Here is a 57,671-nt window from a genome sequence, read left to right on the forward strand (position 1 = left end):
CAACCCCAACCTCAGGTTCAAGTTGAATTGGATGAACAAAGTGGACCTAGAAATTATCGCCAGTTTACGGATCAGCAAGGCCGTGTCATCATCATTTTTGAAGGAGAAAGAAAAGATGAAGGCCTATGGGAACTGGGAAGTTTAAGTTGGACTCGAGGAACGGGAAGGTTGATAAGTTCTCCTGTAAAAGCCCTAGAAGACCGGTGGGAGGATAAAAGAGAAATCGCCTTGGACTTTTCTGGGAATAACTTTTATGAAGAAGAAATTTTGGTGGATTTTCCCGGACTGATTAAGATCATCAATTTGGATGAAGTTATGCAAGAAGTCCAAGATACAGGCATGGATATTGCCTTCAAAATTTTGCCCGAAGACTTTACGCTACCTGAAGGAGTAGGGATAGAGCACATTACCATTCAAAACCAGGATTTACATGTTCTGAATAATTTGGAATTTTGGACAGGCTATACCTATAAATATAGCATAAGCAAAGACTTAGAGGATTCGGAAAGAGAGTATGAACTAGCCATACAAGAAGCCAGTGGGAATTGGAAACCTTGGGAAGGTGGATTTGAACAATACAGTTTTAAAGAAACTTTACAGGAGTTACAGTTAGTTATGATGTTAAAGGAAGAAACCGTTTCCTATAATCTAAAAGACCAGGTGATAGAGTTAATCCTTCCTTTTTCTTCTGAGTTAGGAAATATAGATCATTTAGGAGAAGCCTCCTTTCCTTTTGCATTTATGAGAGGGGAACAGAGCATCGACTTACCCGAGTATAAAAAGTATGAAAGTGTGGAAGCAATGAAGGAAGCTTGGACACCTCCTGAAGAAGATGACCCGATAGAATTTGACCCTGAACCAGGATATGTACTGGAAAAAGAAGAGAACCGATTGATATTAAGTATTCGAGATGATGAACTGCAAGATGAGTTGCAAGGGTTAGAAATGGGACCGACAGTGGATTTAGTTATTTTAGAAACAGAAAACATTAAAGATTCTTTAGCTGTTCCCTTAGCACCCTATAGCAACACAATAGAAGTTAAGCCGCAAAATCATACTAGCGAGTAGGTGAGATAGATGGAAGTGAAGGATTTCAAAAAAAATGAATACAGCCAAGGCTTTACCCTATTAGAAGTTATTATTGTGGTAGGCTTAATGCTTGTAGTAATAACCGCTTCCTATAATTTATTATTCCATGGAATTTTTGCGACACAATCAATACAGGAACAAGCCTTACTTTCTATGGAGGTGCAACCCTTTTACTATCAGCTGGAAAAGGAGATTAAACAGGCAAGAAAATCAGAAGAAAACCAACCGGTGGTAAGGGGAGAAAGCCCGGAAGGTGTAGGATATGCTACATTAATTTTCTATTCGGACATCACCGGGGATGGAAAACCGGAAAACATTAAATATGCACTGGAAAATAATAATTTAGTAAAATCTTATAGGGTTCGCAATAGCAAAGGTACGGAATTTGATGAGTACCCCTATGAATATTCCGGGAACTATGGGAATGAGCGTACAGTCCTTCGAAACATAACCAACGGTAGCATATTTAGAAATATTGAACGGGTGAATCAGGATCCAAACAATGATACGGATCACCGAAAATCCTTTGAAGTGCATATTGAAATTGAAGGAGTTCAAGACAAGAGTCAAAAAATGTATTTTGAAGGTTATTTAATGACACGGAGCAGAGTGGAAGCGGATTGAAGAAATGGGGTGTAACGATGAAAAAATATAATAACGATAGAGGTTTTACCCTAATTGTTGTATTGCTCGCTTTTTGTGTGATTATGGTTTTATTGCTGGGTCTGATCACTACGGTCTCCAGTCAACAAACAATTTCAAGTTTTACCGAGAAACAGGAAAAGAGCATTCAATATGCTGAGGCGGGATTTAACAAATACCTTTGGTACTTAAATGAGTACTCAGACTTTTATGAGATGGAAGAGGGTCAGGAGATGGTCGGTCAACCAATTGCCTATGACCACGGCTTTTATCAATTAGAGGTACTACCACCGGATGAGTTGGACCGATACGTAACGATCCGCTCAACAGGCTGGGTTGAAGGGGAAGAAACAAACAAAAGAACTATTGAAGTACAAGTGCAAAGAAAGCAGTTTGTCCATCATGTGTATGCCAGTGAAAGTGAAGGGAATAATATTTGGTGGACCGCTGGCGATGAAGTACATGGGCCCTATCATACAAACGGGCATTTAAGAATTCGAAATCCTGTTTTTTATGATACGGTAAGCTATTCAGGAAATTATATTCGAGGAAATCCATACAGCCCCACTTATCATAATATTCATGGGGGAGCAGAAAAATCAGAAACCATGGAAATTCCGGCTACAAATTCTTCTTTGGAACAATGGGCAGCGATGGATGGCTATGTATTTGAAGGTCGCACCGCCATACACTTAAAGGGTGATAAGATTAAAGTGAAATACATTGAAAATAATACAGTAATAGAAGAAGAACGGCCCCTACCGCCCAATGATATTATATACATTAAAGGAAACCAAAACAATAATAAATGGCACCCGGATACGGGAAACCTTTTTATTTCCGGAGAGCTGGAAGGCAGACTAACCATTGGGGCGGAAAATAATATTTATATCACGGCAACGGATCCGACGGAATGGTATGATGATCAGGAGTGGTATCCGGGAGGTCAATATAGAAATGATGAGAGTCAAGTTCCACCTACCCCCCTAGAGAATCCATCCCAAGGAGGAATCACTTATAAAAACACAACCTTTGGCGATCCCGACAATCCTTCCGTATGGGATTCAGAAAGAGAAATATGGATAAGGGAAGCGGAAGGGGAGGACATGCTGGGTCTTGTGGCTAACCACGATGTTTTAATTCTTCATCATGGTTGGCTAAGGGATGGAACCGATGGGAATGGCTGGAGTTGGGATTATGAATGGGAGAAACGATGGACAGGACCTTTTTGGAACCGACGATTTCGGAACTGGCAAAGAAGTTCAACAGACAGTAGAATGTACGACGTAGCCCCCAATGATATGCACATTCACGGTGCAGTTTTTGCAACCCAGGGCGGTTTTGGATTTGAAAATCATGATAGTGGTAGTCGAAAAGGGGATATTATCTTATGGGGAAATATTACACAAAAAGAGCGATTAGCCGTAGGGATCATTAACTCCACCGGCTATCTCAAAAAATATGCCCATGATCCAAGAATGTTCTACCGATATCCACCCAGGATTTTAGAACCGACAAACCTTGGCTGGGAAATAAGAGATTGGAAGGAAGTAACCGGAGAATGATGGAAGCACAAGGGACAGTTGAGAATAGTGACGAAGTATATTTTTATCTGAGAGAAAAATATCGAGGATTATAAGGTCTGATTGTAACACTAAGTTTTATCTGGATATATTGCTTAAATTTGGGTATTATGGACTATGTAGTAAGATAACAAATCCAATATGAATAAACAAGGAGTGATGACATCGTGTCAAGGATAAACTTAGAAAACTTTCGTGAAGATCTATTCAGTGGTAAGAAATTTCGCTTAGTAACTAGAAGTGATTTCGACGGGTTAGTTTGTGCTGTTTTGTTAAAAGAACTGAATATTTTAGGAGATATTAAATTTGTTCATCCTAAAGATGTTCAAGACGGCTTGGTGGAACTAAGCAAGCAAGACATTACAACCAACCTTCCTTATGCTGAAGGGGTGTTCCTCGCTTTTGACCATCATTTTAGCGAAACCCTTCGAATAACTAGTCAGCCGAACAATCATATTATTGATGCTGATGCTAAATCGGCTGCACGTGTGGTATACGACTTTTTTGGTGGCAAGGAAGCATATCCGCAGGTATCGGAAGAAATGATGATTGCTGTTGATAAAGCCGATGCAGCTTTATTTGATAAAGAAGAAGTTTTGAATCCTGAAGGATGGAATCTTATGAATTTTATCATGGATGCTCGTACCGGATTAGGTCGTTTTAGAAACTTTACTATTTCTAATTATGATCTTATGATGAAGCTGATTGATCATTGTCGTGAGTACAGTGTGGAAGAAATCCTTCAATTATCGGATGTTCAGGAGAGAGTGAAGCTTTATTTCGAACAACAGGATTTATTCAAAGAAATGATGAAACGATGCACTAAAATTGAGGACAATATTATCATTACTGATTTGAAGAAAGAAGAAACCATTTATGCCGGAAATCGATTCATTGTTTATGCAATGTACCCGGAATGTAATATTTCTATTCAAATCATGAAAGGCTTTCGGAATCAAAATACCGTTATGACAGTTGGAAAAAGTATTTTTAACCGAAGCAGTAAAATGAATATAGGCGAATTGTTGTTACGTTATGGTGGTGGAGGCCATGCAAATGCAGGAACTTGTCAAGTGGCCCATGAAGAAGCTGAGAAAGTCCTTCGTGAGATTATTGAAGAGATTCGTGAATAGTGCTGTAGGAATGAAAAAAGAAATGAGGAGGGTGTTTATGAAAGCATTATCTTTCATAGCGTTAACGGTTCTTTTGGTACTTGCGTCTTTTTTTCAGGTATACGCAGAAGCAGATACGGTTAAAATGGTTGTAGAAGGTGGAGAAGTAAAGGAGTTGCCCGTAGTATTTATTGATGGTGAAGCTCATTATTCTCTTGAAGCTTTAAGTCCTATACTAGGATGGAGTTTTGAAGAAAAAGATGGTGTTATTCATATTACATCACTTGATGCGACAGAGCCAATTTCTTTAGCCATTGAAAGTGGTAATCATAGCTTAAAAGCTTCGTCTCATATTGGTACCGTTGATCTCTCTTTTCCAAATGGAGCAACCTATAAAGGTGGTGTTCGAAACGGGAAATTTCATGGTAACGGTGAGTTGAAACTCCTTAGTGGTGCCATGTACAAGGGAGATTTTGTTGAGGGTGAATTGCATGGCTCCGGAACTTATACTGCTTCTAATGGAGATCGATTTAACGGCACTTTTCAGCATAATAAGATAGATGGGAACGGAACTTATACATATGCTAATGGTGATCGTGTAACGGGTAGATTCAGCGGCACTATGGCAATGGGAAGAGTTGATGTTCGTTATGGCAGTGGTGGTTCTGATGATAATATTTTATGGGGAAAACCTCTTCTTCCCTTAGAGGTAACTGCTTTTAATTTAGAAGTACTTAACGGTAATGGCAGTGTGAAATTATCTTATACCAATGGTGCTTCTTACGACGGTGAAGTAAAAGCTGGTACTTTTCATGGCAATGGAACATTAAAAGCACCCGATGGTGGCTCTTACAATGGTATTTGGATGCATGATAAAATGGAAGGAAAAGGTGTTATGAAGTTGGCCAATGGAGATGAGTATAATGGCTATTTTCAAAACAATAAATTTCATGGGGATGGAAGATACACCTTTGCTAATGGGGATATTTACAATGGAGATTTTGAAAATGGTCTAAAGCATGGGGAAGGGACCTATGATTATGTAAATAAAAATAAATTTGAAGGATATTGGGTCCAAGGACAGAAGCATACAGTGAACTTTCAAAGTGACCGGAGTAGTGTTCCGCGAGGATACGGTATATTAACCATTGATGGCTCAAGAACCGCTAGCGGTAACAATTTAAGGCAATATGTGATGTATCGAAATGGTGAAAGAGTAGGACGTATCCAACCATAATGATGATTTAGAGCCTTACAGAAATGCAAAATAGCACTCTGTAAGGCTTTTTTTATTTTTAAAGGATTGGCAGGCCTGGATATGAATGTTTTGATATGGATGTAACGCAGATGTAACACAGATGTCCGTCAGATGTAACGCTCATAGGATATAAAGATAGTACTAGATCTTTTGATAGCGGTGAGGGGGTTGAGCGATGAAAAAGGATTACAGCGAAGATATAGTTCCTTTTGGAAGAGGTATACGATTTTTAATTGATATCAGATTTCTTCAGCATAATAGCTGGCAAGGAAGCATCCAGAGAATGGATACCGGCGAAAAAGTTTTTTTTAGAAGTGAATTAGAATTATTAATGCTGATGGGATCGGCTACAGAGGAACTCAATTCTCGCGCTAACGAAGATCAATCACTTAGAAAATGGAAAGATAGTAAGGGGGTGGCGGAAATGTTAAATGTGGGTGAATAGCAGCCTGTTATTACAAAGAAAGCTATGGGTAACCACGTCCCATCCAGAAAAACGCGGCACTCCTGCAATAGTGGGTAACCACGTCCCGCTAAAAAAACGAGGCTGAAAAAAGAGTATCTGGCTCCAGAAAAACCAGAAAATCAAAAAAACCAGAGAAATTTTCAGGAAAAGGAGTGTGAAGCATGAGAACTCGTAAAAGAAGGTATAAGAATATGAGGATTAGCATAGCATTTTTACTGATATTATTGCTATCCTTCGGCAGTGTTTTACCAGTTACAGCGATAGGTGATTCGATAGAACCTTCCAAAACAGCCGAACCAGTAAAACCAGAACAAATAGAATTTCAGAGAGAAGTAGACTTATTACTAGAGAATAGACCGATAGGCTCTGTTGCTTTCGAGTTAAAGGGAAATGCATTTGAAGTAGAGGTTAACCTGTTTGATGAAGCTTCTTCTCAATGGATCGTTGATGATATCAGGTTAATAGGTCAGTTGGGTGGCAGAAAACTTTCAGATCTGAGAGAGACACCTAGAGGTTCAGGTATATTTTTAGTTGATCCATGGATATCCGAGACTGGTGTCGGATCACTTTCAATAGCCGCAGAAGTCAATCTAAAGTCCCTAGTAAACACTGAACAAATGCCTGCGGTAACATTTATGGAATCAAGTGAGAGTAGTACTGGTGATACCGGAGGAGATAACAGTGAAAATGGCAGTACTTCCGGCGAATCATCTGAATCAGATAGTAATCATAGTGATAACGGCAACGATAATAACGACAGCAATGGCGATGATAACGGAACATCTGATTCGACAGAAAATGATTCAAATAAATCTTCTGACCAGGATGGATCAGAAAATGAATCATCCGATACAAAATCATCTGAGCAGAAAAGTGATGAAAAAACCGATGATTCAATAAGCTCTGAAGACAATTCAGAACAGCAAGAGACTAAAAACGATGATAAAGAGGGAAACAACGAAGACGACACAGATGAAAATGAAAACGAAAATTCTTTAGAAAATGGAAACGACGAAGATGCGAAAGATAATGAAAAGTATCAGCGTGATGAAGACGATAATAAAGAGCCGGAGAAACAACAAGAAAAGAAAGAATTGGATCATGATGATAAAGCATTAAAAGAAAATGAAGACAAAGATCAAGAAGAAAGCTTGGATCAAGATAAGGAAAATACCGAAGAAAATGAAGAAAAACTGTTGGAAGAAAATGTTTTAGGACCAATAATTTTAGAAGAGCCGATGATCGATTTACAAGAAGCGACAGCTTATACAGACTTTATATCGCTTACTCCTGAAGAACCAGTGGCCATGAGACAAATGGGATTGATGAACAGTTCGACCCAATATGGTTATACTGGTGACGGTATTGATGGTGAAAGAATAAGCAGGATTTTTACCGTAAGAGAAGGAACGAGAGAAGAAGTATGGTCATGGTATTATTGGAACAATATTTGGCAGTGGACGTATACAGGTCCTATCTTCTATGTGTATTGCATTGATATTACGACTCCCCTAAGTACTGTAGAACCATATACCCGACCAACATTAGCAAGTTATAGTAAACTATCAGAAAATCAAAAGCGGCGTATTGTTAATATGATTAGTCATGGCTATCAGGTCTTTGGCGAAGGAAGTAATGACAACAATTTAGGAGATCTTAGAACTCGAACTGGTATTAATAATTTAACAGAACGACAAGCCATTGCTGGAACACAATATGCTATTTGGAGAGTTACTAATGGGACACAAGAAAATCGCTTAAGTCAAAATGCGCGAGATCTCAGGGATTATTTGCTAGGCTTAGATACTCCTAATGATATTTCACCACAATTCAATAGTGAACCATCTTATCGTGTTGATAATGGCAACCTTATCATTGAATTTGAATATGAAGGGAATGGTCACGACTACGATATTGGTGGAGGCACATTTGGATCCAACTTGCAAAGTCTTATGGGTACTGGTGTAATAGAAGAAATAGATGAAATTAATGACGCCTATCATGTTACTATTACTCAGGCTATAAGTAACCTGCCAGAAAACTTTAATGAATTAGCAGTTCGGGTCAAAGGTGTCCATTACACTAGTCAAGGATATGTTTTCGAACCTGTTAATACAGATTGGCAGGGAAATTATGAGACACAGCCTTTGATCGATATTAACATTGATCACCCTAATGTCGTAGAAAGTGTTTCTATTGGTAATTTAGAGTATCGCATTGAAGTAGAAAAACATTGGTCTACAGATGGAGAAAGTTATTCAACAGAAATTGAATCTTTTGATGGAAGAAGATTTACCTTTGGACTGTTCGATAACGAAGGAGAAAAAATCGATAAAGATGGATCTCATTGGACAATTACAGTAGGAGAAGAAGAAGGAGATTCTGGAAATCCCGCTGTATTTGAACCAGTACTCCCTGGTGATTATATAATAAAAGAGTGGATACCAGCAGGTGCCGATTATGATTTATATGATCCAATAGGTGCCGATAACCGGTGGATCGAAGTGGGATCCGTATTGTTTGACAACAGTGGTATAGCGGAAGTAGAAGCAAAAAATCATCAATTGTTTGCTAGTTTAATGGTAAGAAAAGACTTTGCTCCGCAATATGCTGATGGCTTTGGAAGTACCCTTGGAGATTTTCCTGAAATACGTAGTATGGATGTGATGGAAGTTGTTGAAGAAACGGAACCAGAAGGGTTCAGATTCCAACTGTTGGATGCGGAAGATAATTTTGTTATTGTAGAAGGCAAGGATACTTTCTTGTTGGGAGAACATAATGAACATCGCATGACATTCTATAACCTTCCACTTGGTGAGTACCGGGCTGTAGAAATTGATATGCCTGAGAATTATCGCTGGGTTAGCAATGGAGAAATAGAACTGACAAGAAGCCATGTGAACGCATCAAGTCCTCCAGAAGCTGTTATAACAAATCAAGAGCTATATGAAATTGAGATAGAAAAAGTTTGGGAAGGCACTTGGTTATCAATGGAAGCAGCAGGACCATTTCATTTTAAGATAGTACGACAGTCATCAAATAACGAAGAGTTATCATTCTCAAGGGAAAAGTTTCTAGATCCTAATGAAGAAGAATTTATTACCTTTAATGGATTGTATCCAGGAACCTATCATATCTACGAGGAAGTCCCCGTTGGTAAACCATACAGATTTAGTAATTCTCTTTGGGAGTCCTATGGTAGTATATCGGTCAATAATGAGGATGGTGATTGGATTCTAGTAGGAACAGTTACTTTGCACGATGGTCAAAATCCTATGAACCCAAGAGTTGCGGTAATGCCACCAGCGTTTACAACACCTAGACTTATTGTAACCAATGAGGAGCATCGAGAAATTTCTTTAGAAATCTTAAAAACAGTGACAGGCGAAGGAAAACCTGCTCAAGAAGAAATACCAGAAGTAGCTTTTATCGTTGAAGTAATGTCGGAGATGAATGGAGAGTCAGATCCTCCGGAAAATGGAGTTATAAATGGTCCAGTGGTATTTATGGCGCCTCCAACAGAGTCATTAGAAGGAAGCTATAGAGTAAGAGATGGAGAAACTGATAGCGCTAGTAAAACTATTATTGGCTCTATGGAATCACCGGAAGTTTATCAGTTACAAGAAATTATTCCAGAAGAGTTACAAGGTAATTATCGTTTAACAGGTTATCGCATCACCTATCATTTATTTAATTCAGAAACACCTGTTGAAATTGATTATCCAGTGGAGGGTGACGTTTTTGATCCAAATATGATCGTTGAGTTGTACATGGTAATGGATAATCAGCCCGTTGAAAAAATTGAAGTGGAAGTGTTCAATGAGTTTTTCAAGCCTACGTTAGAAGTAACAAAAGAATATACAGATGATAATGAAGAAGAGGTTGTTATTAACTTATATCGTGTGACGGAGTCAGAAGTACCTGAAGAAGTAGAAGAAGAGTTAATAGCAACTGAAACAACAGAAGGGTTAAGTGTAACCTTTGAAGTGGAATTAGGTGAAGTTTATCGTATTGAAGAGATAATACCTGGTGGATATACAGCAGCGTATCCAAATGGTGATACGGTTGAAGTTGGAGATATCGTAAGCATACTTTCTGTAGTGAATACTCCTGTTCCTGCCGGTGGCGGCGGTGGAGGTGGTGGAGGTGGTGGCGGAACCATTACACCTGAAATTATTGATACAGTAGAAATCGAGACGACTGATCCGACAGTGACAATCGATGAAGATCCTATTCCATTAGGAACTCCGGAAGAGGTTATTATTGATGAAGATCCTGTTCCGTTAGGAGTACCTGAAGAGCCAGAAGAAGTTATCATACTGGATGAGGAAATTCCTTTAGGTGTTCCTTTACTTCCTCAAACTGGGGAAAGCAACCCGTTGAAATTTTACATCTTAGGATTCTTGTTAATCGCTACAGGTTACGCTATGAAAAAAAGAGTAATATTCTAGTATTTTAGTTAAATCGTAGAACAAGTAGAAAACTCCGTATTACTTACGGAGTTTTCTACTATTCATCATACAAAGAGAGCTACTGGAACTTGCAGATTATTAAATCAAGAAAAGTGATGCACGCTGATTGTCCCATATGTTATAATAGGCGTATACTATTAATGGTACTCTTTTGATTCTATAATAATTATTTGAGGATATGATCTGCAGACAGAGATGGACGCCTTATGCTGCAGTAATCCAGTGGCGTAACCGGCGAAATTGCCGGTTTTTTTATTATCATTTGTTAGTAATTGAAAAAATTGGTTATCTAATTACTAAGGTTATCTATCAAATAACGGAGAGATCATGATGAACATTAATGAAATTCTTTTGCAGGCCGCTGAAAGGAAAGCATCAGATGTTCATATTGGTGTTGGACATGTTCCGATGATTCGTATCAATGGCGAGCTACAACCCCTAAATAATCGCAAAACATCGGCGCAAGATACTATTAGCTATGTTCAGATTTTATTAAGTGGGGTTCAATCAAAAATTTTGTCTGAAAAAGGGCAGGTGGATTTTGCTTATCAAACACCTAATGGATATGCTTATAGAATGAATGTGTTTCGTTATCGAGACTATTATGGATTCGCTTGTCGATTAGTCCATCATCAAATACCGACCATTGCTCAACTAGAACTTCCGGAACAAATTGAAAAAATAGCAAAAATGCAATCCGGACTTGTAATAGTAGCAGGACCAACAGGATGTGGCAAAACTACAACCATAGCATCAATTGTAGATGTGATTAATACCACTAGAAGACTTCATATTTTAACAATCGAAGACCCTATAGAATATATCTATCAGGATAAAATGAGCATGATTACTCAACGAGAAATTGGAAGAGATTGCAACAATTTTTATGAAGCTCTGCATGCAGGTTTGAGACAGGATCCTGATGTGATTGTAGTTGGTGAACTTAGGGATCTAGAGACCATGCAAACAGCTATTACAGCTGCTGAAACCGGTCATTTGGTTCTGGTAACGCTCCACACACGAAATGCACAGCAAACAATAGAAAGAATTATTGATGTATTTCCTTTTGGCCAGCAACAACAAATCAGATTTCAGATGGCTAGTTCCTTAAATGCGGTTATCTCTCAAAGGTTAATACCAAGAATGGATGAGGTTACGAGAATTCCAGCAGTAGAAATTTTATTCGTTACGCCAGCAATAAGAACGTTGATTAGAGAAGGAAAAGCACATCAAATAAACTCTTTCATCCAAACAGGAAGAAGAAATGGAATGCAAACAATCGATGATCACTTGAGTTATTTATTCAAAAAAGGCTCTATATCGTTAGAAACTTTAAAACAGTACACTACCGACGAAGATACGTGTTTTCGAAGTCTGGAATGATGAATATGGAATAAGTTTTCTTATAACAGATAGAATATACTTTAAGGGGGGATCGTCTTGAAAAAAAACAAACTCAAATTAATTGGAAAAGAAGTTATTGTTTTTGACTTTGGACATCATAGCATTAAAATTGTAGTAGGAAAACCATTAAAGGATAAAATTCTAATACAACAGTCTTTTACAGTTGAAACACCGGAAGGAAGTTTTAAGGATGGGAAGCTTATTGAACCGGACTTAATTCGTCACGTATTACAGCAATCTATTGATGAACATAAGATTAAAACAAGAAATGCGATTTGTACGATCGAAAGTAGCGAAATTATTACAAGAGAGTTGAATTTACCAAAAGTATCGGAAGAAAAAATGCAGCAAATGCTTGCCTACGAAGTGGAGCAAACACTTCCAATTCAAGTAAATGAATATATTATTCAATCAAAGTTCCTAAATGAAGTTATTGAAGAAGGGGTAGATAAGAACAAGGTGTTAGTTACAGCGGTGCCGAAAGAAATGTCGAGAGGTTATTTTGAATTATTAAGTAGTATTGGGCTAAGACCGTTGATAATGGATCTTCATTTTAATGAGATGGATAAGTTATTGGAATCAAAATATCATTTGAATAATTTGACCAACGTTGGAGATAAAACAATCGCATTGATTGATCTTGGTTACCAAGGGATTAATATTGTTATTGTTGAATCAGGAATTCATCAATTGAATCGATTAATTCATCACGGATCACATATGATTGATCAAAATATTGTTAACTTTATGGATGTTTCGCATGATGATGCTATTGAAATGAAGAAAAACATTTCATCTATCAACCAAGATCCTAGTTTAGTAGAGTCAGACGAAGAAAATAAAGAAATGCGGGTAATTAATATTGTACAAAATATTTTGGATGGATGGATGGCAGAAATAGAGCGTATCTTTAAATTTTACCTTAATCAAGACGCCAAACATATCATAGATAAGATTCTTTTATATGGCGGTACATCTCGTATGGTAGATGTTGACCGGTATTTTGAAGAATATTTTAATATCCCAACATCCGTAATAACGTCGTTAACAAACATAGAGATAGAGAATGCCAGCAAAGAAGTAACACTATATGTTAATGCGTTAGGTGCGATGATTCGCAAATAATATAAAAGGAGGTGTCTATATGAGAGATTATAATTTTTTTGAAAATTATACAATGGAGCCAGAAAAAAAACCTTTTAAGGGATTATGGGGAGTTGTTATCGTTGGCTCTTTATGCTTTCTATTAGTTGCATGGTCCGTTTATGGCTACATAGAAATTCAACGTTTAGAGAATGATATTGCCTTAGTCAAAGATGATATAAACCAGCTGTATGCTGAAAATGATTACGATGCAATAGAAATGCTTGAAAAGGATGTTGACTTATTGAAGAAAGAATTATATTCATTAGAAAAAATAAAAACGTCTTTGGAAAACAGAAAAGTTATCACCCCCTATTTAATAGATCTTATTTCTCGAAGCGTAACAGATGGGATTGCATTTGAGGCTTTACATATTGCTGAAAATCAAATTCAGATACAGGGGAACAGCACTCATCGTACATCTATTGCTCAGATGAAACACAATATTCGTAATTCTGGACATTTTAATGAAATTTTTGTTGCTCACATTACTGAAGCAGACACACTTTATAACTTTTCTATTTCATTTCAGCTAAAGGGAGGTATAGAAAATGAGATTGAACAATAGAGAAAAAATCCTTTTAGTCGTTTTGACGGTCGCTATTGCATTGTTAGGTTTTTTTCGCTTTGTGATGACTCCTATTAACGAAACGCTTGAAGAAATGACGATAACATTAGAAGAAGAGACCTTAGAGTATACACGCTTAAAAAATAGAGCTTTAGAAAAACCGGATCTGGAAGACAAAAAAAATGAAACAACTCATGAAATCATGGAAATTGCCAGTAATTTTTATGGAGTTTTAGAACAGGAAGATATAATCGTTATTTTAAATGATCTGTTGGTTCATAATGCTTTTGAAATAAATACAATGAATTTTTCCCAGCCCACTATAGAAGAATTTGGACATCATCGTGATGAAGAAAATGAGGATTCTGAAGAAACAACAGATTTAATAAAATTAAATCAGATGGTTGTTCAAACAAATTATACAGGTAACTACAATGGGATTATGGATCTTCTCAGTCTTTTAGAAGAATATGAAAACAAAGTGATGCTTAATAGTTTGTCTGTAACAGGCTCACCAGACGGATGGCTTACCGGTACCGCCACGTATCATTTTTACAATGTCCCGAGAGTAAAACGATATTATCCTTCAAGACCCCAAACGGTTACATATACACTTTTAGAAGATGCGCTGAAAGTTGAAAGAAAGAATCCTTTTGACACTTCTGGTATGCCTACCCCATCTACTAAAGATTCAGTAATAAATGATGGTGAAAAAACGGGCCTTGAAGGAGTTGGAGTAGATACAGGGAGTAGTGATCGTGAGCTTACTGATGAAGAACTTATCCAAATGATCGGAGGAGAAGAAAAATCAAGCTCTGATCACTTTAAGGATCAAAGTAAAATAAAAAATGAGTCATTATCATTTTATGACCACATTAAAAGGCGTGGAATAGAAAAAGAAAATGAATGGGTCTTAACGGTAGTGAAAGGAGATACCTTGTATCATATAGCAATGGCTTTTTATGGAAGTAAAGAAAAAATCGTTTACATTATTGAAGCTAATAATATTGAAGATCCGAGTCTTATTTTTATTGGTGATGTACTTCGTATTCCAAAGAGATAATTATAAAATCATTTTGGGAAACATTAAAAAACCCTCTGATGGCATCATCAAAGGGTTTTTTATAAATTATCATTACTATATAATTATTTACGCCTGACGAACACCTATGCCAATAAGATGTTTTCCAGCAATTCCTGGTTCTGTCATCTCTTTTGGTTGCATAATTTCATCAAGATCAGATTCGCTTAGAAGGCCTTTTTCTAAAGTGACTTCCCGTACGCTTCTTTTGCTTTTTAATACTTCTTTAGCTATGCCTGATGTTGCTTCATAACCAAGATGAGGATTTAACGCCGTTGCTAGCGCAACGCTATTTTCTACTTTTTCTTTACAAGCTTCTTTATTAGCTGTAATTCCTTCAATGCAACGAACAGCAAATACTTCAGCGCCATGTGTAATAATATCGATAGATTCAAATAAATTTTTGAACAGAACAGGCCCCATCACATTAAGTTCAAATTGACCTGCACCAGAAGCAAGAGATACAGTATGATCATTACCTTGCACTTGGAAACATATTTGATTCATCATTTCGGCCATAACAGGGTTAACTTTTCCTGGCATGATAGATGAACCTGGTTGTACTGGCGGAAGGTTTATTTCCATGAGTCCGCAGGACGGACCGGATGCTTTCATACGAAGGTCATTTGCCATTTTGGATAAACTAAGAGCACAGTTTTTCAAAGCACTGGATAAATGTATATAGCCATCTGTATTTTGTGTTCCGTCCACTAGGTGTTCGGCTACTTCTAAGTTTAAGCCTGTGATTGAACACAGTTCTTCGATAGCAGCTTGAATGTATACTGGGTCTGCATTCAAACCAGTGCCAACGGCCGTAGCACCTAAATTAACCGTAGAAAGTGACTTCATGGCAGATTTTATTCGATCAATATCTCGACGAAGGACACGACTATAAGCTCCAAACTCTTGTCCTAATCTAATAGGGAGTGCATCCTGCAAGTGAGTTCTTCCCATTACAAGCACATCATCAAGTTCCTGCTCTTTATCTTTTAACGCTAGAAAAAGTTTTTCTAAACTGTTAATTAAATTTTCTTCCATTGATAAAACGGATACTTTGAAAGCTGTTGGCACTACATCATTGGTAGATTGTGCCATATTCACATGCGTATTTGGTGATACAATGTCGTACCTTCCTTTATCAACACGTAATATTTCCAGAGCTCTATTTGCTAGCACCTCATTTACATTCATATTGATTGATGTTCCTGCTCCACCTTGAATGGATTCGACAATGATTTGTTCATCAAATTCACCATTGATTAATTCGATACAGGCTTTTTTTATGGCTGAACCAATTTGTTCAGGCATAGTGTTTGTTTGAAGATTTGCACAAACACATGCATATTTTACTTTGCCCATGCTACGAATTAGTTCTGGATGCACTTTCGCTACTGGTAACGGAAAGTTTTCTTGTGCTCGCTTTGCTTGAATGCCGTAATAAGCGTTAGATGGAATTTCCATGCTTCCCAGCGAGTCAGATTCTATTCGAACCTCTGGATTAATGTTTCTTTCTGATACATCTTGAAGTGTGTTAATTTTGTTTAACTTAGTTTCAATCATGTTATAACCTCCTCATTCTAATGTTGTTAATAAGTTGTAAATAAGCAAAGATTGGTGTGGAAATGAAAAAGGCTTTCGAGAAAAAAGATTGATAATTAATTAACTAAATTTAGCAAAAAAATATTGAAATTTATTTTGGGTTATTGTTCTAAGCCTATCTATAGTATAACATGATTACTGAAAAAACCAATACCTTTAGATGATTTCGAAATAAATTAATTATTCGCCATTTACTGAATACACAAAAAACCTAAACGAAACAAATTATAGAGTTAAATCATTAACAATTTAATCTATTGATAGATATATTGAGAAACTATTGATACCAATAGTTTCCGATCTAGTAAAAATAACTATTGTTATTTTTGCTAGAGAGTGTTCGAGCAAAAATATTACAATAGTGAAGGAAAGATTGCACATGAAAAATCTTCAAAGCTTTATGTTGCTACTTAGACAATCGAATCAACTAGAGTTTGCTCAAAAAATGTTTTTTCATAACAATCTTGTCATTTTACTGTTAGCTGCATTTCTTTTTTTTGAACAACTTGTTTATGGACTGGTAGTAGTAGGATTTGAATCAGTTATAGGGAAAATTCATTTACTGACAGCCGTAATTATGTTTTTTTATGCAATGATAGCTTTTGTTATTAAAAAGCTTAATCCTAATAATATAACAATGCTCCTAAGAGTCTATGCAATTAGTTTTGGGTTAGTAGGCTTTATCATTGCTATTTTGAGATCTTTAATAGAAGCCAGCTCTCTTTTTGTAATTCCAACTGTATATATAGCAGTGCTTTACGGGTTTGCTATGGCGTTTTACTTTAATCCTCTGACGATGCTACTTATATACTGTATGAGTAGTGGCATTCTTATCATTTTACTACCACTCTATCAGCCACATGTATCGGAGTTGAATTATATGCAAGATATTATTGCAAATAATATCATTGCCTGGATTATTTCTAGTGTTAACTATCAGAGATTTATAAAAGTATGTAGTAAAGAAGTCGCTCTAAGAGAAATGAATCACAGGTTGAAACACCTATCATCTACCGATGTACTGACAAAGATATATAATCGTCGGAAATTGGAAGAAATGATGATCGAATTTATCAGAGAAACAGAAGTAAGGGAATGTTTCTTTTCGGTTATTTTAGTAGATATCGATCACTTCAAGAGTATCAATGATTCCTATGGCCATGCACAAGGAGACGAAGTATTGCAAAAATTAGCGAGGTTAATACGCGAGAATCTTAGGAAAAATGATGTGATTGGTAGGTGGGGTGGTGAAGAGTTTTTGATTATTTGTCCTGAAACTTGTTTACAGGAAGCTTATCATGTTGCAGAAAAAATAAGAATTACTATCGAAAATCATTCTTTTATTCGGTCAAAAAAGATCACTGGAAGTTTTGGAGTAGCTTCTTACGAGTCAGGAGATAGTGTGCACAGTATTGTTAATAAAGCTGACCAGGCAATGTATTATGCGAAAGAGATGGGTAGAAATGTAGTCAAGCAGTCTATACGTTGATAATTAGATACTGAGTAGACTGCTATCAATGAGTGTTATATCAGAAGAAAACGGGTACACATTATAGGGATGACTCAGAAGTATTCATTAAAGACTTGAAAAAGCGGAGGTGCTATAGGATGAAAATACTTATTATCGAAGATTCTGCACTATATCGAAAAATTCATGCTAAACTTTTGAATAAGGTATTACCTGATGCAGAGTTAATTGCAGCAGGTGATGGATGGGAAGGGTATCAGTTATTTGAAAAGGAAGAACCGGATTATATTTTGTTGGATCTGCTAATGCCGGTAATGAGTGGTGTTGATTTTTTGAGGCTATTACGCGATAAGTATCCTGCGACTAAAAGCAAAGTCGTTGTTTTATCAGCTGATGTACAACGAGTGGTTAAAGAAGAAGTAATGGCACTTGGGGTCCTGGAGTTTATTCATAAACCCTTTACAGAAGATAAAGCTTTATACTTATCAGAAGTGATAAGGAGGAGTCGAGATGTTGAATGAGCTTCAAAAGGAAGCATTAAGAGAACATATGAATATATATGTCGGGCAGGCAGCAAGTCTTCTTTCGGACATGCTTCGAAAAAAAATCACACTTACAACACCAGAATTATTTATACTTTCAAAATCACAGAATGATCGTGCTATCTATGAAAAAATGAAACCCTCTTTTTTTAATAGTCATGTAGTAGTGTCTACGTTGAAATTCGGGTCTGTTTTTTCAGGAAATGCTCAGCTTATATTTCCAAGAGATAAGTCTCAATGGTTGGTAAAACTTGTTTTAGGCGAAATAGAAGATGCAGGAGATGTGTCTGAAGCTTTAGCACACGAAGAATTAACAGATACAGATTTTGATGCCATTAGAGAAATAGGTAATGTCATACTAAATTCAATCGTGGGTGCTCTAGGAAACTTACTAGAGGTAAAACTGGACTATTCACTTCCAGAAGTACAGACTTTTTTTTATCCGGAACAAGAAGGGGAACTGTTTGAAGGAAAAGATCCTCATGTACTTATTATTAACAATTCTTTTTCAATAGAAGAATTCGAAACCCAAGGTGCCATCCTAATTGTTTTAGGATTAGATTCTATAGTGGAATTAACGGCCAAAATCAACGAAATATTATTGGATTTGGAGGATATATAAGTGTTGCAAAAAATGCTAGATAAAGTGAATATTGGTATTATATTATTGGATGAGGAGCTTTCTATAAGGTTTTGGAACGGATGGTTAGAAGCATATAGCGGTATTCAAAAGGAATCTGTATTAGAAAAAAACATTATGACGGTTCTTCCTGTTCTTAAAAACACTTACTATCAATCTATGCTTAAAAACACCCTGACTAATCATCAAAATATGTTTTTTTCAGGCGCTTTTCATCCAGTGTTTATTGAACCTAGCCCTTCAAAAGGTATCGTTAAGCAAAACTTACAAATAGAACCGGTCGTCGAAAACAGTGATGTTTGGATTATGTTGCAAATTGAAGATATCACAAATCAATATCGTAGGGTCCAGACGTTAAATGAAAAAATAAAATTTATTAGAGAAACTCAGGAAGCATTAAAAATCAGTGAAGAAAAATCAAGAAAACATGCAAAAGAAGCTAAAAAAGCCAATGAAGCTAAAAGTCAGTTTCTGGCACATATGAGTCACGAGATAAGAACACCCTTAAATGGAGTTGTTGGATTTCTTGAACTGTTAAAATCTACGCCTTTAACGAATAAGCAAAATGAATACCTTGATAATGCTCAAATTTCCGCAATATCATTACTAACTATTGTTAATGATATATTGGACTTTTCAAAGATTGAAGCAAATAAAATGACCTTGGATTTAGTGCCTTCAAACTTAGCTGTTATTTGCAAAGAATCTATAGAGATGTTTAGATACCAAGCAAAAAAGAAAGGATTGCAATTAGCATTAGAGTTTGACCCTAATGCGGTTCGTAATGTTCTGGTTGACCCAGTACGACTCAAACAGATATTGATAAATTTGGTGGGAAATGCGGTAAAATTCACAACAGATGGATCTGTTATACTTAAAGTTAGCTATGCTTCGATAGAAAAAAGAAAAGGCTGCTATTTATTCGAAGTAATTGATACGGGAATTGGAATTTCTGAGAATCAATCACAGCGAATTTTTGATGTGTTTACTCAAGCGAACAATTCTACTACTCGTGAATATGGAGGCACAGGGCTTGGTCTTGTCATATCGAATCATTTAGCGCATTTGATGAGCAGTAAGATTAAGATGAATAGCAAACTAGGAGAGGGGTCGTGTTTCTATTTTGAATTAATCTTAAATGAATCTATCGAAGCGCAAATTGCTGATCAAAAAGTCAATAACCAGAAAACAAGTGAGAAAAGATCAGAAGAATCATTTACGGAGGAAATATCCATATTAATCGTTGATGATGTTTTAATGAACATTGAGCTGGTGACGGCAATGATTCAAAATATCGTTCCAAGTGCTTCTGTCACCTATGCAACAAATGGTAGACAAGCAATAAATTATTTGAAAAATAATCATTATGACTTAGCTCTGATGGATGTTCAAATGCCGTTGATGGATGGAATTGAAGTGACAAAAGAATACAAGCAATTTGAACGCGATGGTGGCAGTCATGTTCCCATTATTGCGCTAAGTGCCGGGGTAACAGAATCAGAAAAGAAAAGCTGCAAAGAGGCAGGAATGGATGATTTTCTTGAAAAACCTATAAATCAAAGCCAGTTAACAAAGGTGCTGAAAAAGCATATCGTTATTAACACAGCTCCTTTTTCTCAGGTGGAAAATCATAAAAAATTAGGTCATCATTTTAATATTGAGCGGTTACAGAACCAATTATCCTATAATCAAGAGTCGCTTCAGATAATAATCGATACAGCGCTTGCTCATTTTCCTGAAGCCATATATAATTTAAAAGAGGCAATAAAGAGAAAAGATCAAGAAAACATTCGGATTATAATTCATGCGTTGAAAGGAACGTCGATGAACCTTTCGATGGATCGAATGGTAAGTATGTTGTTAGAAATTGAGAACGTTTTAAGAAAAGAACCTGAACATTACTGGGATGATCTAAAGAAATGGATTTTCGAATTGGAAATTGAATGGAATATTGTAAGACAAATGATGGTGAACGATTAAGAACGTTGCCGAAAGGAGAACTGAATGTGTGGTTGTTGGTTTTTATTACTGGTCTTTTAATTGGGTCTTTTATAAATGTGTGTGTTCATAGATTACCTAAGGATGAATCTATTGTGTTTCCGTCATCGCGCTGTCCATCCTGCAAAATGAAATTACGTTCAATTGATTTAGTACCTGTTATTAGCTGGTTATTTTTGAAAGGAAAATGTCGTTTTTGTAATAAATCTATCTCTTCTCGATATCCATTAGTCGAGTTGTTAACGGGATTTTTAGTGACTCTCGTATATATGGAAACAGGGGTTAGCATGCATTTTATCTTTTACTCCATCATCACTTTTTTGCTGATTGTAATTGTTTTTATTGATCTGGATCATCAAATCATTCCTGATGGTGTTAATTTAATTATTGCACTGTTAGGAACGCTGTATTCGATATACATTTTTTATGAAACTAGGAGTCCGGTTTTATTAAACTCCCTAGGAGGAATACTCTTGGGAGGTGGATTCTTTTTGCTTATTGCTATTCTCTCGAAGGGTGGCATGGGTGGAGGTGATATAAAGCTAATGGCTGCTCTGGGGATATGGTTTGGATGGCAAGGAATTCTAATGGTAACTTTTTTATCTTTTCTAATTGGTGGAATCTATGCTATTGGGCTAATGCTTATCAGAAATAAAGGGCGTAAAGATATGGTTCCCTTCGGTCCATTTATTGCTTTGGCTGCGTTCCTGACATTCCTTTATGAACCATATTTATTGCTATGGTATTTAGATAGATTTATAAACATATAGGTGCTTAGATATATGGTTTAGCGAATCTGATCATTTGAAAACATCTTAAATGTGTGGTGGATTTGTTATGAAATTTCGGGCAAGAAGTAATAAGGACGGAGTTACATTGATAGAGCTCATAGTCGTTATTTTTATAATAGGCTTGCTTTTTTCAATAGCTCTACCTAATGCACAAGCAATCTATCAACGAACGATATTAAGAAATTCGGCTCATGAGCTGGAAAGTGCATTGCAAATGGCAAGACAGCTGAGTATGGATGAGTCTAAATCCTATGAAGTTTTCTTATCCAAAGATCGATTTAGTATTCGTGAATCAATAGCTTTTGGCCAGCGTATCCATATATGGGATTTGCCTCAGGGTGTAGAAAGAGCTGAAACATCAGATTTGCGAATTTCATTTAACCGAAGAGGTGTGACGAATTATGGTAAATTTACGTTAAGGAACAAGGACGACAGGATCGATATAGAAATACATATAGGTTCAGGTCGAATCGTTATCTCTGATGTTTATTAATAGGATGAATACGGAAAAGATTAATCTTTTTAAAGGGGTGTACTTTTGGAGAAGTTAGAAAAACTTAGAACAGAAATTGATAAACTAGATAAGGATATTGCGGTCCTTTTAGAAAAAAGATTTAAGGTTTCAATGCACATTATAAAGCAAAAAAAAGAAGAAAAATTGCCGCTTTTTCATCCAGAAAGAGAAAACGAAGTTATTAATAGAGTGTGTTCTTATGTATCTGACGAACGTTTTATTGAGGAAATAAAATGCATTCAAAATTTAATTATTCGAATGAGTCGCCAAGTGCAGTCTAAATATATGTTTCAAAAACATATATTTATTACTGGTTTTATGGGGAGTGGAAAAACGTCAATTGCTAAAAAAGTAGCGGACATGCTTGCGATGAATATTGTTGAGATGGACTCTGAGATAGAGCAAAGATGCAATCAGTCTATCAGCGATATTTTTCATATGAAAGGCGAAGGTTTTTTTAGAGAAATGGAGCATGCCCTGTTAAATGAAATTACTGAATCGGATGTGAAATCCGTCGTAAGCACTGGTGGAGGGATTGTTCTTAAAGAAAGCAATGTTCATTTATTGAAAAAGCATGGAATTGTTATATGGCTGAAAGCTACTCCAAAAGATATTTTTTCGAGATTATCCAATGACGCTCAAAGACCTTTATTGAAGGATAATATGTCTATTGAAAGGATTGAAAAGATGATGAATGAAAGAGACTCTGCTTACCGTCAAGTAGCTGATTTCTCAATTCAAACAAGCCATGAAAAAATCGATGATATTGCATTAGAAATTGTGAAGTTTTTAGGAAGTGTACAAGATGACAAGTAATCGAATTACCGGTAAAACAAAGCTAATAGCTCTACTGGGCAATCCGGTTTGTCAAAGCGTATCTCCTGAAATACATAATTTAGCATTTGAGTTTCATGGACTAAATTACACGTATATGGCTTTTCGAGTGGAAAAAGATCAATTAGAAAAAGCGGTTGAAGGCTTAAAATCTTTAGATGCTACGGGCTTCAATGTAACAATGCCTTACAAAGAACTCGTTCTTTCTTATTTAGACGAGATAACAGAAGAAGCCCGTTTATGCAATGCCGTAAACACTGTTTTTAATAAAAACGGAAAGCTGATTGGTCATAATACCGATGGGAAAGGATTTCTTTTATCTTTAGAAAAACAACATATAATAGCCGAAGGAAATAAGTTTGTTGTACTAGGTGCAGGGGGAGCTTCAAGAAGTATTGTGATGCAATTGGCGTTGGAAGGAGCTACCGAAATTGTGATTTTCAATCGCAGCAAACCCGCAGCATTAAATTTAATGCGTTGCGTTAAAGAAAACTTCCCAAAGTGTCATATCACATACTTTGAAATAGAGATGGATCTTATTAAGCTTCAATGTCAAGATGCTACCGCTTTAATAAATACAACGAGTATTGGGATGGGTGAATATATAGGGCAATCAATTATTACAGATATAGATGTATTTCATTCAGATTTAACCGTTGTCGATATTATTTATGCACCTGCTAAAACAAAACTCCTCCAATTAGCCGAAGCTTCAGGATGTAATATCTTGAATGGATTAGGAATGATTATAGGACAAGGTGCTTTAGCCTTTAAGATTTGGACTGGTCACGAAATGCCGATGCAACTTATTAATGATTATCTTGTCAAAAAAAGCAATTGACATTAGGGCTTCTTGAAGATAAATGAAATACTAAGAAAACACGAGTAAATGGAAGAAAATCTACGATGAAATAGGGAGGATCAAATGATTTGTTCGAATAATCGACAAGGATTTGCGTTTGTTGAAGTAATGATTTCATTGCTTATCATCTGCTTGCTTTTGATGGTATCGTTGGAGGTTTTCGGTCAAACGATGCTTATTAAGGAGAGGTCTTCCAGTTCTTATCGTTTAACGAATCAGGTCTACAGTCAAATGGAGCAGGTAATAGCTGGTGTTTCTTTTGATGGGATTGATCAAATGACATCGTTAGAAAATACCGAAACCTTTTTTACTACTTGTGTAACGGCTAAATGTAATGAAACAGACCTTGAATATAGGTTGATTGCGATTAGATATCATGCGGAGCAGCCTTGGAATGACAAGAGGTATTATTATGTTGTTGATGATAATGAGTAGAAGCAAGAGGTTAAACTCTAAGGGATTAACACTGATTGAGGTAATCCTTTCTTTTGCAATGATGACGTTGCTAGTTGCAACAATGGTTACAGGCAGTACTTTCATTACGAAACACAACAAGGCTCAAATGAGACAATTAAGATATGAACAAAATATCAGGTACGCAGTGATAGCGATTGACAAACGTTTTCAACAAAGCAATAGGCAGGAGTTATACTATCAGTCAGACCAGCAACTTTTTACTAGTAACGTCTATGATAATGTTAAGGATGAGTGGAGATTTGTATACTTTCAGTTTGACGGCGCTTTCACAGATAGAAAAAATACCTGGCTGTATTTTCACAAGGATTCAAATTCATTAAGAGTTAATCTCAATGGAGAACACAATGTCTTAGCATCAGGAATTGATCGAATTGAAATTGAAGAAATTGAAAATAACCGTTTGGTTTGTCTGAGGGTTTTTTGTTCTGCATCTGATTATAGTGCTTCTATAGATATAAGAATTAGTCCCCTATGGAGGAAATATGACAAAATATAATTCAAAAGGATATATCAGCATCATCTGCTTGTTAATAGGTTCTAGTGTGATCGCTTTATCCTTATCGATTATGTCATTACATATCAATGATTACTATTTACAACAGTCTTCGTTCCATAGGGTCAAGGCACAATATTTAGCTGAATCTGCATTTATTCTAACGATGCACCACTTGTTTCTATGGTCAGAAGATGCGATACACACATATATTGATATGGCTAACGATAAAAATAAGGCGGCACCATTATTAGAAGTGCATCTTGAAAAGCACTTTATTCCAAAACTTTCTTCTATGGAAAATGAAATTAGTAAACAAATGAAAGAGGCTTTTTCTGAATACGAGCATGAACACGGATTTGACGTTTCGATATCAGTTGCAACAGATAGAAAAACGCTTATGATAAATGTCCATGGGTATTATGAAAATGCAAGGGTTTTTCTGGAAGGAAGGGCAAAAATGCCGTTAATCGTAAATGAACATCATAAATCAGAAGAAGGCTGGGATTCAATAATCATACAAGCACTATATTTAGAATCACTTGTGCAAGGTTATCCCAAAATATAAAAATCAAGGGGGAAGAATGATGGAACTGAAAAATCACATGGAAATTGTTGTGGATCGTATGTTGAAAGTGTTTGTAGAGAAAGATCCTAATATTTGTACTTGTGAAAACTGTATTTTAGATGTTAAAGCTTATGCACTGAATCATCTACCGCCACAATATTTTGTAACTGAAAAAGGTGAAGTTTATACAAAAGCTAAAGATCTAACAATACAGTTTGAAACAGACGTAACCTCCGTGTTAGTTCAAGGGATTGAAAAAGTGAAAAAGCATCCACGACACTAGAAGAGATGACGACACAATAACCCTATTCTTTTTCTAATAAATGTGTTATACTCTAAGATGCTAAAAATGTTCAGACTACATAATTTGGAGGTTTTTATGGATAGGGCGGTTAATAAAATTCGAGAATGGATTGAAGAAAATAGAGCCGATGCTGTACTAATTACTAGTGAAGCAAATCGTTATTACCTTTCTGGGTTTACTGGTTCTACTGGAATGGTTTTAATAACAAAGAATTCACAGTTTGTTTTATCAGATTTTCGATACCGCCAACAAGTAAGGGAAGAATGTACAGACCTGACTTTTCTTATGACGGATAGTCAGCATTCAGTCTCTGATCACTTTAAAGATCTAGGTATTAGGATTGTTGGAATCGAAGAAAATAAAGTTTCTTATCGTCAAGCGGTTGAATTAATGAATCATCATGAAAAAATCAAATTAGTACCTTTAAAAAACTTGATCGAAAAACTACGTTCAATCAAGACAAAGGATGAAATTGAAAAAATAGAAAAAGCGGCTGCATTATCAGATGTAGGATGGGAATACATAAAACAACACCTTCATCCTGGTAAAAAAGAAAAAGATCTAGCATTGGATTTGGAAATTTTTTTGAGGCGTAACGGAGCTGAAAACATTAGTTTTCCTGTCATTCTAGCTTCTGGTCATCGAAGTGCGTTGCCTCATGGTGTAGCTTCTGATAAAATTATTGAAGACGGAGACTTGATAACCGTTGATTTCGGAAGCATTGTAAATCGCTACTGCTCAGATATGACTAGAACATTGGTTGCAGGACAAGCAAATGATAAACAGAAAGAAATTTACCATGTGGTTTTAGAAGCACAGACGAAAGCACTAGAAGCTGTAAAACCAGGAGTATCAGGCAAAGAGCTTGATGATATTGCGAGGAATATCATCACAAAAGCAGGATACGGAGAAGCTTTTGGCCATGGATTAGGGCATGGTGTTGGTCTTGAAGTTCATGAGTTGCCACAAGTAAGTCAAAAGGGAATTACACGACTTACGCCAGGAATGGTCATTACCATTGAGCCGGGAATTTACCTTCCGGGTGTTGGTGGGGTAAGAATCGAAGACTTAGTATTAGTAACTAATGAAGGGTATCAAGTTCTATCTCAATCTTGTAAGAAGTTGCAAGAAGTAGGATAAAACATTAAAATAATTGAATAAGGAGGAACTTTATGATACAGGCAGGAGATTTTCGTAAAGGTATTACGTTTCAAAAGAATGGAGAACCATGCGTTGTAATGGAATTTCAGCATGTTAAACCTGGAAAGGGTGCTGCTTTTGTAAGAACAAAATACAAAAACCTAATAACTGGCTCCATTCGAGAAGAAGCTTTTAATCCTAGTGATAAATTTGAAAAGGCACTAATTGAAACGAAAGAAATGCAATATCTTTACAATGATGGTGAATTCTACTATTTCATGGACAATGAAACCTTTGAGCAATTTCCATTAACAGAAGATATCGTATCAGGTGCTATTGAATTTCTGAAAGAAAATGATACAGCAACTGTCCGGTTTTATCAAGGGAAAGCATTTCAATTGGAAGCACCTAATTTTGTTGAGTTGAAAATCATCGAAACAGAACCGGGTGTTAAGGGAGATACGGCGTCTAATGTAACAAAGACTGCTAAGGTGGAGACCGGGGCTGTTATCCATGTACCTTTATTTATTAATGAGGGTGATAATGTGCGTGTAGATACAAGGTCTGGCGAATATATGTCCAGGGTATAAAAAAAAGGAGGAATAACATGAATCATTTATTTGAAAATGTAGCATACTTAAAAGGCTTAGCGGAAGGGTTAGAGGTTAAAGAATCCTCTAAGGAAGGAAAATTATTGCTAGGTATATTAGATGCGTTAGAAGAAATGGCAGAGGCAATCAACGAAATCCAGGAAGATCAAGAAGACTTGGAGGATTATGTAGAAGCACTAGATGATGACTTGGCTGAAATCGAGGAAGATTTAGACTTGGATGATGATTCTGAGTGTGATGATGATATTGACTTCATGGAAGTAGAATGTCCTAAATGTCAAGAAGTAATCTATTTGGATGAAGACATATTGTATGACGATGATGCTGAAGTTTTATGTCCAGAGTGTCATGAAATCATTGAATTTATGGAAGAGGATTTTTGCGGCGATGACTGTTGTTGTGGACACGACCACGAAGATAAAGAGTAGATAAAAAATGTAATGATTTTTCTAGAAAATCCTCTGAGTAATCATTGGATTTTCTTTTTCTCTTTTATTCTATAGGAGGAGTTATTATGAAGTCTGTAAACAAAGATTCGATAGGAGAAATTAATGTTGCTGAAGAAGTAATAGCTACAATATCAAGTATTAGCGCAACTTCTATTAAAGGTGTTGCGGGTATGAGTAGCGGGTTAACGAGCGGGTTTGCCGAAGCTTTGGGTAAAAAAAGTTTATCGAAAGGCGTTAAGGTAGATGTTAAAGATAAGTTAATCACACTTCATTTGAATGTCATTGTTGAGTATGGATTTAAGATCCCTGATATCTCTTGGGAAATACAGGATCGTGTAAAAGCAATGGTTGAAAATATGACAGCGATGAAAGTGAAGCAAGTAAATGTTCATGTTCAAGCCGTAAAATTTCCTGAAGAAACAAAGGGAGAAACGGTAGAAACTGGCAAATAGAACTGATAAGCTGGAGGAAACTTTATGAAACGAACGCAAGCTCGCGAGCTTTGTATACAATTAGCATATGAAATGATCATTAAAGATGAATATTCTTTGGATGGATTCGAAGTTTATCAAAATGAAAACTTCGATGATGATATAAGCCAACAAACCTATGTAATAGATGTATTAAACTTAGTTATTGAAAAAAGAGAAAGCATTGATAAGATCATACGTTCTTATTCTAAGGACTGGGATTTTGAACGCATTGCACGGGTAGATTTAGCTATACTCAGAGTGGGCCTTTCTGAGCTCTTATTTATGGAAAACATTCCTCATCATGTGACCATTAATGAAGCTGTTGAGTTGGCAAAAAAATTTGGAACAGAACAGTCACCTTCTTTTATTAATGGTATTTTAGGAAGATATCATCGAGAATATCAAGGGCAGGACGGATCTTTACTATGATCAAAAAAGAAATCGTCATGGGCTTTGATACTAGTAACTATACAACATCTGTCGCTTTGATGAACATGGATGGAACAAGCTTAGCTTCAAAGAGAGTACTTTTAAGTACACCTAAAGGTCAAAGAGGATTGCGACAATCAGATGCATTTTTTCAGCATGTAAACGTTTTGCCAGAGATTATGCAAGAATTGAAGCCATCCTTAAAAAACACTATCGTAAAGGCGATCGGGGCTAGTGTAGTGCCAAGGCCTGTAACTGGATCTTATATGCCGGTATTTTTGGCCGGAGAATCAATCGCCAGATCTATGTCTTCTCTCTTGGGAGTTCCTTTTTATTCTTTTAGTCACCAAGAAGGCCATATTGCTGCTGGCTTATGGTCTGCAAATCTTGACTATGCTGATTTTTTTTGTTCACTACATTTGTCTGGTGGGACGACTGAATTGCTGGAGGTAACGCCAGGTAGAAACGCTGGATACAACATCGATATCTTGGGTAATACTAATGATATTAGCGTTGGGCAGTTAATCGATCGAGTTGGTGTTAGTTTAAACTGTGACTTTCCATCGGGTCCGCAACTTGAAAAACTAGCACTGGAATGGACTGATAGCTTAATACCAATTCCAGGTGGAGTGAAGGGGTTAGAACTAAACTTATCCGGACCAGAAACTTTTTTGCATCGCATGGTAGATGAATCTGAGAACACGTCAAGATTAGCTCATTCTATGTTTGTGTTTTTAGGCGAAGCTATAGCACTATGGTTAAATAATCATCATGCATTAAAACCCATACCTATGTTGCTAATAGTTGGAGGTGTGGCGGCAAATTCAATTTTCAGAGAAACACTCACAAATAAAGTGAATCCTGAAATAAAGCTGATTTACGCTGATCCACAACATTGTAGCGACAATGCATTAGGAATATCGCATCTTGCGTTACGTCAATTTTTATACAATAAGGATGAATAATATGCGCATTAAAACACTTTCTGTCTCGGATGTTAATAAATATATTAAAAAGCTTTTCAACGCCGATCCAATTATGCATCGAGTTTCGGTTGTAGGAGAAGTAACAGGATTCAAAGCTCATAGCAGTGGACATTATTACTTTACGCTTAAAGACGAAACTTCTCGACTACGTTGTGTTATGTTTCAACAGAATACAAAGCACTTAACCATAAATATTAAAGAAGGCATGAAGTTAAAAGTAAATGGTGGTATTTCTGTATATGAAAGAGATGGACAATATCAATTATATGCAGAACACATAGAAGAAGCTGGAATAGGTGACTATTATCGTACTTTTCAACAATCCAAAGAACGACTTGAAAAACAAGGATTATTTAGAAAAGATCGTAAGAAAAAATTGCCACTGTTTCCTAAAAAAATAGGGGTGATAACTTCTCCATCAGGTGCTGCTTTGCAGGATATTTTAAAGGTGATAAAAAGACGATGGCCAGTGGCTAACATCTATTTATTTTCCACACAGGTGCAGGGTGAACTTGCTTCAAAATCTTTAGTACGCTCTGTAAAGCTAGCACAGAATTATGATCTTGATGTTGTTTTGTTGGGTCGTGGTGGTGGTGCCGTAGAAGAATTATGGGCTTTTAATGATGAAGAACTGGCTTATATCATTGCTGAATCAAAAATACCAGTGATAACAGGTATTGGACATGAAACGGACTCTACTATAGCAGACTTTGTGGCAGATTATCATGCCCATACACCAACAGCTGCAGCAGAAATAGCCGTTCCGGATATCACCGAAATCTGTAGCAAAATCGATCAACAAATAACTAGTGCAAGAAAAAACTGTGAAAGGTTATTACATAATCATAAGATTGAGTTAATGGCTATTCGCCAACGAATACCTTTTCGATTTCCTGAACGATTGATTGAATCTGATCAGAAAACATTAGAACATATAAGAAAAAGATTAATGCGAGCACCAATGGAAAAAATTAAGAGAGATTATTTGATACTTGATTCTATCGGTAATAAAATTGACCATTTAAGTCCGCTATCAGTAATGAAAAGAGGCTATGGAATTATACAGAAGCCGGACGGTAAGGTAGTTACCGATATCCACCAAATGAATATAAACGATACTTTTCACGTTAAGCTTAAAAATGGAGAGTTGATTGCAAATGTATTAAAAAAGAAAGAAGGTGAAATTGATTCATGAAAAAAAGTCACTATGAAAAGGATTTTCTGAAGCTTGAAGAAATAGTAAACAAGCTGGAAAGTCAGCAGCTAACATTGGAAGAATCATTGAATTTATTTCAACAAGGCGTTGAATTGTATAAAAAATGTTATGATCAATTAAGTAGTGCTGAAGATAAGTTGACAATTATTTTAGAAGAAAATGGTGTCGTTGTGGAAAAGGAGGAAAAGCTTAATGCAGTGGAAAAATAAAATGAATGAGTATATGCTTATGGTTAATGATGCCCTTGAAACATACATCGGTGAACACCAATCAGTTAATGAGGAAGTCTTCGAAGCGATGAAGTATAGCCTATTTGCTGGCGGGAAAAGGTTGCGACCTGTTTTTTCATTAGCTGTTTGTGAATTACTAGGTAAAGAACCTAAACAAGCTATTCCATATGCATGTGCATTAGAAATGATTCATACATATTCTCTTGTTCATGATGACTTACCTGCTATGGATAATGATGAAATGAGACGCGGGAAACCAACAAACCATATTATTTATGGTGAAGGAATAGCTATATTGGCTGGCGATGGCCTTTTGAATAAAGCATATGAAATAATGATTGATCATACCTTAAAGTTAGAAAATCCCAGCTTTGGGTTAAAGGCAATGAAATCCATAGCGGATGCATCTGGAACTAATGGTATGATAGGAGGGCAAACGGCGGATCTATTGAATGAAGGAAAGAAGGTTGACGAAAGAACACTGGCCTATATCCATCATAATAAAACAGGGGCTTTAATTGCAGCCGCATTAAAGGCGGGTTCTTACATGGCTGAAGTTGATGATGATGAAGCGGAAGGTTGGGAAAGAATTGGTTATGCTTTAGGATTAGCTTTTCAGATTCAAGACGATTTGCTAGATATTGAAGGAAATACTTCAGAAATGGGAAAACCAGCAGGAAGTGATGAACGTAATAAAAAAATGACCTATCCTGCTTTATATGGAATTGAAGCATCTCGCGAAAGAATGGATGAGCTAACTAAAGAAGTTCAGATGTTTCTTAAACCATATGGAGAGAAATCGAACTTTTTAGTTATGTTGACGAGTGCTTTGATGAATAGACGTTCATAAGCTGGGAGGTAAGGGATGAATTTTATTCAGAGTATTGGTGAAAATAGGCTTTTATGGGTGACATTAATTGCTTGGTTCATTGCACAAGGGCTAAAAGTACTTTTTACGCTTATTGTAGATAAGCGATTTAATGTACTGAGATTTGTTGGATCTGGTGGCATGCCAAGTTCTCATTCTTCATTTGTGATGAGTTTGGCAACTGGAACTGGCCGAATTCATGGGTGGGATTCTGCCATATTTACTATTTCATTAGTTTTTGCGTTTGTAGTGATGTATGATGCGGCTGGTGTTCGATACGCAGTAGGAAAACAAGCAATTATTCTTAATGAAATTATGAAAGATTACCAAAAAGATAAAAAAATGTCTGAAGAACAGTTAAAGGAACTGGTAGGGCACACACCAGTGGAAGTATTTGCTGGCGCTGTATTAGGCATACTAGTTGCCATTTGGATGCTATAGCTTATGATAAAGGGCTTCAATTGAGTTTTTTCAACAAATATGGTATAATTTCTTTACAGGATGCAGTGGTGCAGTATTCTAGTCGGATTTACCGATATCTGAAGGCGGGCCTAAAAATCCGTCGAAGGGCACATCGATGAAGTTTCTGGTTCCGGCTTGTGACGCCCAGTTGTGGGTCGGTTCTGGGAGTAAAGAAGATGGGGGCGATCCGCAATGGCATGCGGGCGTTGACCCTCGCTTCGTGGAGGCTTTTCCGATAAACGGATCGGAATGGTGAAACCTGTGCAGGCGTCCTTAATGAGGCAGCGTAGAGCACAGCGTAGCCTGCCTTGAGTGATGTGGGCAGATAAGTAGATCAGGTTTCAAAGGTCAGGGCCCGACCAAAGAGACTATTGCTGCTTGAAACCCATGTTGCAAAAGAGGCTAAGAATTGGTGGATCTGCTGAGGAAATCTCCTAGACTGTTCACAGTGACATGATGAGATGAATCAGGGATTACAGTGCGGACTAAGTGGCAATCCAGTTCTGCGTATGGCGACATAGCAGAGATTTTTTTAAAGGGAAACCGCTGTGATGGCGACACACAGTAAAAATCTGGGAAAACTTACTGGACCTAAGCCGTAAAATTTACCTGATTTGTTACCACTGCAACTTTAGCTGATAGCATTTTGCTATCAGCTTTTCTGGTTAGCATCCTATAGAATAAATAACTTTATGGAGGTATAACCGTTGACCAAATGGAAAAAAAAGATAAAGACTGCTAATCAACGTTCAGAACAAAATCATATAGAAGAGTTATTTAAGAAATATAATTTGAAATGGGTAGCCCTGGTTTCCTTCTGGACTTTTTTTCTTGCGGCTGGATTTCATTACCTTTCAGAGCAAATTCTTATTCAAGCTACTATTGTGCCCGCCTTTATTATCCTTATTTTAATTATATTTTTAGGTGTTTTTTTTGACATGATCGGTATCGCTGTTGCTGTTGCATCAGAAAAACCTTTTCATGCGATGGCTGCTGATAAAGTGCCATCAGCACGTAAGGCAATACAGTTGCTAAAAAACGCAGGCATGGTGTCCAATATATGTAACGATGTTGTTGGTGATATATGTGGAATTGTTAGCGGCGTCGCTTCAGCGACGATATTGTTAAAGATATCGCCAGAATTGTCGTCAACACAACAAATTTTTGTAACACTAATTCTAGGTGGTTTTGTAGCATCGCTCACTGTAGGTGGTAAAGCCATAGGTAAAAATATCGCTTTAGAAAATTCACATCAGTTAGTTCATGCTGTTTCTAAAGTAATGCATATACCGTGAAGGTGATGTAAATATTGATTAAAATGTAGCATATATGTAGCAATATTTTTATTAAAAACGTATAATGTTATAAAAGGTTAAACGATTTGAAGGAGGCTTAGATGGTATGGCTTCATATTTATACCAGATTCAATCCCCAACCGATTTGAAAAAGTTGAATATTAACGAAAAATATTTGTTAGCTGAGGAAATCCGAGAGTTTTTGCTAGAAAAAGTTTCAAAAACTGGAGGTCACTTAGCTTCTAATCTTGGCGTTGTCGAACTAACAGTTGCATTGCATAGTTCTTTCAATACTTTTCATGACAAAGTTGTTTGGGATGTTGGACATCAATGTTATGTCCATAAAATGCTTACTGGACGTAGAGATGATTTCGATTCATTAAGACAATATGGTGGGCTAAGTGGTTTTCCAAAATGTCATGAAAGTATTCATGATCATTTTAATACAGGACATAGTGCTACCTCACTGTCAGCAGCATTAGGTATGGCTACGGCCAGAGACTTAAAAAAAGACTGCTATCATGTTGCCGCTATCATCGGTGATGGTGCCCTTACTGGTGGAATGGCATTTGAAGCATTAAATCATGCAGGACAATCCGGCACTGATTTTACAGTTATACTTAATGATAATGAGATGTCAATTGCGGAGAATGTAGGTGGTTTGTCAAATTATTTGACAAGAATTCGCAGTTTTCCAGTATATTCACGTCTAAAAGAAGATTTGGAAAGTTTTATAGGAAATTTTCCTGTTCTTGGAAAATCTGTTTATCGCACAGCCGAAAAAGCTAAAGATTCGATCAAATATTTTTTTGTTCCCGGGGTTTTATTTGAAGAGCTCGGTTTTACTTATATAGGACCTATTGATGGGCATAGTATAGAGGATGTTACGGAGGCTCTTAATTTAGCAAAAAGAATTAAAGGGCCTAAAGTAGTCCATGTGTTAACCGTTAAAGGAAAAGGTTATCATATGGCCGAAAAATATCCGGCAAAATTCCATGGCATCGGTTCCTTTGATGTCATAACTGGTAAAAAACACAAACCTTCTGTGAGAGATTTTTCTTCTGTTGCAGGAAAGGCACTAGAAAAACTCGCCGAAAAAGATGAGAGAGTAATGGCTATTACAGCCGCTATGCCCGATGGAACAGGCTTAAATGATTTTAAAGATCGTTATCCTAACAGATTATTTGATGTGGGAATTGCAGAACAGCATGCTGTTACTTTTGCGGCAGGACAGGCAGCGGCAGGATTAAGACCATTTTTTGCTGTATATTCCTCATTTTTGCAACGAGCCTATGATCAGTTGATACATGATGTGGCTCTTCAAAATTTACCAGTAACTTTTTTAGTTGATAGAGCTGGACTTGTAGGAAATGATGGCGAAACTCATCATGGAGTGTTTGACATATCTTGCTTGTCGGCCGTGCCAGGACTTACCATAATGTCGCCTTCTGATGAAAATGAATTGACAGCGATGATTCAGCATACAATGACATTGGATGGTCCTTCTTTAATCAGATATCCGCGTGGAGAAGCATTTAAATTATCATCTGAATGTACTCCTATCAAAACCGGCAAAGGAATAGTTCTTGAAGAGTACGGATATGATTTTATAATAATTGCCTTAGGAAGTCTTAATCGTATAGGGTTAGAAATTCTTGAAGATGCTAAGGAATTAGGCATTTTAGGTACATTGATTGACCCTCGATTTGTTAAACCTTTGGATCAAGAATTGTTATTAGAATACGGAAAACTATCTGAAACGATTATTGTAATGGAAGAAAACCAAAAGATTGGTGGCCTGGGCTCACTTATTCAACATACCTTCAATGAACACGACCTAATGAAAAGAGTATCCATTTTTGCATTGCCTGATCGGTTCACGGAACAAGGTGACATGAAGTCACTTTATGAACAGGCTGGTTTATCTTCAAAAGAAATTATTCACTATATAAAACATACTTATCATAAAAAGTGCACAAAGATTGTATCTATTAAGCAAGATGAAAGGATAACACATGAAAAAAAAGCGTATTGACCTGCTACTAGTTGAGAAAAGCTTTTTTCCTAGCAGAGAAAAAGCTAAAAGTGCTCTTATGGCAGGGTTGGTTAAAGTTAATGGAGAATTAGTTGAAAAAGTAGGGACTCAGGTTGACGAGGAATCAGATATACTAGTAAAGGAAAGTAGCATGCCTTATGTTAGTCGTGGTGGATTAAAATTAGAAAAAGCGTTGGAGATTTTTTCTTTGAATTTAGAAAACAGAGTATGTCTGGATATTGGTGCATCAACAGGTGGATTTACTGATTGCATGTTACAAAATAAAGCGAGTAGTGTTATAGCTATTGACGTAGGATATGGTCAGTTAGATTGGAAATTACGTAATGATGATCGTGTAACTGTAATGGAAAGAACAAATATAAGATATGTTACACCCAAAGAACTTGACGAATTAGCTGATTTTGCCTCAATTGATGTTTCTTTTATATCTCTTAAGCTTGTTTTGCCAGCGGTGTTTGAATTGATAAAACCAGAATCCTATTTGGTTGCATTAGTAAAACCTCAGTTTGAAGCAGGAAGAGATATGGTAGGTAAAAATGGAGTGGTCAGAGATCCTTCTGTGCATAAGCAAGTGATCCACCGAGTGGTAAATGAATGTAACCATATTGACCTTAAAGTACTTGATTTATCTTTTTCCCCCATAAAAGGTCCTAAAGGAAACGTAGAGTTTTTATTATTGCTCCAAAAAAGCACATCGACAACGTCAAAAATAGATAAAGAAAAAATCGATTTAATCGTTGAACAAGCTCATAGTGATCTTCCGTAATTATCTGTTGACTTGAAAGGAGAGCATCATGAAGTATATACGACATGCAAAAATTTTAGAAATCATCGGACAACGTGATATTGAAACACAAGAAGAATTAACGCGAGCGCTTAAAGAAATTGGACTAAATGTAACCCAAGCTACGGTTTCCAGGGATATTAAGGAGTTGCATTTAATTAAACAAATGTCTCGATCTGGTAGATATAAATATGCAGCAATGGGAAGTCAGGAATCAATGTTAACAGAAAGGCTGGTACGACTATTCAAAGAATCTATTGTATCGATTGATCACGCAGGAAACATTATTGTTATTAAAACAATTGTTGCTGCTGGACAAGCAGCAGCATCAGCTATTGATGCTGCAAACTTTGAGGAAATAGTCGGAACAATAGCTGGTGATGATACCATTTTTGTTTTAATCAGAAAAGAAGAAGAAGTAGAAAATGTAAAGGCGCGTTTTCGTGAACTGACCGAATAATATTCTGATAAGTGATGGAGGTCATACGATGCTAATTGAATTAGATATTAAGGACTTTGCGCTTATTGATCACCTTACTCTTTCTTTTGATAAAGGATTTACCGTATTAACAGGAGAAACCGGTGCTGGGAAATCTATTATCATCGATGCTGTTGGTTTATGTCTTGGTGGACGTGGAGATAGAGGGTTAGTAAAATCCGGTTCTGATAAAGCTCGTATACAAGCGGTATATGACGTTGGTCATTGTCGTGATATTTTGACGATTACAGAAGAATATGGCATTGAATTTGACGAAGAAAAACAACTAATTGTTACCAGAGACTTATACGCTAATGGTAAAAGTATTTGTCGTATTAATGGACAAAACGTAACACAAGGCATATTAAAAAAAATCATGAGCCGATTAATCAATATTCATGGTCAACATGAACACCAGTCTTTACTGGATCAAAGCGTTCATTGTCAAATATTAGATGATTATGGTGGCGAAAAAATAAAATCTCTCATTAATGACTTTAAGAAGCATTTTAAACAAACTATTTTTCTGAAAAAAGAGTTGAATCGTTTAGGTATCAATGACCAGGAAAGAGCCAGACAATTAGATTTTTTACGTACTCAAATTAAAGAAATTGATGAAGCGAACTTATTTGAAGGTGAAGAAGAAAACTTAAAAGAGCAGAACGAACTTCTAAGAAACGCTCAACAGATATTTAAGGCGCTAGGATTATTTTACGATGGAGTATACGAAGGAGGAGAATATCCTTCATCCCTAGATCTTTTGAGTAGTAATATAAAAGAACTAGCTCACATATCGCCGTTTAGTGAATCCCTAGAGGAATTTTCTAACCGAGCAGAAGACATACGAATTAATTTAGAAGAACTATGTAGAGATATCAGAGCATATCACGATCAGATAGAGTTTAGTCCAGACGAGCTTGAAAGGATTCAACAACGATTAGAAACCATTAATCATATGAAACGAAAATATGGACAATCCATAGAAGAGATATTAACCTATCAAGATTCTTTAATCAATGAATTGGATGAATTAATCAATAGTGCTGAGCGATATAGTAAGTTAACTAAAGAGTTGAAGCGAGAAGAAGAAATTGCTTTATCAATAGCTGAAAAATTATCAAAACAGAGAAGTAAAACAGCTAAAATTCTTGAAAACGATATGATTTCTATTTTAGAAACATTAAATATGGGAAAAGTATCTTTTTCAGTTAGCCGAAAAAAAACAGAAATGAGCGGGAATGGAATAGATGAAATAACTTTCTTAATAGCAACAAATCCTGGTGAACCCTTAAAAGAGCTAATGAAAATTGCTTCAGGTGGAGAAATGTCTCGGATCATGTTAGCCTTTAAAACATTGTTTGCAAAAATTGATGATATACCCACCTTGATTTTTGATGAAATTGATGCAGGCATTAGTGGACGCACAGCACAGGTAGTTGGTGAAAAGATGGCTTATGTAGCTAAAACTCATCAAGTCATTTGTATCACACATCTGCCACAGATTGCTGCACTAGCAAAAAACCACTATATGATTGAAAAGCAACTATCTAAAAACAAAACAAAAGTTTGTGTTAATTTACTTCTGGGCACTGAGCGTTTGTATGAGGTGGGAAGGTTATTGAATGGATCAGTAACGGAGATTACATTAGAGCATGCTAGAGAAATGCTCGAAAATAAAGGAGGCTAGCTGTCATCTTCCATAACGATATTAGTAGTTTGGTGAATAATATCTGTTGAATACCCCTTTTGGTACAATGATCGCTGTATCTTAGACCGCAAAACATGTCGGTCTTTTTCTTTTTTACGCCATTGATCATATATTTTTTTAGCATATAGAAAAGCATATTCTTCATGAATATCTTGTCTTGCCTCATATAGCTGAGCAATTAATGGATCATGCTCTATTTTTTTAATTGTCTTTTGAATAACTTCGCTGGAGAACCCTTTGCTACTCAGCTGACGAAAAATTTTATCTATGATTTTTTTCCAAGTTAAACGCTGTGAGTGTTCAAAAGTGCTTTTAGCCAATAGAAATGCTTTATCTAAATCTATTGAATCATCGTAATTACTGATAGCTCTACATATCAACTCTTCACTAACGCCTTTATGTTGCATCTTAGATTTTATTGAATATTTGCCTTTTCGAGGATTAGTTTTAATGTTTTCGGATACTTGATTTACGTATTTCTCATCGTTTGCGTAGCCATAGTCGTTTAACCTATTAATAGCTTCCTGGATTTCATCCTTATCATAACCTTTATCTTTTAAGTAGGTTAGTATCTCAGATTGTGTCCTTGAGCGCCATGAAAGATAATGAAGAGCTTTTGATAGAGCAGATTCCTTTTTGGTCACACGTCTCAAACCTTTCCGAAGATTTTATGTCAATAGCTTATATAAAAAACTTACTTTCATTGTACATGCTTTGATAACCTTGTCAACAATTATAAAAACAGGTATGATAGAATAAGCGGATAAAAATCAGCTGATCGTTTACTGGGAGGATTCTTTGTGGAAGAAAAAACTTTAAAGAGTCATAAAATTTATGAAGGTAAAATTATTTCCTTACGGATAGATACGGTTGAATTGCCTGATCAAAAGTATTCTAAGCGTGAAGTTGTAGAGCATTCTGGAGCAGCCGCTGTGATTCCGATGACTAAGGAGGGTAACGTTATTCTTGTTAAGCAATACCGAAAACCTGTTGAATCATGTTTACTTGAAATTCCTGCAGGAAGATTAGAACAAGATGAAGATCCAGAAACATGTGCTAAACGAGAATTAATGGAAGAAACTGGTTACTGGTCTAATCATTTTGAAAAATTAATGGTTTATTACACTAGCCCAGGATTTTCTAACGAATTAATACATATTTACTTGGCATATGATGTAGAAGAAGGAAAGTCAAATCCTGATGAAGATGAATATTTAGAAGTTTTATCCATACCTTTTGATCATTTATTGAATAAAGTGTACGCAGGTGAGGTCATGGACAGTAAAACGATCATTGCTGTTATGTCGTCTGCTAGTCGAATTTTGCATCTTAGAAATAAACAAATAAACGCAGAATAAAGGAGAAATATATGGTTCACTTGCTTGAAGACTTTTCTAATTTTTTAATAACAAAAAGAAAACTATCTCAAAACACAGCTTTATCTTATCACAGAGACATTAAACAGCTCATTCAATTTTTGGACAAAAAGGGTTTTTCTAGTCCAAATGAGGTTAACCAAACTACTTTAATTAACTATAGCATGGTAATGGAAAGAGAAGGGAGAGCACCTTCTACAATAGCTAGAAGCATCGTTAGCATCCGTTGCTTCTTTCACTTTTTAACCAGTCATAATTATATATCAAACAATCCAGCTACAGATTTAGAGGCTCCTAAAAACGAAAAAAAAGCTCCAGAAAGTTTAACTACTGAGGATATTGAGCTTCTACTTTCTCAGCCAGATATCAACACCTTTAAAGGATCTAGAGACCGAGCAATGTTGGAAATATTATATGCTACCGGGATACGAGTAACAGAACTTATCAACTTATCAGCAGATGATATCAATTTAGCTGTAGGCTTTGTTACTTGCAAAAGTTCCAAAGGAAAGTCCAGAGTAATCCCTTTAGGAAAACAGGCTATTTGTGCCTTGAAGGATTATATTGAAAACTTTTGGAGTCACAAGGTATATTACCATAGAGAAACTCGGCTTTTTTTGAATTTACAAGGTAACCCTATTTCACGTCAGGGATTTTGGAAGATTATGAAATCCTATGCGATTAGTGCTGGTATTGGAACAGAGATTACACCACACACCTTAAGACATTCGTTTGCAACACATTTAATAGAAAATGGAGCTGATTTACGAGCTGTTCAAAAAATGATGGGCCACTCTGATATTTCTACAACCCAAATGTATGCACAAGTGATTAAATCTAAAATGAGAGATGTATACAACAAAACACATCCCAGAGCATAAATCTTTATAATAATGATGAGGTGATTTAATATGATTGATCGTGTGATATTGTTAGTTTTAGATAGTGTTGGTATCGGAGCCTTACCAGATGCGGAGAAGTACGATGACATGGGTGCAGATACATTAGGAAATATTGTGAAAGAAACAGGGAGCATTCATTTGCCTAATCTTCAACAACTAGGACTTGGTAACATAGAGTCGGTTAAGGCTATCAATGCCATAAAAAATCCATCAGGAACATTTGGCAGAGCCGCTGAACTGTCGGTAGGAAAAGATACGACAACTGGTCATTGGGAAATTGCTGGCTTAATTACAAAAGAGCCTTTCAGAACTTTTCCTGATGGATTTCCATCAGAAATAATGGAAGCATTCGAAAAAAAAATTGGTACAAAAACCTTGGGAAACTACGCAGCTTCAGGAACCGTTATCATCGAAGAACTCGGAGAAAAACATATGAAAACGGGATACCCAATTATTTATACATCAGCTGATAGTGTTTTCCAAATCGCTGCCCATGAAGAAATAATCCCTATTAACAAACTATATAATATGTGTGAAATTGCACGTGAAATGATGCAAGGAGATTATGCATTAGCACGTATTATTGCAAGGCCTTTCGAAGGGGAGTTAGGTGCGTTTTCTAGAACTCATCGTAGAAAAGATTACTCACTTTCCCCACCTCATCCAACCATTTTGAATTATTGTGAAGAGGCTGGTTATCCAGTTATTGGTATTGGAAAAATTGACGATATATTTAACAGTAAAGGAGTAACGCATTCTGTTCATACTGAAAACAACATGGATGGTATTAATCAAACCCTCAAAGCAATGGATAAGTATTCAAGCGGGCTGATATTTACGAATTTAGTGGATTTTGATATGAAATATGGTCATCGAAGAGATGCTCTCGGTTATCGTTTAGCATTAGAGGAAGCAGACACCCGAATACCTGAAATTTTATCAAAAATGAAAACGAATGATGTTTTAATAATAACAGCTGATCACGGCAATGATCCAACTCATCCCGGGACTGATCACACGAGAGAATATGTTCCAATAATAATCACAGGTAACCATATATCTGCAGGATTGAATTTAGGTACACGTTGTAGCTTTGCTGATATTGCATCTACAATTTCTGAGTTGTTAAATACCAAAGATACGGGTAATGGGATTGGATTTTCAGAGTTAATCTTAAAGTCATAAAATATTTTCATTTACTATGGATATAACTATAAGTTATTGATATAAATGAAGGAATTATGAAAAGCACTTAATCATGTCTAAAAAGATGAGGGATGAACTATGAACATGTTAGATTTGATTTACAAAAAACGTAACGGTGAAATATTGCAAAAGGAAGAGATAGCTTTCTTTGTAAATGCTGTTACAAACAATTCTGTTCCTGATTATCAAATAGCTGCTTTTTTAATGACTATTTTTTTTCAAAAGATGAATAAGCACGAAACAGCAAATCTTACAGAGGCAATGATGAATTCAGGTGATATCGTTTCTTTGACTGAAATTGATGGTGTTAAAGTAGATAAACATAGTACTGGTGGTGTTGGTGATAAAACAACTATTGCTTTAGGACCAATGGTTGCTGCTTGTGGGGTTCCGGTGGCAAAAATGTCTGGAAGAGGTTTAGGGCATACAGGTGGTACTATTGATAAGCTCGAAGCTTTTACAGGCATCAAAACAGATATGAGTATTGATGATTTTATTCAACGTGTTAATGATATTCAACTAGCTGTTGCCGGACAAACATCAAACTTAGCACCAGCTGATAAAAAGCTATATGCCTTAAGGGATGTTACAGGAACAGTAGACAATATTTCATTGATAGCTAGTAGTGTTATGTCTAAGAAATTGGCATCAGGTGCTGATGCCATTGTTTTAGATGTTAAATATGGCAGTGGCGCTTTTATGAAAACTTCAGCAGATGCTGAAGAGTTAGCTGCTTTAATGGTTTCAATTGGAGAGAAACTTAATCGTAAAATCGTTGCATTAGTAACAGATATGGATCAGCCACTGGGATATGCTATCGGAAATACACTTGAAGTAATAGAAGCAATTAATGTTTTAAAGGGTAAAGGACCAGAAGATGTGACACGTCTATGCATAGAACTAGGATCACAAATTCTTGTTTTAGCTGAAAAAACCGACTCTTTATCTAACGCTAGAAATATGATGAAAGAAACTATTAATAATGGTAGTGCTTTGAATAAGTTGAAGCAGTTTGTTCAACTACAGAATGGAGACACTCGATTGATAGATTCTGAAGAGTCATTCTGGTCAACAAAATTTCAATACAACGTTATTGCAAAAGAAAGTGGGTTTGTTTACTCTATTAACGCTGAATACATTGGAAAAGCTGCATTAGCCTTAGGAGCAGGTCGTACTACAAAAGACAGTGTTATTGATTTGAATGTTGGTATCATCTTAAATAAGAAGCGAGGAGAATATGTAAACGCAAATGAATCGATTGCTATCATTTATTCTAATGACAACGGATTAATATCAGAAGCAGAAAAATGGATAGAACAGGCATATCATTTCAATCAAGATAAACCTGAAGAAGTAGAAATGATACAAAAGATTATTAAATAGTTTGTTGAAAGGATGTTATTATGAAGCTCATCACCAGTCATCAAAATCTGGATTTTGATGGACTTGCTAGTATGGTTGCTTGTTCTAAGCTACATCCAGATGCGGTGATGGCTTTTTCTGGTAACTTAGAACAGGAAGTTAAAAGATTTTATACTTTTTATAAGAATGTATTATCTATACGATTTTCTAATAAAATTAAAATAGAACATATAACTAGTCTTATCATTGTTGATATTCATACTTCAGATCGTATAGGAAAGTTTAAGGAAATTGTAAGTAAAGTGCCTGTGACTATTTATGATCATCATTTTCCAAATGACAGAGCAATGCTAGGTGCTAGTCTTCATATGCACAAATATGGTGCTTGTATTACTATTTTAATCGAAGAATTAATGAATAAAGATATTGAAATCAACCCTTTTGAAGCAACACTTTTTGCACTGGGTATTTATGCGGATACCAATTGCCTTACTTTCTCTAATACTACAAGTCAAGATGCTAAGGCTTTATCTTTTTTGTTAGAAAAAGAAGCTAATTTAGAAATTATTAATGATTATATACAAGATACTTGGAGCCCAGAACATGAAGAAGTGTTTACTATGTTGCTTCATAACTCTGAGACAATAGAAATAAATCACTTTAGGGTTGCTATTGCAACTTATTCAAGTGAAAAATTTGTGAATGAAGTAGGAATTATCGCAAACAAAGTTTTAGATGTTCTCAGAGCTGATGCTGTTTTTTTAATTGTTCGAATGGAAGAGCGTTGTTATCTAATCGGTAGAAGTGTGGAAGACAACATCAATATACCTTTTGCACTGCAGAAATTCAAGGGCGCTGGTCATCCAAGAGCGGCATCAGCAACAGTGCGTAATGGCAATCCAGAACAATTGAAAGGTGAACTGTTAAAAGAGTTACCAAAAAGAATTGCACCTCAGATTGTTGCAAAAGAAATAATGAGCTGGCCAGTAAAATCTCTTGATGAAAATGTATCTATTGATGAAGCGAATCGCATTATGCTGAGGTATGGACATACAGGAATGCCTGTTATTGATGAGAATAAAAAGATATCTGGTATTATATCTCGTACAGATATCGAAAAAGCTATAAACCATGGTCTCTCCCATGCACCTATTAAAGCATTCATGAGCCATGATGTTGTTACAATCAAACCCTCTACCTCATTAAACGAAATTAATGAGCTGTTAGTAACTCATAATATTGGAAGGCTACCTGTTGTTGACAATAGTCGATTGACAGGCATTGTTACTAGAACAGACTTACTAAAATATTTACATGGCACGAACAGTTCTTACTGGTATCAACAGCTTTTTAGTAACAATGATGAAAGAATATATCAATGCTCTGAGTCAATTGATCGTCTTCCTTCTAAAATAAAAAGCTTACTATTATTAGCAGGAGAAGTTGGTGATGAGTTAAATCAAAAGGTTTATATTGTAGGTGGTTTTGTAAGAGACTTACTTTTAAAAACAGATAACTGGGATTTGGACTTTGTTACAGAAGGAGATGGCATTGAGCTTGCCCGACAATTAAATCATAAGATAGGTGGCAAGCTAACGATACATGAAAAATTTGGAACGGCGGTAATCAAACTTCCTCAGTTTATTTCTATTGATATCGTAACAGCACGTAGAGAGTATTATGAATATCCAGCAGCTCTACCGAAGGTTGAGCGCAGCAATATATGGAGTGATTTATTTCGGCGTGATTTTACTATTAATTGTATGGCTATAGCGCTTAATCAAGATAATTTTGGTGAAATGATAGATTATTTTGGCGGTATGAAAGATTTACAAGATAAACAAATTAGAGTTCTTTATAATTTGAGTTTTATCGAAGATCCAACCAGGATTTTTAGAGCCATTCGTTTTGCAGCTCGGTTTAATTTTACCATTGAAAAATCAACATGTCAGTACATTGAACAGGCTATCAGTGCAAATATGCTTGAAAAACTGAGTAATGATCGAATTCGAGAAGAGATAATTCATATTATTCGAGAACAAGATGTTCTTGATAAAAGTTTACAGATGTTGAATTCATTTAAAATATTCAAATCCTTAGATCCATCACTTACTATAAATAGTATGGTGATTCGAAAAGTAAAAAATGTCCGTTTTTCTTTGGAAGGTTTTCGACAATTATCGAGTAAACCATTCAATCAAACCATCGTAATGCTAATGCAACTAATATCAGAAGTAGACACAGATAAAATATCTGAAGTTCTAAAAAAACTAATAGCCAATGAAACACTAGTTAATTCTATTACTCAATCAATGGTTAAAAGAAGAAGTGTATATGAAATTTTGAGTCAGGAAGAAGTTGATCGATATACAATCTATACAGCATTAAAACCGCATTCAGATGAAGCACTAATCTTTTTCTATAATGACTCAGAAAATCCTTATGTTAGACACTATATCGCATTTTATAAATTGAAACTATCTTCTATTCACATAAAGATTACTGGCAAAGACCTTCAAGAAATGGGGATAAAGCCTGGTCCTATTTATAAAATGATAATGGATAGTGTATTAAAAGCAAAAGTTTTAGGGACAATATATGATCGTAATGGTGAACTTGAGTTTGCTAAACAAAAGTATCACCGAATAAAAGGAGGAAATTGATGTTTAATTTAGATCCAGCAAGAATCATGATGATATTACCTGGTATTTTAATAGGGTTAACCATCCATGAGTTTTCTCATGGATATACGGCATATCTACTTGGAGACGATACGGCTCGAAATCAAGGACGGTTAACATTAAATCCTGTTGCACATATTGATCCTGTAGGTTTTTTTATGCTAATCTTTGCTGGGTTTGGTTGGGCAAAACCAGTACCGATAAACCCATATTATTTTACAGATCGTAGAAAAGGTACCTTTTTAGTATCCATTGCAGGACCACTGTCTAATATTGTTATGGCATTTCTCTTGACAACTCTATTAGGGGTGTTAATGCGCACTGTCGGTACGAGTTTTGCCGTACAGCGTATTATCTTATCAGCAGTTTCCATCAATTTGGTACTAGCGGTTTTTAATCTCTTTCCAATACCGCCATTAGATGGCTCTAAAATATTAATGTCATTATTTCCATCGAGATTTGAGGAAACATTTTACCAAATCGAACAATATTCTGTGATTATTTTAATGATACTTCTTGTTTTTGGAGTAATTCGGAATATTTTATTTCCTATCGTAGATGTACTCTATAATATGTTGCTTCTATATTTAAGTGCGATCGTTTTCTAGTTAAATATCATTAAAGAAGGTGAGTACCAGATGTCATATCATTTGAAACTAAAAGTTTTTGAAGGACCACTTGACTTATTATATCATCTCATCCAAGTCAATAAGATAGATATTTATGATATTCCGATACATGAAATAACAGATCAGTATATGGATTATTTACAAACAATACAATCCTTAGATTTGGAAATAGCTAGTGAGTTTTTGGTGATGGCAGCAACTTTGTTGGAAATCAAATCGCGTATGCTTCTTCCAAAGGAAGAAAAAAATAGTGATGATACAACAGAAGAGAGCGATCCTAGAGATGAACTCGTAAATAAACTTTTAGAATATCAGATCTATAAGGCTGCTGCCGATGAACTGAAGCGAAGCGAAGAACAGGTGACCAGTACCTACTTTAAAAGCCAGGAGGACTTGTCTAAATATTTAATGGATCGTGGTGATGATGGACTACTTGACGATACTATCGATATTAACTGTCTTAAAGAAGCATTTGAAAAAGTTTTATTAAACTCCTTCCGTCGGAAATCAGCTACACAAACATCAAAACCTATACATCTCGCTAATGAGACCTATAAGGTTTCCCAGCAAATGTTGAAAATAAAGAAGGCATTACGCTCTTCAAATGCAGCTTTATCCTTCACTAATTTTTTTATTAATTTATCTTGTAAACAAGAAGTAGTAGTAACCTTTTTAGCTTTATTAGAAATGATTCAAAAGGGTTTGGTAACGGTAAACAGTATTACTAACAGCATTAATGATAGAGTTGATTCGGAAATAAAGGAAGTGTCCTAAAAAATGAGCACTGAAAAGAAAAAAGCGGTGATTGAAGCATTGTTGTTTGCGTGGGGAGAAGAAATATCTGTAAAAGAAATATCAAAAGCTACTGGTTATTTTTATCGTGAAGTGGAATCACTCTTAACAGAAATGGAAGAAGACTATAAATTCTATCATCGTGGCATTATCCTTTTACGAATGGGTGATTATTATCAACTTTCAACAAACCCTGCTTACTCACAGTATATAGAAAAATTAATTTCTCCACAAAAACGCAAATCTATATCACAAGCGGCTCTGGAAACCCTAGCTATCATTGCATATAAGCAGCCTATTACAAGATCACTAGTGGATAGTATAAGAGGTGTAAAATCGGATCACGCTATCAAAATTTTACTGGATAGAGGTCTTATTGAAACAAAAGGACGCTTAGATAAAATAGGCAAACCAATTTTGTATGGTACAACTCATACTTTTTTGAAATCTTTTGGCTTAACAACGCTTGATGATTTACCAAATACAGAAATGCTAACACCCTCAGAAAATGATGATCATCTTGACAAGTGACAGTCGATGTACTATTCTTAAAATGTATATTTAGGGAATAGTATGGCGATATGTTAGTATAGGAGGATTTCTAATGAGATCAGCTACAAAAAATAACATTAATAAAACAATTCGAGTTCACAACAAAAGCAACACTCCGGATTTTTTAGTTCTTCAGAAGCAAAAAATGATCCAAAAATGCATTGAAATTGAATCCAAACTTCCTTCTTTTTTGTCTGATTTTTTTTTATTTCTGAAATCTTCCGTTGCGACTTCCACTAGATTAGCTTATCTTGAAGACATATACTTCTTTTGCTTATACCTAATAAAAGAAACCCATAAAACTGATGCAGAATCTCCTTCACATATATCTTTAGACACTTTCAAAACTATCACAGCAAAGGATATCAACTTTTTTTTAGGGCAATATTGTAGTAGGTATATTATCGAAGGAGAACACTCTTTTAAGGTAATAGAAAATCATCAGCGTTCTTTGGCACGAAAAAAATCCTCGTTATCAGTTATGTTTAAAAATTTATTTAGAGATGATTTAATACCTAGAAACATAACGGATGGCTTTAACCCGATACAACTCCCAAAGCCACAACCAGATGCTATAAAAAGATTAGAAATTGACGAAGTGGTAAAGCTGTTAGACATAGTGGAAAATGGTGACTTGCTGACGGATAAAGAAAAAAACTATTGGAAAAAGACAAAGTATAGAGATCGAGCTATTCTGGTTCTTTTTTTAACCTATGGACTTAGACTAAACGAATTGCAGCAATTAAATATATCGTCATTTAATTTTAATAGAGGAGAATTTAAGCTGTATAGAAAACGCGGAAAAGAAAGTCTTATGCCTATCAACTATTCTTGCGAAGAAGTAATTAAAGAGTATATTTATTACGAAAGAGTAGCTGATGAAAATATATCTGCCGAACATCAAGATGCGCTCTTTTTATCATTACAAAAACGTCGGATGACAATTCGTGCCATTCGTAATATGGTTAAAAAGTATACCGCATTGATTCTTGGAACTTCTTCTAGAAATGGATATAGCCCTCATAAACTTAGAGCTACAGCAGCTACTGCTCTTATACAACAGGGATTTTCAATATTTGATGTTCAAAATTTAATGGATCATGATAATGTAGCAACTACCCAGCTTTATGCTGCACATAAAAAAGATGCAAAAAGAGAATTGGTAAAAAATTTCGAATGGGTTGATAGTGAAAAATAATAGTCATAAGCAATTCAAAATGTGAACGTTTGTTTGTTTTATAATCTATGATATAATGACGACATATTGAAAGGAGTGAATCGGCTTGTACGAAGATTTAACAATGAAGCAAAAATGTGTATTAAATTTTTTAAAAGAAACGGTTCTACAGAGAGGATATCCACCATCTGTTCGTGAAATTGGTGAAGCCGTCGATTTAAAGTCAACTTCAACTGTACACAGTCACTTAACAAACTTAGAAAAAAAGGGATACATTAAAAGGGATCCTAGCAAACCTCGAGCTATTGAAATCATGGATTATCAATATCAAGATCAAAACATAAGCAAAAGAATGATAAACGTACCATTGGTAGGTAAAGTAACTGCCGGAGAGCCTATTTTAGCAACCGAAAATATTGAGGATGTTTTTCCGTTGCCAATTGATTTTTTAGAAACATCTGAGGATATTTTCATGTTGAAAATCGAAGGATTATCAATGGTTGAGGCAGGTATACTTAACAATGATCAGGTAGTTGTGAAAAAACAAAGCACTGCAGAAAATGGCGATATCGTTGTTGCTTTGTTAGAAGACGAAGCAACTGTTAAACGGTTTTTTAAAGAAAAAAAAGGATTCCGGTTACAGCCTGAAAACGATCATATGGAACCCTTATATGTTTCTGAAGTATTTATTTTAGGCAAAGTAATTGGTTTGATACGACGATTTTAAACTATTTTATTTAGATGATTCAGAGCTTTCATAGTTCCCAGCTTTGAATGCGTATAGGTTAGTCCTCCTTGCAGATAAACATTGTAGGGACTGCGCATAGGTCCATCTGCACTTAGTTCTATTGAAGAGCCTTGTATAAATGCACCAGCGGCCATAATTACTTGATCTTTGTATCCGGGCATACTCCATGGCATTGGTTTTACAAACGCATCAACTGGTGCTGCTTCCTGTATTCCTTTACAAAATGCCATAAGCTTTTGTGGACAATTCAGTTGAATCGCTTGAATAATATCACTTCTCTTCTCTTCTGGTGTTGGGTTAACAAAATAATTATACTTGCGAAAAACATGTGATGCTAGTATAGCGCCTTTGACTGCTTCACTTACAGTATTAGGGGCTAAAAAGAAGCCTTGTAAAACTGTTCGTGAAGTACCAAAAGTTAAGCCACACTCTTTACCTATCCCTGGTGCTGTTAAACGTTGTGACACTAATTCTATCAAAGATGCTCTTCCAGCAATATAGCCACCCGTTAAGACGATACCACCACCGGGATTTTTTATCAAAGACCCTGCCATGATGTCTGCTCCTACTGAAGTTGGTTCTTTTGTTTCCAAAAATTCACCATAACAATTATCAACCATTACGATTGAATCTGGTCGTTTTATTTTAACAAGTTCTATAATATGTTTCATTTTTTCAATAGTAATAGCTGGTCTAAAACTATATCCTGTTGAACGTTGTAAATATACCATTTTAGGATTTAAGCTTTCTAGTTTTTTTTCTACTTCTTCTTCATTGATTGAACCATTTTCTTTCAACTCTATTTGCTCATATTCAATATTTAATTTTTTTAAGCTGTGTGGATAGTTTCCTTCCAAACCAATTGTACTGTGCAATGTGTCATACGGAGGACCAGTGATGGAAATCATACATTCTCCAGGATTAAGCAATGATGTTAAGCATAAACTTATCGCATGCGTCCCATTAACAATGTTTGGTCGCACTAAAGCATCTTCGGTATCGAAAGCTTCAGCAAAAATGCTTTCAACTTTTTCCCGACCTAAATCATTATATCCATAGCCCGTAGTCCAGTTGAAGTGCTGATCACTTAACTGGTGTTTTTGCATTGCATGAATTACTTTGTACTGATTTTCTTCCTTGATATGATCGTATTCCATAAAAATGGAAGCCAATTGTTTTTCTGAAGCCTCCACATCTTTTATAATCTTAGCGTCTATTTGATAATTATTTATAAGCATTGATGACATTCGGTATCATTTCCTTCACATGTAGTATAAATACATTGGTAGCTGCAATATGTTTTATTCTGTAATACCCGAGCTCTGTTGTTGAGAAGATTGATAAAAGTTTATAGGCTTTGAGGGAATAACTGTTGAAATTGCATGCTTGTAGATTAGTTGTTGTTTGCCTTCTGTATCAAGTACAATGGTATAATTATCAAAACCTTTTACTAGCCCTTTAAGTTGAAAACCATTGATTAAATAAACGATTATTGAAATGTTTTCTTTGCGTACATGATTAAGAAAAACATCTTGTAAATTCACATTATTTTTCACTGCATCCCACTCCTTTCAATTCTTTTATGATAAGATTGTTAATAACTTCTAATTCTTTTTCTTTATCATTAGAGCTACTACCATTTAATGAATACCATGTAACGTCTGGTATTCTATTAAACCAGGTCATTTGTCTCTTAGCAAATCTACGGGTATTGCGTTTAATTAACCCCACTGCATCTTCATAACTGCATTCCCCATAAAAATATGCAATTAGTTCTTTATAACCAACTCCTTTAAGTGCTGGAGAATTCCTATTATATCCACACCTTAAAAGCTCGCGAACTTCTTCTTCCAAGCCGTTTTTAAGCATATCATCTACGCGGTTATTAATTGAATTATAAAGTGTATTCCTATCTTGATATAACCCAAACACCTTGAAACAGTAATTTTTTCTTGCTACTAAGTCTTTAGAAAAATCTTTTATACCTTGTGAAGAATACGTGGAGACTTCTATTGCACGAATAATCCTTTTCCAATTATTAGGGTGAATACGCAATGCAACTTCTGAATTAATCGATTTAAGACGCAAGAATAGCTCTTCACTGCCTTTTTCTTTATAGATTGCCTCTAATTTGTTTCTTAAACTCTGATCCACTTCTTTTTTTGAAAAATCCATATCATATAATAAGGAGTGAATATATAATCCGGTTCCACCTGCAATGATTGGCAAAGTCTTTTGTATAGTCAACTCATCAATTTTAGTCAAAGCTTGTTCTTGAAAATCAGCAACCGTAAACCTCTGGTCTGGTAAAATTAAGTCAATTAAATGATGAGGAATTTCTTGTTTTTCATCAGTGCTAGGTTTTGCAGTTCCTATATTCATTTTTTTATAAATTTGCATAGAGTCAGCGCTTATTATTTCGCCATTAGTTTTCAGTGCTAACTGAATAGCAAGGTGCGTTTTACCAATAGCTGTTGGCCCTATGATAATAGGAATAATTGTTTTATTTGCGAGTGTCAATAGAAATCACTTCTTTCATAGATCATTATACCCTTTTAAATAACCTCTCTATTTCGTATCGTTTTTGTTGAACAACAATTGGTCTTCCATGCGGACAAGTTAAAGGAGGATTAAGTGTTTGAATGCGGTTTAATAAAGAGTTAATTTCTTCATCAACAAGATGATCGTTTGCTTTTATTGCATATCTACAAGCTTTTCGTATGATTTTCTCATAAGGTACTCCTTGATCATTTTTATTAGATACACTTAATTCATCTAAAAGATTTTTAATCCATTTTGCACTAACCGGTATGCCCATTTCGTAAGGAACTGTCATTAATCGATATGAATAAGGGCCATATGGTTGCAACTCTATACCAATTTTAGAAAATATCGTTATGTGATTATTTAGTGTCTCTATTTCCATAGGGCTGAGGTCGAGAATTTGACCATCTATTAAGTGTTGCACGGAAACATCTCTATTTAAGTATGCCTGTAGCATTGATTCGTATACAATTCTTTCATGAGCAGCATGTTGATCAATATAATAAATAGAATCGCTTGATTCAAGAATTAGATAGGTATTAAATATCTGTCCAATAAAATGATAATTTTTCAGTCTTAATACATGGTTGATAAAATAAGATTGCTTATTTGAGTGTTGATCATGATTATTTTGGTATTTAAGATACTCATTGTTTTTTTTGCTAGATTCATAGACTTCAAGTATGTTTTCTTGAACTGTAGGTGTCTCATTTTTTGTCTGATACATATTATTACTATCATGGTTTAAAGTGCATTTTTTCGGTTCTTTTCTATCAACAATAGTTGATTCAGATTTCAATGTCGATATATCCAAACTTTTAGGTGTGTATGCTTTGTAATTTTCTAAGTGTACTTCATCATGACTTAAACCCGAGGTCACGATATTTGTCTGTTGAAATAAATTTGTTTGAACAAACTTTGTAAAAAGATCATCAATTATTTTTTCATCAAAGAATTTGACAGTGGTTTTTGCAGGATGAACATTAACATCAATTAATGTAGATGGTATAGAAAAATAAAGGATTCCTACCGGGTATCGATTAATCATTACAGAATCTTTGTAGGCTGATTCAAAGATTTTTGATAAAAAATTGCTTTTTACAAGACGATTATTAACAAAAAAAACCTGATATGATCGATTTCCTCTTGTAGCGTGAGGTTGGCCAATTAAGCCAGTAATACTTATTTTTTCATCATGGTTTAATAAACTAACCTCTTTCCCTGCTATCATTGAAGATGATAGTTCTCTTGGAAAAATTGTTTCTACAACAGACTGGATAGAATCATCACCCCTAGTGGTTAACATAACATTATTATTGTTAACATATTGGAAGGCAATGTTTGTTTTACTTAGTGCCATTCTTGTAATAAGCTCAGTTATTTTACTTGATTCTACTCCATCACTTTTTAGATACTTAAGTCTAGCTGGTGTCTTTGAAAACAGTTTGTGGATTATGATAGTAGTACCATTTGGACAACCTGTAGGTTTGCAACTAATAAGTCGTCCTTCTTCAAAAACTCCATACATACCAACCTCTGATTCGCTTGTTTTAGTATAAATTTCTACTTTTGATACGGAAACGATACTGGCTAATGCTTCACCGCGAAAGCCAAGTGATTCAATTTTTTCAAGATCCTCTAATTTCCTTAACTTAGATGTTGTATGTGGCAAAAAAGCTGTTTTAAGTTCTTCAGCCGCTATTCCAATTCCATTATCAGTCACTTTTATTAGTTCTTTACCACCTTTAGAAATTTCGATACGAATTTCAGTTGATTCAGCATCAATTGCATTTTCAACCAATTCTTTAACGGCTGAATATGGTGCTTCAATCACTTCGCCAGCTGCAATTTGATTAATTACGTTTTGTTCTAATAGGTTTATTTTTTTTCGTGTATTCATTGATTTCCTAGCTCCTTGCTAACACCATCTATAGCATAGTTACTGCGTTTAATCTCCTTTTGTAATTCATATAAAAAATTTAAAGCTTCTATTGGTGATATTTCTTCTATATTCTGATTAAGGATTTTTTGCATTAGATAACTAAATTCTTGATCTATTGAGCAATCAGCTAGTGTATCCATTTTTTCTTTCACTACTTCTGCTTCTTTATGAGATGAAAATGGTATTGTTTTACTATCAATCTCAGCATGATCTTCTAAATGATTTAATATATCTTTTGCATCATTAAGTAGAGATTCTGGTAAACCTGCTAAACGAGCAACTTGAATGCCATAGCTTTTATCACTTGTACCAGGTATAACTTTTCTAAGAAAAATTATATCTTGACCATCTTCTTGAACAGATATCTTATAATTACATATCCCTGATAGCTGAGTAGACAGTTCTGTCAGTTCGTGGTAATGCGTAGAAAATAGAGTTTTTGCTTTAATATGTTGATGAATATATTTAACTAATGACCACGCAATACTCAACCCGTCAAAGGTACTTGTCCCTCTGCCAACCTCATCAAGAATAATTAAGCTGTTGGGACTTGCATCTTTGAGTATGGTTGAAACTTCGCTCATTTCCATCATGAAGGTACTTCTACCTTGCGACAAATCATCACTAGCACCAATTCTCGTAAAGATTCTGTCTACAACACCCAATACTACTTTTTCAGCAGGAACATAAGAACCTATCTGAGCTAACAACACGATTATCGCAACTTGACGCATGTAAGTTGACTTACCAGCCATATTAGGTCCAGTAATAATATGGATCATTTGATCCTTGGCATCAATTTTCGAATCGTTTGGAACATATAACTCCTGATTATGGGTTTTTTCTATTACTGGATGTCTTCCGTTTTTAATATTAATGATTGGTTTTGGTGATATAATAGGACGCACGTATTGATTAGTGAAAGCCGTTTCAGCTAAACTACTTATCACATCTAAACCAGATATAGCTTTTGATAACTGTTGCAAACTGAAAATATACTGTTTTATACCTTCACGTATCGACTTAAACAACTGAGTTTCAAGTATTTGTAAACGCTCTTCTGCCCCCAGTATTTTAGCTTCTAATTCTTTAAGAGGATCTGTTATATATCGTTCACAATTGGCAAGAGTTTGTTTTCTTTGGTAGTTTTCTGGCACAGAGTTAATATATGATTTCGATACTTCCAGGTAATAGCCAAAAACTTTATTATATCCAGTTTTTAATGATTTAATTCCAGTTTTTTCACGTTCTTCTCGTTCATACTGAGCAATCCATTCTTTCCCTTCTTTTGCTGCTCTTTTAAGTTCATCTATCTCATTGTCATATCCTTTTTTTATGATGCCTCCATCTTTTAGATGAATAGGGGCATCATCATCTATCGAATTATCTAATAATGTAATTAAGTCAAGATGAGGATCTAACAAGGAAATCCATTTGTTAATCAATATAGGTTTTTCAATATTTAAGAAAAGGTTGCTTAATTTACCAATCTGTGTCAGTGTTTGTTTTAAACACAGCAAATCCCTGGGAGTTACCGTTTGTAGTCCGATTTTACCAACTAGTCTTTCAATATCATAAATGTTTTTTAAGAAATTACGTATATCTTTCCTCAGTAATGTATTTTCAACAAATAAGGTAACAGCATCTAATCGTTCTTCTATAGAACAATCATTAGTCAGTGGTTCATTAATCCACTTGCGTAATAATCTTCCTCCCATAGATGTTTTTGTTTGATCTATAATTCCCAGTAAGGAGCCTTTAATCGTATGATCTTGAATTGTTTCTGTCAGCTCAAGATTTCTTCTCGTTTGTTGATCTAAAGTCATACAATCACTAAGTTTATACTGGGTCAGGCTTGTAATATGACTAAGACTACGTTTTTGAGTTTCTTCTAAGTAATAAAAAAGATTTACAAGTGCAGGTAAGGCTAAATGATCTTTACTAATTGACAACGAAGCAGATTGTTGCTCGTTAAAATGTTGATGAATCTTATCAATTCCAATATTCAAATCAATAGGATCATTTTCTAAGGAGCTTACAAAATAGGAAGTTTCTTTAAGCCATTTTTTTATTTTTCTTGTATCTTTATTATTAGAAGTGCGATAAATAATCTCTCCAGGATTTATTTTATTTACTTCACTAACAAGGCTCAAAAAACTGTTGTTGCTTCTATTTTGTGTGCAAAGCATTTCTCCTGTAGAGAGATCAACATACGTAATTCCCCATCCATCCTGTCGATAATGGATGGACAATAAATAATGATTGTTTTTTTCGTTTAACATATTGCTATCGTAGGCAGTTCCAGGAGTAATTACTCGAATTACTTCTCTCTTCACGATTCCTTGTGATGTTTCTGACTCCTCAACTTGCTCACAAATAGCAACTTTATACCCTTTATGGATAAGTCGATCTATATAAGATTGGGCTGAGTGATGTGGTACTCCACACATAGGAGCTCTTTCTTCTTGACCATAATTTCTTCCTGTAAGTGTAATATCAAGCTCTCTAGAAGCAATAATGGCATCTTCAAAAAACAGTTCATAAAAGTCTCCTAATCTAAAAAAAAGCAATGAATCTTGATGATTATTTTTTATATCAAAGAATTGTTGCATCATTGGTGTTAATTTTGCCATTCTAAAAGCCTCTCCTTACAGTAGGGTTAATCAC

General features: G+C 35.5%; 56 protein-coding genes (2 of these 56 running past the window's edge). 48 read left to right on the plus strand and 8 right to left on the minus strand.

All coding sequences use genetic code 11. The annotated features are described in order from the left end of the window. The 11 genes from BLV55_RS08125 to BLV55_RS08175 form a co-directional block, all read left to right on the plus strand. On the plus strand, positions 1-1,068 hold the 3' portion of the coding sequence (locus tag BLV55_RS08125) for a type II secretion system protein (RefSeq protein WP_093313187.1). The gene continues 534 nt to the left of window position 1, outside the view; only the last 1,068 of its 1,602 coding nucleotides appear in the window; its start codon lies beyond the left edge, outside the window; it ends in the stop codon at positions 1,066-1,068. A 9-nt stretch (positions 1,069-1,077) separates the two neighbouring features. Beyond that, a complete protein-coding gene (locus BLV55_RS08130; RefSeq protein WP_093313189.1) occupies positions 1,078-1,713 on the plus strand; it encodes a PulJ/GspJ family protein in 636 nt (211 codons plus the stop codon). 17 nt (positions 1,714-1,730) lie between these two features. Then, positions 1,731-3,296 (plus strand): pilus assembly PilX N-terminal domain-containing protein, encoded by a 1,566-nt coding sequence (locus tag BLV55_RS08135; protein WP_093313190.1) that lies wholly within the window; start codon positions 1,731-1,733, stop codon positions 3,294-3,296. Between the two features lie 185 nt (positions 3,297-3,481). Then, the gene (locus BLV55_RS08140; RefSeq protein ID WP_242870075.1) at positions 3,482-4,447 is read left to right on the plus strand and encodes a DHH family phosphoesterase; all 966 of its coding nucleotides are present in this window, start codon (positions 3,482-3,484) and stop codon (positions 4,445-4,447) included. 37 nt (positions 4,448-4,484) lie between these two features. Continuing rightward, complete coding sequence (locus BLV55_RS08145) at positions 4,485-5,663, plus strand: MORN repeat-containing protein (protein WP_176968326.1); 1,179 nt, start codon at positions 4,485-4,487, stop codon at positions 5,661-5,663. Between the two features lie 196 nt (positions 5,664-5,859). Further along, positions 5,860-6,129 carry a hypothetical protein gene (locus tag BLV55_RS08150; protein WP_093313194.1) on the plus strand — a complete coding sequence of 90 codons (270 nt, stop codon included), beginning with the start codon at positions 5,860-5,862 and terminating at the stop codon, positions 6,127-6,129. A 182-nt stretch (positions 6,130-6,311) separates the two neighbouring features. Then, complete coding sequence (locus BLV55_RS08155; protein WP_093313196.1) at positions 6,312-10,601, plus strand: Cys-Gln thioester bond-forming surface protein; 4,290 nt, start codon at positions 6,312-6,314, stop codon at positions 10,599-10,601. A 348-nt stretch (positions 10,602-10,949) separates the two neighbouring features. Then, positions 10,950-12,005 (plus strand): type IV pilus twitching motility protein PilT, encoded by a 1,056-nt coding sequence (locus BLV55_RS08160; protein WP_093313198.1) that lies wholly within the window; start codon positions 10,950-10,952, stop codon positions 12,003-12,005. A gap of 57 nt (positions 12,006-12,062) precedes the next feature. Further along, the gene (gene pilM, locus BLV55_RS08165; protein WP_176968327.1) at positions 12,063-13,151 is read left to right on the plus strand and encodes a type IV pilus assembly protein PilM; all 1,089 of its coding nucleotides are present in this window, start codon (positions 12,063-12,065) and stop codon (positions 13,149-13,151) included. Between the two features lie 19 nt (positions 13,152-13,170). Next, on the plus strand, positions 13,171-13,737 hold the full coding sequence (locus BLV55_RS08170) for a PilN domain-containing protein (RefSeq protein ID WP_093313203.1): 567 nt from the start codon (positions 13,171-13,173) through the stop codon (positions 13,735-13,737). Further along, positions 13,721-14,800, plus strand: a complete 1,080-nt coding sequence (locus BLV55_RS08175; RefSeq protein ID WP_093313205.1) for a LysM peptidoglycan-binding domain-containing protein — start codon at positions 13,721-13,723, stop codon at positions 14,798-14,800. The genes BLV55_RS08170 and BLV55_RS08175 overlap by 17 nt, the downstream gene beginning before the upstream one ends. Positions 14,801-14,887: 87 nt before the next feature. On the opposite strand, the gene BLV55_RS08180 is transcribed toward BLV55_RS08175, so the two are convergent. After that, positions 14,888-16,378, minus strand: coding sequence for an aspartate ammonia-lyase (locus tag BLV55_RS08180; RefSeq protein ID WP_093313207.1), 1,491 nt, complete (start codon positions 16,376-16,378; stop codon positions 14,888-14,890). A 418-nt stretch (positions 16,379-16,796) separates the two neighbouring features. Between BLV55_RS08180 and BLV55_RS08185 the strand changes: the two genes are divergently transcribed. The 27 genes from BLV55_RS08185 to recN all read left to right on the plus strand — a co-directional run bounded on the left by BLV55_RS08185 (position 16,797) and on the right by recN (position 39,072). Beyond that, positions 16,797-17,906: a GGDEF domain-containing protein gene (locus tag BLV55_RS08185; RefSeq protein ID WP_093313209.1), complete on the plus strand. Its 1,110-nt coding sequence runs from the start codon at positions 16,797-16,799 to the stop codon at positions 17,904-17,906. A gap of 119 nt (positions 17,907-18,025) precedes the next feature. Next, entirely contained in the window at positions 18,026-18,406 is a 381-nt protein-coding gene (locus BLV55_RS08190; RefSeq protein WP_093313211.1) for a response regulator, read from the plus strand. Next, positions 18,396-19,049 (plus strand): chemotaxis protein CheC, encoded by a 654-nt coding sequence (locus tag BLV55_RS08195; RefSeq protein WP_093313213.1) that lies wholly within the window; start codon positions 18,396-18,398, stop codon positions 19,047-19,049. Before BLV55_RS08190 ends, BLV55_RS08195 begins: the two co-directional genes overlap by 11 nt. Continuing rightward, entirely contained in the window at positions 19,050-21,047 is a 1,998-nt protein-coding gene (locus BLV55_RS08200) for a response regulator (protein ID WP_093313215.1), read from the plus strand. Positions 21,048-21,073: 26 nt separating this feature from the next. Next, positions 21,074-21,835 (plus strand): prepilin peptidase, encoded by a 762-nt coding sequence (locus BLV55_RS08205; protein WP_242870077.1) that lies wholly within the window; start codon positions 21,074-21,076, stop codon positions 21,833-21,835. Positions 21,836-21,902: 67 nt separating this feature from the next. After that, positions 21,903-22,349 (plus strand): prepilin-type N-terminal cleavage/methylation domain-containing protein, encoded by a 447-nt coding sequence (locus BLV55_RS08210; RefSeq protein WP_176968328.1) that lies wholly within the window; start codon positions 21,903-21,905, stop codon positions 22,347-22,349. Between the two features lie 45 nt (positions 22,350-22,394). Next, on the plus strand, positions 22,395-23,186 hold the full coding sequence (locus BLV55_RS08215) for a shikimate kinase (protein ID WP_093313221.1): 792 nt from the start codon (positions 22,395-22,397) through the stop codon (positions 23,184-23,186). Continuing rightward, on the plus strand, positions 23,176-24,045 hold the full coding sequence (gene aroE / locus BLV55_RS08220) for a shikimate dehydrogenase (RefSeq protein ID WP_093313223.1): 870 nt from the start codon (positions 23,176-23,178) through the stop codon (positions 24,043-24,045). Before BLV55_RS08215 ends, aroE begins: the two co-directional genes overlap by 11 nt. Before the next feature lie 84 nt (positions 24,046-24,129). Beyond that, entirely contained in the window at positions 24,130-24,501 is a 372-nt protein-coding gene (locus BLV55_RS08225) for a prepilin-type N-terminal cleavage/methylation domain-containing protein (protein WP_093313225.1), read from the plus strand. Next, positions 24,479-25,039 carry a type II secretion system protein gene (locus BLV55_RS08230; RefSeq protein ID WP_093313227.1) on the plus strand — a complete coding sequence of 187 codons (561 nt, stop codon included), beginning with the start codon at positions 24,479-24,481 and terminating at the stop codon, positions 25,037-25,039. Before BLV55_RS08225 ends, BLV55_RS08230 begins: the two co-directional genes overlap by 23 nt. Next, positions 25,026-25,604: a hypothetical protein gene (locus tag BLV55_RS08235; RefSeq protein WP_093313229.1), complete on the plus strand. Its 579-nt coding sequence runs from the start codon at positions 25,026-25,028 to the stop codon at positions 25,602-25,604. The genes BLV55_RS08230 and BLV55_RS08235 overlap by 14 nt, the downstream gene beginning before the upstream one ends. 19 nt (positions 25,605-25,623) lie before the next feature. After that, positions 25,624-25,887 carry a late competence development ComFB family protein gene (locus BLV55_RS08240; protein ID WP_093313230.1) on the plus strand — a complete coding sequence of 88 codons (264 nt, stop codon included), beginning with the start codon at positions 25,624-25,626 and terminating at the stop codon, positions 25,885-25,887. 96 nt (positions 25,888-25,983) lie between these two features. Further along, positions 25,984-27,048 carry a M24 family metallopeptidase gene (locus BLV55_RS08245; protein ID WP_093313232.1) on the plus strand — a complete coding sequence of 355 codons (1,065 nt, stop codon included), beginning with the start codon at positions 25,984-25,986 and terminating at the stop codon, positions 27,046-27,048. 32 nt (positions 27,049-27,080) lie between these two features. Next, entirely contained in the window at positions 27,081-27,638 is a 558-nt protein-coding gene (gene efp, locus BLV55_RS08250; protein ID WP_093313235.1) for an elongation factor P, read from the plus strand. Between the two features lie 17 nt (positions 27,639-27,655). Further along, positions 27,656-28,087, plus strand: coding sequence for a CD1247 N-terminal domain-containing protein (locus BLV55_RS08255; RefSeq protein ID WP_093313237.1), 432 nt, complete (start codon positions 27,656-27,658; stop codon positions 28,085-28,087). 86 nt (positions 28,088-28,173) lie between these two features. Next, positions 28,174-28,560, plus strand: a complete 387-nt coding sequence (locus BLV55_RS08260) for an Asp23/Gls24 family envelope stress response protein (RefSeq protein WP_093313239.1) — start codon at positions 28,174-28,176, stop codon at positions 28,558-28,560. A gap of 24 nt (positions 28,561-28,584) precedes the next feature. After that, positions 28,585-29,010: a transcription antitermination factor NusB gene (gene nusB, locus BLV55_RS08265; protein WP_093313241.1), complete on the plus strand. Its 426-nt coding sequence runs from the start codon at positions 28,585-28,587 to the stop codon at positions 29,008-29,010. Further along, positions 29,007-29,975 (plus strand): tRNA (adenosine(37)-N6)-threonylcarbamoyltransferase complex transferase subunit TsaD, encoded by a 969-nt coding sequence (locus BLV55_RS08270; protein WP_093313243.1) that lies wholly within the window; start codon positions 29,007-29,009, stop codon positions 29,973-29,975. The genes nusB and BLV55_RS08270 overlap by 4 nt, the downstream gene beginning before the upstream one ends. Before the next feature lies 1 nt (position 29,976). Continuing rightward, positions 29,977-31,191, plus strand: a complete 1,215-nt coding sequence (gene xseA / locus BLV55_RS08275) for an exodeoxyribonuclease VII large subunit (RefSeq protein WP_176968330.1) — start codon at positions 29,977-29,979, stop codon at positions 31,189-31,191. Beyond that, positions 31,188-31,421 carry an exodeoxyribonuclease VII small subunit gene (gene xseB, locus BLV55_RS08280; protein WP_093313247.1) on the plus strand — a complete coding sequence of 78 codons (234 nt, stop codon included), beginning with the start codon at positions 31,188-31,190 and terminating at the stop codon, positions 31,419-31,421. The genes xseA and xseB overlap by 4 nt, the downstream gene beginning before the upstream one ends. Next, on the plus strand, positions 31,405-32,292 hold the full coding sequence (locus BLV55_RS08285) for a polyprenyl synthetase family protein (protein WP_093313249.1): 888 nt from the start codon (positions 31,405-31,407) through the stop codon (positions 32,290-32,292). The genes xseB and BLV55_RS08285 overlap by 17 nt, the downstream gene beginning before the upstream one ends. Positions 32,293-32,307: 15 nt before the next feature. Then, positions 32,308-32,751, plus strand: coding sequence for a divergent PAP2 family protein (locus tag BLV55_RS08290; RefSeq protein WP_093313251.1), 444 nt, complete (start codon positions 32,308-32,310; stop codon positions 32,749-32,751). Between the two features lie 728 nt (positions 32,752-33,479). After that, positions 33,480-34,067: a hypothetical protein gene (locus BLV55_RS08295; protein WP_093313253.1), complete on the plus strand. Its 588-nt coding sequence runs from the start codon at positions 33,480-33,482 to the stop codon at positions 34,065-34,067. 106 nt (positions 34,068-34,173) lie between these two features. Beyond that, on the plus strand, positions 34,174-36,102 hold the full coding sequence (gene dxs, locus BLV55_RS08300) for a 1-deoxy-D-xylulose-5-phosphate synthase (protein ID WP_093313255.1): 1,929 nt from the start codon (positions 34,174-34,176) through the stop codon (positions 36,100-36,102). Beyond that, positions 36,083-36,889 (plus strand): TlyA family RNA methyltransferase, encoded by an 807-nt coding sequence (locus BLV55_RS08305; protein WP_093313257.1) that lies wholly within the window; start codon positions 36,083-36,085, stop codon positions 36,887-36,889. Before dxs ends, BLV55_RS08305 begins: the two co-directional genes overlap by 20 nt. Positions 36,890-36,917: 28 nt before the next feature. Then, complete coding sequence (locus BLV55_RS08310) at positions 36,918-37,367, plus strand: arginine repressor (RefSeq protein ID WP_093313259.1); 450 nt, start codon at positions 36,918-36,920, stop codon at positions 37,365-37,367. 28 nt (positions 37,368-37,395) lie between these two features. Then, positions 37,396-39,072 carry a DNA repair protein RecN gene (gene recN, locus BLV55_RS08315; RefSeq protein WP_093313261.1) on the plus strand — a complete coding sequence of 559 codons (1,677 nt, stop codon included), beginning with the start codon at positions 37,396-37,398 and terminating at the stop codon, positions 39,070-39,072. Here recN and BLV55_RS08320 read toward each other — a convergent pair. Continuing rightward, the gene (locus BLV55_RS08320) at positions 39,069-39,737 is read right to left on the minus strand and encodes a regulatory protein RecX (RefSeq protein ID WP_176968331.1); all 669 of its coding nucleotides are present in this window, start codon (positions 39,735-39,737) and stop codon (positions 39,069-39,071) included. The two genes, recN and BLV55_RS08320, sit on opposite strands and share 4 nt — an antisense overlap. Before the next feature lie 156 nt (positions 39,738-39,893). On the opposite strand from BLV55_RS08320, the gene BLV55_RS08325 reads away from it, so the two are divergent. The 10 genes from BLV55_RS08325 (at position 39,894) to lexA (ending at position 50,497) form a co-directional block, all read left to right on the plus strand. Next, positions 39,894-40,451, plus strand: a complete 558-nt coding sequence (locus tag BLV55_RS08325) for an NUDIX domain-containing protein (protein WP_093313265.1) — start codon at positions 39,894-39,896, stop codon at positions 40,449-40,451. Positions 40,452-40,462: 11 nt separating this feature from the next. Further along, a complete protein-coding gene (xerD, locus tag BLV55_RS08330; RefSeq protein ID WP_093313267.1) occupies positions 40,463-41,350 on the plus strand; it encodes a site-specific tyrosine recombinase XerD in 888 nt (295 codons plus the stop codon). Positions 41,351-41,380: 30 nt separating this feature from the next. Beyond that, a complete protein-coding gene (locus BLV55_RS08335; RefSeq protein ID WP_093313269.1) occupies positions 41,381-42,556 on the plus strand; it encodes a phosphopentomutase in 1,176 nt (391 codons plus the stop codon). A 99-nt stretch (positions 42,557-42,655) separates the two neighbouring features. Then, entirely contained in the window at positions 42,656-43,960 is a 1,305-nt protein-coding gene (locus BLV55_RS08340) for a pyrimidine-nucleoside phosphorylase (RefSeq protein ID WP_093313271.1), read from the plus strand. Between the two features lie 20 nt (positions 43,961-43,980). Then, a complete protein-coding gene (locus tag BLV55_RS08345; protein WP_093313273.1) occupies positions 43,981-46,602 on the plus strand; it encodes a CBS domain-containing protein in 2,622 nt (873 codons plus the stop codon). Next, positions 46,602-47,228, plus strand: coding sequence for a site-2 protease family protein (locus tag BLV55_RS08350; protein ID WP_093313275.1), 627 nt, complete (start codon positions 46,602-46,604; stop codon positions 47,226-47,228). Before BLV55_RS08345 ends, BLV55_RS08350 begins: the two co-directional genes overlap by 1 nt. A 30-nt stretch (positions 47,229-47,258) precedes the next feature. Next, positions 47,259-48,023, plus strand: a complete 765-nt coding sequence (locus BLV55_RS08355; protein WP_093313277.1) for a segregation and condensation protein A — start codon at positions 47,259-47,261, stop codon at positions 48,021-48,023. Positions 48,024-48,026: 3 nt separating this feature from the next. Further along, positions 48,027-48,572: an SMC-Scp complex subunit ScpB gene (gene scpB, locus BLV55_RS08360; protein ID WP_093313279.1), complete on the plus strand. Its 546-nt coding sequence runs from the start codon at positions 48,027-48,029 to the stop codon at positions 48,570-48,572. A gap of 73 nt (positions 48,573-48,645) precedes the next feature. After that, complete coding sequence (locus BLV55_RS08365; protein WP_093313281.1) at positions 48,646-49,791, plus strand: tyrosine-type recombinase/integrase; 1,146 nt, start codon at positions 48,646-48,648, stop codon at positions 49,789-49,791. 85 nt (positions 49,792-49,876) lie between these two features. Next, complete coding sequence (gene lexA, locus BLV55_RS08370) at positions 49,877-50,497, plus strand: transcriptional repressor LexA (RefSeq protein WP_093313283.1); 621 nt, start codon at positions 49,877-49,879, stop codon at positions 50,495-50,497. Here lexA and BLV55_RS08375 read toward each other — a convergent pair. The 6 genes in view from BLV55_RS08375 to miaB are tightly spaced (at most 54 nt apart) and all read right to left on the minus strand, a layout consistent with a single transcriptional unit that may run on beyond the window. Further along, entirely contained in the window at positions 50,494-51,765 is a 1,272-nt protein-coding gene (locus BLV55_RS08375; protein WP_093313285.1) for a methionine gamma-lyase family protein, read from the minus strand. The genes lexA and BLV55_RS08375 overlap by 4 nt on opposite strands. A gap of 54 nt (positions 51,766-51,819) precedes the next feature. Next, complete coding sequence (hfq, locus tag BLV55_RS08380; RefSeq protein ID WP_093313287.1) at positions 51,820-52,074, minus strand: RNA chaperone Hfq; 255 nt, start codon at positions 52,072-52,074, stop codon at positions 51,820-51,822. Then, positions 52,064-53,038, minus strand: a complete 975-nt coding sequence (gene miaA / locus BLV55_RS08385; protein ID WP_242870078.1) for a tRNA (adenosine(37)-N6)-dimethylallyltransferase MiaA — start codon at positions 53,036-53,038, stop codon at positions 52,064-52,066. Before miaA ends, hfq begins: the two co-directional genes overlap by 11 nt. 25 nt (positions 53,039-53,063) lie before the next feature. After that, entirely contained in the window at positions 53,064-54,962 is a 1,899-nt protein-coding gene (gene mutL, locus BLV55_RS08390) for a DNA mismatch repair endonuclease MutL (RefSeq protein WP_093313289.1), read from the minus strand. Beyond that, positions 54,959-57,637, minus strand: coding sequence for a DNA mismatch repair protein MutS (mutS, locus tag BLV55_RS08395; protein ID WP_093313291.1), 2,679 nt, complete (start codon positions 57,635-57,637; stop codon positions 54,959-54,961). Before mutS ends, mutL begins: the two co-directional genes overlap by 4 nt. A gap of 30 nt (positions 57,638-57,667) precedes the next feature. Continuing rightward, positions 57,668-57,671, minus strand: the final stretch of a protein-coding gene (miaB, locus tag BLV55_RS08400) for a tRNA (N6-isopentenyl adenosine(37)-C2)-methylthiotransferase MiaB (RefSeq protein WP_093313293.1). It continues 1,337 nt past the right edge of the window; the window shows 4 of its 1,341 coding nt (coding positions 1,338-1,341); its start codon lies beyond the right edge, outside the window; the stop codon is at positions 57,668-57,670.

The organism is Tindallia californiensis (assembly GCF_900107405.1).
Taxonomy (GTDB): domain Bacteria; phylum Bacillota; class Clostridia; order Peptostreptococcales; family Tindalliaceae; genus Tindallia; species Tindallia californiensis.

Bases quoted from the DNA above. Each gene is read 5' to 3' on its own strand.
- scpB (WP_093313279.1), top strand. From the start codon at position 48,027: ATGAGCACTGAAAAGAAAAAAGCGGTGATTGAAGCATTGTTGTTTGCG.
- BLV55_RS08245 (WP_093313232.1), top strand. From the start codon at position 25,984: ATGGATAGGGCGGTTAATAAAATTCGAGAATGGATTGAAGAAAATAGA.
- BLV55_RS08270 (WP_093313243.1), top strand. From the start codon at position 29,007: ATGATCAAAAAAGAAATCGTCATGGGCTTTGATACTAGTAACTATACA.
- BLV55_RS08260 (WP_093313239.1), top strand. From the start codon at position 28,174: ATGAAGTCTGTAAACAAAGATTCGATAGGAGAAATTAATGTTGCTGAA.
- recN (WP_093313261.1), top strand. From the start codon at position 37,396: ATGCTAATTGAATTAGATATTAAGGACTTTGCGCTTATTGATCACCTT.
- BLV55_RS08255 (WP_093313237.1), top strand. From the start codon at position 27,656: ATGAATCATTTATTTGAAAATGTAGCATACTTAAAAGGCTTAGCGGAA.
- xerD (WP_093313267.1), top strand. From the start codon at position 40,463: ATGGTTCACTTGCTTGAAGACTTTTCTAATTTTTTAATAACAAAAAGA.
- BLV55_RS08230 (WP_093313227.1), top strand. From the start codon at position 24,479: ATGTTGTTGATGATAATGAGTAGAAGCAAGAGGTTAAACTCTAAGGGA.
- efp (WP_093313235.1), top strand. From the start codon at position 27,081: ATGATACAGGCAGGAGATTTTCGTAAAGGTATTACGTTTCAAAAGAAT.
- aroE (WP_093313223.1), top strand. From the start codon at position 23,176: ATGACAAGTAATCGAATTACCGGTAAAACAAAGCTAATAGCTCTACTG.
- xseA (WP_176968330.1), top strand. From the start codon at position 29,977: ATGCGCATTAAAACACTTTCTGTCTCGGATGTTAATAAATATATTAAA.
- BLV55_RS08340 (WP_093313271.1), top strand. From the start codon at position 42,656: ATGAACATGTTAGATTTGATTTACAAAAAACGTAACGGTGAAATATTG.
- BLV55_RS08145 (WP_176968326.1), top strand. From the start codon at position 4,485: ATGAAAGCATTATCTTTCATAGCGTTAACGGTTCTTTTGGTACTTGCG.
- BLV55_RS08235 (WP_093313229.1), top strand. From the start codon at position 25,026: ATGACAAAATATAATTCAAAAGGATATATCAGCATCATCTGCTTGTTA.
- BLV55_RS08135 (WP_093313190.1), top strand. From the start codon at position 1,731: ATGAAAAAATATAATAACGATAGAGGTTTTACCCTAATTGTTGTATTG.
- mutS (WP_093313291.1), bottom strand. From the start codon at position 57,637: ATGGCAAAATTAACACCAATGATGCAACAATTCTTTGATATAAAAAAT.
- BLV55_RS08350 (WP_093313275.1), top strand. From the start codon at position 46,602: ATGTTTAATTTAGATCCAGCAAGAATCATGATGATATTACCTGGTATT.
- BLV55_RS08305 (WP_093313257.1), top strand. From the start codon at position 36,083: ATGAAAAAAAAGCGTATTGACCTGCTACTAGTTGAGAAAAGCTTTTTT.
- BLV55_RS08180 (WP_093313207.1), bottom strand. From the start codon at position 16,378: ATGATTGAAACTAAGTTAAACAAAATTAACACACTTCAAGATGTATCA.
- BLV55_RS08365 (WP_093313281.1), top strand. From the start codon at position 48,646: ATGAGATCAGCTACAAAAAATAACATTAATAAAACAATTCGAGTTCAC.
- BLV55_RS08345 (WP_093313273.1), top strand. From the start codon at position 43,981: ATGAAGCTCATCACCAGTCATCAAAATCTGGATTTTGATGGACTTGCT.
- BLV55_RS08355 (WP_093313277.1), top strand. From the start codon at position 47,259: ATGTCATATCATTTGAAACTAAAAGTTTTTGAAGGACCACTTGACTTA.
- BLV55_RS08185 (WP_093313209.1), top strand. From the start codon at position 16,797: ATGAAAAATCTTCAAAGCTTTATGTTGCTACTTAGACAATCGAATCAA.
- BLV55_RS08155 (WP_093313196.1), top strand. From the start codon at position 6,312: ATGAGAACTCGTAAAAGAAGGTATAAGAATATGAGGATTAGCATAGCA.
- nusB (WP_093313241.1), top strand. From the start codon at position 28,585: ATGAAACGAACGCAAGCTCGCGAGCTTTGTATACAATTAGCATATGAA.
- mutL (WP_093313289.1), bottom strand. From the start codon at position 54,962: ATGAATACACGAAAAAAAATAAACCTATTAGAACAAAACGTAATTAAT.
- BLV55_RS08195 (WP_093313213.1), top strand. From the start codon at position 18,396: ATGTTGAATGAGCTTCAAAAGGAAGCATTAAGAGAACATATGAATATA.
- BLV55_RS08150 (WP_093313194.1), top strand. From the start codon at position 5,860: ATGAAAAAGGATTACAGCGAAGATATAGTTCCTTTTGGAAGAGGTATA.
- BLV55_RS08225 (WP_093313225.1), top strand. From the start codon at position 24,130: ATGATTTGTTCGAATAATCGACAAGGATTTGCGTTTGTTGAAGTAATG.
- BLV55_RS08240 (WP_093313230.1), top strand. From the start codon at position 25,624: ATGGAACTGAAAAATCACATGGAAATTGTTGTGGATCGTATGTTGAAA.
- xseB (WP_093313247.1), top strand. From the start codon at position 31,188: ATGAAAAAAAGTCACTATGAAAAGGATTTTCTGAAGCTTGAAGAAATA.
- BLV55_RS08190 (WP_093313211.1), top strand. From the start codon at position 18,026: ATGAAAATACTTATTATCGAAGATTCTGCACTATATCGAAAAATTCAT.
- BLV55_RS08160 (WP_093313198.1), top strand. From the start codon at position 10,950: ATGATGAACATTAATGAAATTCTTTTGCAGGCCGCTGAAAGGAAAGCA.
- dxs (WP_093313255.1), top strand. From the start codon at position 34,174: ATGGCTTCATATTTATACCAGATTCAATCCCCAACCGATTTGAAAAAG.
- BLV55_RS08335 (WP_093313269.1), top strand. From the start codon at position 41,381: ATGATTGATCGTGTGATATTGTTAGTTTTAGATAGTGTTGGTATCGGA.
- BLV55_RS08130 (WP_093313189.1), top strand. From the start codon at position 1,078: ATGGAAGTGAAGGATTTCAAAAAAAATGAATACAGCCAAGGCTTTACC.
- BLV55_RS08375 (WP_093313285.1), bottom strand. From the start codon at position 51,765: ATGTCATCAATGCTTATAAATAATTATCAAATAGACGCTAAGATTATA.
- BLV55_RS08285 (WP_093313249.1), top strand. From the start codon at position 31,405: ATGCAGTGGAAAAATAAAATGAATGAGTATATGCTTATGGTTAATGAT.
- BLV55_RS08290 (WP_093313251.1), top strand. From the start codon at position 32,308: ATGAATTTTATTCAGAGTATTGGTGAAAATAGGCTTTTATGGGTGACA.
- BLV55_RS08210 (WP_176968328.1), top strand. From the start codon at position 21,903: ATGAAATTTCGGGCAAGAAGTAATAAGGACGGAGTTACATTGATAGAG.
- BLV55_RS08170 (WP_093313203.1), top strand. From the start codon at position 13,171: ATGAGAGATTATAATTTTTTTGAAAATTATACAATGGAGCCAGAAAAA.
- BLV55_RS08175 (WP_093313205.1), top strand. From the start codon at position 13,721: ATGAGATTGAACAATAGAGAAAAAATCCTTTTAGTCGTTTTGACGGTC.
- BLV55_RS08310 (WP_093313259.1), top strand. From the start codon at position 36,918: ATGAAGTATATACGACATGCAAAAATTTTAGAAATCATCGGACAACGT.